Origin of the sequence: Rathayibacter sp. PhB1, from assembly GCF_004362935.1 — a bacterium.
Lineage (GTDB): Bacteria > Actinomycetota > Actinomycetes > Actinomycetales > Microbacteriaceae > Rathayibacter > Rathayibacter festucae.
Genome location: NZ_SNYD01000003.1, coordinates 57672 through 114310, shown reverse-complemented (window position 1 = coordinate 114310; position 56639 = coordinate 57672). Strand labels below are relative to the sequence as shown.

The window sequence follows — 56639 nt, the reverse complement described above, 5'->3', positions numbered from 1 at the left end:
TACGGCACTCCGACCACGCAGATCTTCCCGACCTCCTCCGAGGGCTACGACGAGTCGCTCGACGACGACTACCCCTACGACCCCGAGAAGGCCAAGGAGCTGCTCGCCGAGGCCGGCTACCCGGACGGCTTCGAGCTGAACATGCCCTCGAGCTCGCTCGTCGGCTCCTCGACCTTCACGCTGATCCAGCAGCAGCTCTCCGAGGTCGGCATCACCGTCACCTACACCGACGCCGGCAACAACTTCATCGCCGACGTCCTCGCCCCGAAGTACGCCGCCACCTGGCTCACGCTGCAGCAGGACCCCGACTGGGCCCTGATCAACTTCGAGCTCAGCCCCAACGCGATCTTCAACCCCTTCAAGAACGCCGACCCCGAGCTCGAGACGCTGATCGAGGCCGTCCGCACCGCGGACGAGTCCGGCTACGCCGCCGCCGTCCAGGCCGTCAACGCCTACACGGTCGAGAACGCCTGGTTCGCCCCCTGGTACCGCCAGCAGTCGAGCTTCGTGACCGACGCGAACACGAAGGTCGAGACCCAGACGGGCAACGCCTACCCGTACCTCTGGAACATCACCCCGGCCTGATCCGGATCGGCGGGGGCCGGCTTCACGGCCGGCCCCCGCTCCCTCTCTTCGCGCGTCACCGATCCGCTGATCAGGCCCGCGCCCTCCTCCGTTCGAAGGACCACTGATGACCAGGTTCATCCTGCGACGCGTCGTCTCGGGGATCATCCTCGTGGTGCTGATCTCCGTCGTCGCCTACGCACTCCTCTATCTCGGCGGCGGCGACATCGCCCGCCGCATCCTCGGGCAGAACGCGACGCCGGAGGCGGTCGCCCAGCGCGCCGCGCAGCTCGGCCTCGACCAGCCGATCTGGTCGCAGTACCTCGGCTGGCTCGGCCACGCGGTCACCGGCGACCTCGGCAGCTCCTGGTTCACGGGGCAGGCGGTCACCACCGCCATCTCGACCCGCGTCACCGTCACGCTCTCCCTGGTCATCGGCGCCACGATCATCTCCGCGATCGTCGCGGTCGTGCTCGGCGTCTGGGCCGCGGTCCGCCGCGGCTGGGCCGACAAGCTCGTGCAGCTGGTGTCGATCCTCGGCTTCGCGATCCCCGGCTTCCTGATCGCGCTGGGCCTCGTCACCGTCTTCGCGATCAACCTCCGCTGGTTCAAGCCCACCGGCTACGTGAACCTCACCGACTCGTTCTCCGGCTGGATCGCCACGGTCACCCTGCCGATCATCGCCCTCGCGATCGGCGGCATCGCCGGCGTCGCCCAGCAGGTCCGCGGCTCCGTCATCGACGCGCTCCGCCAGGACTACGTCCGGACCCTGCGCTCGCGCGGCCTGCCCGCCGACCGGATCGTCTTCCAGCACGTGCTGCGGAACGCCGGCGGCCCTGCGCTCGCCGTCCTCGCCGTGCAGTTCATCGGCCTCCTCGGTGGCGCCGTGATCGTCGAGCAGATCTTCGCGATCCCCGGTCTCGGCCAGGTCGCGGTCACCGCGACCACCCAGGGCGACATCCCGTTGGTGATGGGCCTCGTGCTCGTCACCGCGATCATCGTCGTCATCGTCAACCTGCTCATCGACCTGCTCCAGGGCTGGCTCAACCCGAAGGTGCGACTCTCATGACCGCCACGACCCCGCTGCCCGCCAGCACCCCGTCGGTCGGAGTGGAGGAGCGCGCCGCCCGCACGCACCTCTTCCGCCGCCTGCTGCACAACCCGGTCGGGCTCGTCTCGCTCGTCTTCCTCGCGATCGTCGTCCTCTCCGGGATCTTCGCGCCGCTGCTCGCCCCGGCCGACCCGAACCGCGCCTCGCTGCAGGACGTGCTCGCCGAGCCCGGCGCCGCGCACCTGCTCGGCGCCGACAGCGCGGGCCGCGACGTCCTCTCGCGATTGCTCTTCGGCACCCAGTTCAGCCTCGCCGGCGCCCTGGTCGCGCTCGCCGTCGCCGTCGTGATCGGCGTCACCAGCGGACTGCTGGCCGGCTACTTCGGCGGCTGGTTCGACTCCGTCTCGGCCTGGACCTCCGGCCTCGTGATGGCGCTGCCCGGCTTCGTCGTCCTGCTGGCGGCCCGCGCCGTCATCGGCCCGTCGATGTGGCTCTCGATGGCCATCTTCGGCGTCCTGCTCTCGCCGGCCTTCCACCGGCTGGTCTACGCCTCCGTCACCGCGGTGCGCGGCGAGCTCTTCGTGGACGCGGCCCGGGTCTCCGGACTCAGCAACGGCCGGATCATCGCCCGGCACATCCTCACCGTCGTCCGCGCTCCCGTCATCATCCAGGCCTCGCTCGTCGCCGGCATCGCGATCGCGATCCAGGCGGGACTCGAGTTCCTCGGCCTCGGCGACCTGTCGATCCCCACCTGGGGCTCGATGCTCAACGACGGCTTCTCCAACGTCTTCAACGCCCCGATCCTGATGCTCTGGCCGAGCCTCGCGATCGCGCTCACCTCCATCGCGCTGACCCTGCTGGGCAACGCGATGCGCGACGAGCTCGAGCGCAGCGCCTCCGGAGCCAAGCGCTCGAAGAAGCGCAAGTCGGCCTCGGCGCCCGCGACGGTGCCGACCAGCCTGTCCACCATCGGCATCCGGACCATGCTCGACGAGGACGCCGCAGCGCCGAAGACCGTCGTGCACGAGGAGGAGGCCGGCGCACGCAGCGCCGAGGAGATCCTCCGCGTCACGAACCTCTCGGTCGGCTACGGCCAGAACGACGGCTCGGTGAAGACGGTCGTGCACGACGTCTCGCTCGCGGTCCGCCGCGGCGAGATCCACGGCCTGATCGGCGAGTCCGGCTCCGGCAAGACGCAGACCGCCTGGTCGGTGCTGCGCCTGCTGCCCGAGGGCGGCCGGATCACCGGCGGCTCGATCGTCTTCGACGGCAAGGACCTCGCGCACCTGTCGGAGAAGGAGATGACGAAGCTCCGCGGCAAGCGCATCGCGTACATCCCGCAGGAGCCGATGTCGAACCTCGACCCGTCCTTCACCATCGGCACGCAGCTCGTGCAGCCGATGCGGATCTGCCTCGGCCTCTCGAAGGCGGCGGCGAAGGAGCGGGCGCTCGGCCTGCTCGCCCGGGTCGGCATCCCCAACCCGCAGCGCACCTTCGACGCCTACCCGCACGAGGTCTCCGGCGGCATGGCCCAGCGCGTGCTGATCGCCGGCGCCGTCTCCTGCGACCCCGACCTGCTGATCGCCGACGAGCCGACCACCGCGCTCGACGTCACGGTGCAGGCCGAGGTGCTCGACCTGCTCCGCGAGCTGCAGTCGGAGCTGAACATGGGCATGATCCTCGTCACGCACAACTTCGGCGTCGTCGCCGACCTGTGCGACCGCGTCTCGGTCATGCGCGACGGCCGGATCGTCGAGACCGGGCCCGTGCGCTCGATCTTCGCCGACCCCCGTCACCCCTACACCCGCGCCCTGTTCGACGCGATCCTCGAGGAGGGGCCCGCCCGCGGACCGCTCGTCGCCACCACCGCCGTGAAGGAGTCGAGCCGATGAGCGCCGCACCCGCCGCACCCTCCGAGCTGCTGCTGGACGTCAAGGACGTCGTCGTCGAGTACCCGGGCAAGGGCTTCCGCGCGAAGCCGTTCCAGGCGCTCAAGGGCGTCTCGCTGGACATCCGCCCCGGCGAGACGGTCGGCCTGGTCGGCGAGTCCGGCTCGGGCAAGACCACGCTCGGCCGCGCGGTGCTGGGGCTCGCCCCGGTCACCGGCGGCGAGATCCTCTACAACGGGCGCGACATCGCGCACCTCGACCGGCGTCAGCGCCGCGGGCTCTCCTCCGAGATCCAGGTCGTCTTCCAGGACCCGTACACCTCGCTCAACCCGTCGCTGACGATCGAGCAGATCCTGGTCGAGCCGCTCACCGTGCGGAAGGTCGACGCGAAGGTCGCCTCGACGCGGGTGCGCGAGCTGCTCGATCAGGTCGGGCTGCCGCAGTCCGCGGCCGACCGCCTGCCGCGCGAGTTCTCCGGCGGTCAGCGCCAGCGGATCGCGATCGCCCGGGCGCTCGCCCTCGAGCCGCGGCTGATCGTCTGCGACGAGCCCGTCTCGGCGCTGGACCTCTCCACCCAGGCGCGCGTCCTCGATCTCTTCACCGAGATCCAGGAGCGCACCGGAGTCGCGTACCTCTTCGTCTCGCACGACCTCGCCGTCGTGAGGCACCTCTCGCACCGCGTCGCCGTGATGTACCACGGCGAGATCGTGGAGTGGGGCGACGGCGACCAGGTCACCTCCCGCCCGGAGCACGCCTACACCCAGCGCCTCTTCCTGGCCGCCCCCGTCGCCGACCCGGTCCGCCAGGCCACCCGCCGCGAGGAGCGCCGCGCCTTCGTGGCCGCCCACCCCTGACGCCCGCCCCCCGGACGCGCGCGCGTCCCTCCCCTCTCCGCGAGATGCCACTTATGACGCGATCGCACGGCGTGTCGCGCTCATAAGTGGCATCTCGCGGAAGGGGCCGGGGCGGGGCGCACCGTCAGAAACTTACTGCTGCTAGGTTTTTAGGGACGACGACGTCGCCTCCCGAGAGAGAAAGAGTCACCGTGACCGACACCTCCACTGCTCCCCGCATCCCGGCCGAGGGACCCGACGCCGACGCCCTGCTCACCGAGCTGATCGGGCGCCTCGACCTCGAGGAGAAGGTGCAGCTGCTCACCGGCCGCGACTTCTGGACCACCTGGCCGATCGAGAGGATCGGCCTGCGCCGCATGCTCGTCTCCGACGGCCCGTCGGGCGTCCGCGGCGAGGTCTGGGACGAGCGCTCGCCCTCGCTCAACCTGCCCTCCGCCACCGCGCTCTCCTCCTCCTGGGACCGCTCGATCGCCCGCCGCTACGGCGCCGCCGCCGCGGTCGAGGCGCGCCGCAAGGACGTCGACGTCGTCCTCGGCCCGACCATCAACCTGCACCGCTCCCCGCTCGGCGGCCGCCACTTCGAGGGCTTCAGCGAGGACCCGGTGCTCACCGCCGATCTCGCCGCCGCCTACGTGGCCGGCGTGCAGGAGAACGGCGTCGGTGCCACTCCCAAGCACTACATCGCCAACGACTCCGAGACCGACCGCTTCACCGTCGACGTCCGCGTCGGCGACCGCGCCCTCCGCGAGCTCTACCTGCTCGCCTTCGAGCGCGCGATCGTCGAGACCCGCGCCTGGCTCGTGATGAGCTCCTACAACTCGATCAACGGCACCACCGCCACCGAGAGCGACCTGCTGGAGACCCCGCTGAACAGCGAGTGGGGCTTCGACGGCGTCGTCATCAGCGACTGGACCGCGGTCCGCACCGTCGACAGCGCCCGCGCGGCGCAGGACCTGGTCATGCCCGGCCCCGACGGTCCGTGGGGCGCGGCGCTGGTCGCCGCCGTCCGCGACGGCTCGATCGAGGAGTCCGTCGTCGACCGCAAGGTCCGCCGCATCCTCCGCCTCGCCGCCCGCGTCGGCGCGCTCGAGGGCTTCGCCCCCGCCGTCGCCGAGCCGGTGCTCGTCGAGGACGGCCGCGCCTTCGCCCGCGAGGCCGCCGCGGCCGGCAGCGTCCTGCTGCGCAACGAGGGCGAGCTGCCCTGGGACGCCTCGGCGCTCAGCTCCGTCGCCGTGATCGGCCACAACGCCCGCGAGGCGCGCACCCAGGGCGGCGGATCCGCGACGGTCCTGCCCGAGAAGGTCGTCACTCCGCTCGATGGCGTCCGCGCCGCGCTGCCGCATGCCCGCGTCGACTACGCCCTCGGCGCGGTCGTGCAGGACGGCGTCGCCCCGCTCGTCCTCGAGACGATCACCAACCCGGTCACCGGCGAGCCCGGCCAGCGCGTCCGCTTCCTCGCCGAGGACGGCGCGGAGCTGTTCGTCGAGGACCGCCGCGCCACCTCTCTGGTCTGGTTCGGCGGCACCGCACCGATCGCCGCCTCGGCCCGCGTCGAGTTCTCGACGATCCTCACCCCCGCCGCCGACGCGACCATCCGCCTGGGCTTCGCCGTCGCCGGCACCGCCCGCGTCTACGTCGACGGCGCGCTCTTCCTCGAGGAGACCCTCGCCGCCGTCGGCTCCGACCTCGGTGCCGCGCTGCTCGCCCCGCCGTCGGTCTCCGCGCCGCTGACCGTCACCGCCGGCACGCCCGTCGACATCCGCATCGAGTACGACATCGTGCACGCGGAGGGGGACCTCGACGGCGCGCTCGGCTTCACCTACGGCCTCGAGCCCGACGCCACCCCCGCCGACGAGCTGATCGCGGAGGCGGTGGCGCTCGCGCGCGACGCCGACGTCGCCCTCGTGGTCGTCGGCACCAACTCCGCGGTCGAGTCCGAGGGCTACGACCGCAGCTCCCTCGACCTGCCGGGTCAGCAGGACGCGCTCGTGCGCGCCGTGGCCGCGGTGAACCCGCGCACCGTCGTGGTCGTCAACGCCGGCGCCCCCGTGCTGCTGCCCTGGCGCGACGAGGTGGCCGCCGTGCTGGTCGGCTACTTCGGCGGTCAGGAGATGGGCGACGCGGTCGCCGACGTCCTGCTCGGCCGGGTCGAGCCCGGCGGCCGCCTGCCCACCACCTGGCCGGTCGCGATCGAGGACGTCCCCGTCCTCTCCACGCTGCCGACCGACGGCGAGCTGCACTACGACGAGGGCATCCACATCGGCTACCGCGCCTGGCTGCGCAGCGAGGTCGAGCCGGCCTACGTCTTCGGCCACGGCCTCGGCTACACCTCGTTCGAGCTCGTCTCGGTCTCGACGCCCGAGCCCGTCCGCGGCGGCGAGGACGTCGAACTCCTCGTCGACGTCGTCAACACCGGCGAGCGCGCCGGGAAGGTCGTGCTGCAGGCCTACGCCGAGCGCCGCGACTCCGCCGTCGAGCGCCCGGTGCGCTGGCTGGTCGGCTTCGAGAGCGCGACGCTGGAGGCGGGCGCGAGCGCGCAGATCGCCGTGACCGTCCCGACCCGCCTGCTCGCCACCTGGAACGACGGCTGGGAGTACGAGGCCGGAGCGTTCACGATCCGCCTCGGCACCTCGCTCGAGGACGTCCCGCTGGTGACCGAGCTGGAGCTGCGCGCATGAGCGCGGCCGTCGTGCCGGGCGGAGTCGCGCAGGGCGGGGTCGGTGCGCCGTTCCCCAACCCGCTGATCCCCGGCTTCAACCCCGACCCCAGCGTCGTCCGCGCCGACGGCGTCTACTACCTGGTCACCTCGACGTTCGAGTACCTGCCCGGCATCCCCGTGTACCGCAGCACCGACTTCGAGACCTGGGAGCGCGTCGGCAACGTCGCGACCCGCGCCGAGCAGATCGGTGTGGAGGAGGTGCCCACCGGCCTCGGCGTCTGGGCGCCGACCATCCGCCACCACGACGGCCTCTTCCACGTGATCGTCTCGGTCCCCGCGGGAGTCGGCACCGTCGTCTTCACCGCGGCGGACCCGGCCGGCGAGTGGAGCGACGGCACCGTCCTGACCGATGCCGACGGCGGTCCGCTCCAGGGCATCGACCCGGACCTCGCCTGGGACGAGGACGGCACCGCGTACGTCACCTACTCCGGCCTGATCCTGAGCGGCGAGGAGGCCGGCGCGCACCTCGGCATCCAGCAGGTGCGGGTCGACCTCGCGGCCGGCCGCATCCTGGAGGAGCCGCGCTCGCTCTGGTCGGGCACCGGCGGCGGCTTCCCGGAGGCGCCGCACCTGTACCGGCGCTCGGTCGACGGCCGGGACGTCTGGTACCTCCTCATCGCCGAGGGCGGCACGGAGCGCGGCCACGGCGTCTCGATCGCCCGGAGCGATGCGCCGACCGGCCCGTTCGAGACCGCGCCCGGCAACCCGTTCCTCACCGCCCGCGGCACCACCCGACCGGTGCAGAACACCGGCCACGGCGACCTGGTGGAGGGGCCCGACGGCACCACGCTGATCGTGCTGCTCGGCGTCCGCCCGCGCGGAGCGACCCGCGCCTTCTCGGCGCTCGGCCGCGAGACCTTCGTCACCCGGGTCTCCTGGGTGGACGGCTGGCCGGTCGCCGAGCCGGTCGCACTCGCGCCGCGCGGTCCGCTCCGCGACGACGTCGACTTCGCCGGGCCGCTCGACGCGGGCTGGATCGGCGTGCGCCGCCTCCCGAGCGCGCTCGCGACCGTCGAGGACGGCCGGCTGTCGCTGCCGGGGGAGGGGCGCACCCTGCGCCACCCGCAGCCCACCTTCGTCGGGCGGCGCCAGCTCACGCAGACCATGCAGGCCTCGGTGATGGTCGACGTCTCGGTCGGCGTCGGCGGGCTCGCCGTCCGCTACGACGAGACGACCTTCGCGTCGGTCGAGGCGGAGTCGACCGGCTCCGGCACGCGGGTCACCGCCCGCGCGGTGATTCCCTCCTTCGAGCAGGAGTGGACCGCCGAGCTGCCCGAGGGCCCGGTGACGCTGATGCTGGAGTCCGAGCGCGACGGCGGCATCGGCTTCGGCCCCGGCCAGATGACGAGCGACTTCCTCGTGCTCCGCGCGGAGGCGGGCGGCGTCTCCCGCACCCTCGCCCGCATCGACGGCCGCTCCTTCACCGCGGAGACCGCCACCTCCTTCACCGGCCGCGTCCTCGGCCTCTACGCCACGACCGGCACCCCGACGTTCACCGCCTACCGCTACGCCGGCACCGACGACTGACCTGCGCTTCATGTTGATCGAGTAGCCCGCGTCGCGGCCTGCGCTCCATGTTGATCGAGTAGCCCGCGATGCGGGCGTATCGAGATCCCCCGTTCTGCAGGCGTCGGGTCTCGATACGCCGCTCCGCGGCTACTCGACCAGCATGAAGCGGAGCGGCCCGCGGGGCGTGCCGCCCTGTTGATCGAGCGGCCAGCGCCTCATGCTGATCGAGTAGCCCGCGAAGCGGGCCCCCATGCTGATCGAGTAGCCCGCGCAGCGGGCGTATCGAGATCCACCGTTCTGCAGACGTCGGGTCTCGATACGCCGCTCCGCGGCTGCTCGACCAGCATGCGGCCGTCGGTCCCGGGTTGTACCACGTCTGCGTCCAGCCGCAACCACGTGAACTCCCAGGCGGCTCGCCTCTACCGTCGAGGGAGGCGACCGCAGCAGCGGCCTGCCGCACACCGAGTGAGACATCAAGGAGCACTACCGTGTCGCAGATCATCGAGACCGTCGACGTCAACGTCCCCGTGTCCGTCGCGTACAACCAGTGGACGCAGTTCGAGGAGTTCCCCAAGTTCCTCGACGAGGTCGAGTCCATCCAGCAGGTCACCGACGTCCTCACCGTCTGGAAGGTGAAGGTCGGCCCCGTCGAGCGCGAGTTCGAGGCCAACATCACCGAGCAGCACCCCGACGAGCGCGTCGCCTGGAACAGCACCGGCGGCGAGACCGACCACGCCGGCGTCGTCACCTTCCACAAGCTCTCGGACACCGAGACCCGCGTCACCGTGCAGCTCGACTGGGAGCCCGAGGGCTTCCTCGAGACCGTCGGCTCGCTCGTCGGCGCCGGCAGCCACGCGGTCAAGAAGGACCTCAAGAACTTCAAGGAGTACATCGAGTCCAAGGGCTCGCCGGACGGCGCCTGGCGCGGCGACGTCGAGGCCTGAGCCCGATGTCGGACGACAGCACCCCGGACACCGGGACTCCTGAGGACGGCGGCCTCGGCACCGAGGGCACCATCCCCGACTCCGAGGACGGGATCGCCCTGGGCGTCTCGGGCGACTCGCACTTCAACCCCGAGGAGGACGCCCCGAGCGACTCCGAGGGCGAGGCGGACGAGAAGTAGCAGAACGATGTGAAGGGCCGGAGGCGGTGACGCCCCCGGCCCTTCGTCGTCTCAGCGCCAGGCCCGTGCGTACTGCGGCGGTACCAGCCCGAGCGGAGCGCCCAGCTCCCGCGCCATCCGCGACGGCGCGTGCGGGTCGCGCAGCAGCTCGCGCGCCAGCAGCACCACGTCCGCGTCGCCGCCGGCCACCACGCCCTCGGCCTGCTCGGCCGTCGTGATCAGCCCGACCGCCCCGACGGGAGCGCCGGTCGCCCGGCCCACCTCGCGCGCGAACGGCACCTGGTAGAGCGGCGCCACCGGGATGTCGGTGCCCTTCACGAGCCCGCCGGTCGAGACGTCGAAGAGGTCGACGCCCTCGTCGCGCGCCCACTCCGAGACCCGGATCGTCTCCTCGAGCGTCCAGCCGCCCTCGGCCCAGTCGGTGGCGGAGAAGCGCACCAGCAGCGGCAGCTCGCCGATCTCGGCCCGCACCGCGCGGACGACCTCGAGCAGGAGCCGCGCGCGGTTCTCCAGCGATCCCCCGTAGGCGTCCTCGCGGCGGTTCGAGAGCGGCGAGAGGAACTGGTGCAGCAGGTAGCCGTGCGCCGCGTGCAGCTCGATCACGTCGAAGCCCGCGTCCACGGCACGGCGGGCGGAGGCGCGGAACGCCTCGACGAGGCCCGGAAGGTCCTCGACGTCGAGCGCCCGCGGCACCGCGTAGCCCTCGAACGCGACGGGGGAGGGGGCGACGGTCTCCCAGCCGCCCTCGTCGACGGGGACGGAGCCGTGCCCGCTCCACTCGCGGTAGGTCGACGCCTTGCGGCCCGCGTGCGCGAGCTGGATGCCGGCGAGGGCGCCCTGCCCGTGCACGAAGTCGACGATCGGCGCCCAGGCCGCCTGCTGCTCGTCGTTCCAGAGCCCGGTGTCCCAGGGGCTGATCCGCCCCTCCGGGACGACGCCGGTCGCCTCGACGATCACGACCCCCGCCCCGCCGCGCGCGAGCGAGCCGAGGTGCACGAGGTGCCACGGCGTCGGCACGCCGTCCTGCGCCTCCACCGAGTACTGGCACATCGGCGCGGCCCAGACGCGGTTGCGCGCCGTGCGGGAGCGGAGGGTCAGCGGCTGGAAGAGGGCGGGGGAGTCGGTGGTGGTGCGAGGTGCGTCGGTCATCTCAGGGCCAACCGACGGAGCGGCCCGGGTATGCCCGCTGTCGCGCGATGGCCGTCCCCGCGCCGTCGCTCAGCGCGGCCAGGTCGCCCCGGGCGCCTCCTGCCAGACCGAGCTCGGCGGCGCGAGCGACTCCAGCTCCTCGAACAGCGCGTCCGGGATGTCGAGCGCGTCGTCCGCGACGAACGCGTCGTAGTGCTCGGCGCTCGTCGCGCCGACCACCGTCGTCGTCACCCGCGGGTCCCGGGTCGAGAACTGCAGGGCGGCGGCGGCGAGCGGCACGCCCGCCCGCTCGCAGGCCTCGCCCATCGCGGCGACCGCGTCGACGATCTCCTGCGGCGCCGGCGCGTAGGCGTAGCTGCGGACCGGCTCGGGCCAGCGCGCAAGCGCCCCGCCGCCGTAGACGGCCGCGTTCACCACGACCACGCCGCGCGCGACGGAGGCGTCGATCAGCTCCTCGGAGGAGCGGTCGACCAGCGTGAACCGGTTGTGCGTGATCACGGCGTCGAAGAGCCCGGTGTCGACGTAGTGGCGCAGCATCGGCGCCGGCCCGCCCGAGATGCCGATCGAGAGCGCGACGCCGGCCTCCTTCATCGCGACGAGCGCGCGCACCGGGCCGTCCTCGGCGAAGGCCTCGTCGTAGGAGATCCGCTCCGGGTCGTGCAGGTAGAGCAGCGGCAGCACGTCCATGCCCAGGCGCTCGCGGCTCTCGTCGAGGCTGCGGCGCATCCGCTCGGCCGAGTAGCTGCCGGTCTCCGGGTCGCGGTCGAGCTTCGTGACGACGGTGATCCCCTCCGGGACCCCGCCGCGCGCCCGCAGCGCCTCGCCGATCAGCCGCTCGCTGTGCCCGAGCGCGTACTCGTTGGAGGTGTCGATCACCGAGACGGGGCGGCCGGCGCCGGAGTCGAGCACGCGCTCGAGCGCGGGCACCGTGTCGAGCGAGCCGACGCGGTCGGGGTTCCAGGAGGTGCCGAGGGTGAGCCGGGTCACCAGGGCGCCGGACGGGCCGAAGGGGCGGAGCGCGGAGGGCTGAGAGGTCATCCCGTCAGCCTGGCAGCCGCGCCCGTCGCACGTCGAGGGCTCAGTGCATCAGCAGCTCAGTGCACCAGCAGCTCAGTGCATCAGCAGCTCAGTGCACCAGCGTGCTCAGCCACACCACGACGAACCCGAGCAGCGTCGTCACGAGCGTGCTCAGCACCCGCCGCTTCCACGAGCTGCCGCGCCGCGCCGACATCAGGTAGCCGAGCGCCGCGAGGATCACGACACCCGCTCCGAGTGCCAGGTAGTACGCCGTCCACTCGTCCAGCACCCCGAGCGGCCCGAGCGCGAGCAGCAGCGCCGGCACGACCATCGCGGCGATCATCCCGATCGAGTGCCGGGCGGTGTCCCGCACGGCGGCGAGGACCGTGCGCGGAGTCGGATCCGACTCGGGCAGGCGCGCGATCGTCCCGGAGTAGAGGTGCGCGACCCAGAAGACGGTCACCGAGCCGAGCAGGAACAGCAGGACGTCGAGGTCGGTGTCCTTGTCCCAGCCGACGGCGATCAGCGTGATCGAGAGCACCGTGCCGTAGATGGCACCCTCGGTGCGCATCACCGCGCCGAGCACGCCGACCGCGACCACGGCGCCGGTGCGGGAGGTGACGATCCGCCGCTGCGGCGGCGCCTGCTCGAGGGTCGGGGAGTCGTCGGGATCCATGGAGCTCGGCCTTCCGTCGGGCGCGGGCGACCGGGGGCGGACCGGCCTGACCACACCCTAGGGCCTGGCCGACTCGATCCCGAGTGCTCGCGAGGGCGGTCTCCGGATCGACGGACCCTAGCGGCGCGCCTGAGCCCGCGGCCGCGTCTTCAGCGGCACGGGCGGCAGGGTGGCGAGCGACGGCGCGACGAAGCCGACCACGTCGGAGTAGTGCTCGTCCTCGCCCGAGCGGACGAACGACCAGCACTTCAGCGACGCGGGCCGGTCGCGCAGCGGCAGCGGGCTCGCCTCGACGACCAGGGCTTCGTCGCTCCGATAGACCACCCGCGCCGGGACTCCGCGGCGGCGGCCGTCGATCGTGTGGCTCGCGGTGGGGCGGAGCACACCGTCGCGGCTGTCGAGGCCGATGGAGAGGACGGAGCGGAAGTCGTCCGAGGCGGCGCCCATGCCGATCAGGAAGTCGGGGCCGGTGCCGCGGAGCAGGAACACGACGTCGAGCCCCTTCTCGTGCCGGAGCGCGTAGGTCGCGGTCAGCATGCCCTGACCGAAGGAGGCCGCGCGCGCCGAGGAGTCCTCGTGGTGGGATCGGGCTTCCTGCTCGCGCATGCGGCGCTCCTTCGGGTCTCCGGCTCGGTCGAGTCGCCGCCCCCCGCCGCTCGTCGTCTCCTTCACCGTAGAGGAGAGCCGCCCTATGATCGCCCCGTGCCTCGCATTCCGGACAGCGTCCCCACGCCCGCGCTCGTGCTCGACAAGGCGGTCCTCGACCGCAACATCGCGGCCACCGCCCGCTCGGCCCGCGATCGGGGCGTCGCGCTGCGCCCGCACGCCAAGACCCACAAGTCGATCGAGATCGCCCGGCGGCAGCTGGCGGCCGGCGCGGTCGGCCTCACCGTCGCGACCGTGTCGGAGGCCGAGGTGTTCGCGGCCGGCGGTGTCGAGGACCTCTTCATCGCCTACCCGCTCTGGCTCGACGCCGAGCGCGCGGCCCGGCTGCGCGGCGTGCTCGAGCGGGCGCGGGTCCGGGTCGGCGTCGACTCCGCGGAGTCGGCGCGCCGGCTCGCCGCGGCGATCCCCGCCGGCCTCGAGGTCGTCGTCGAGGTCGACTCCGGTCACCACCGCAGCGGAGTGCCGCCGCAGGAGGCCGGCGCGGTGGCCGCCGCCGCGGCGGAGGCCGGGCTCGACGTGGTCGGCGTCTTCACCTTCCCCGGCCACAGCTACGCCCTCGACGGCCGCCGCGCTGCGGCCCGCGACGAGGCCGCCGCGCTGAGCGCCGCCGCGGCCTCGCTCGCCGACGCCGGAGTCCCGGCCCGCGTGATCAGCGGAGGCTCGACCCCCTCCCTCGAATTCGCCGACGCCGGCGTCCTCACCGAGCTGCGGCCGGGCGTCTCCGCCCTCGGCGACGCGCAGCAATGGGAGATCGGCACCATCGGCCCGGAGTCGATCGCCGTCACCGTGCTGGCGACGATCGTCGCCCGCCGCGACGATCACCTGATCGCCGACGCCGGCAGCAAGGTGCTCTCCTCCGATCGCGGTGCCGCCTCGACCGGCTTCGGCCGCCTCCTCGAGCACCCCGAGGCCCGCATCACCGTCCTCTCGGAGCACCACGCCACCATCACCGGCGTCGACCTCCCGCTCGGCACCCGGATCCGCATCGCCCCCAACCACGTCTGCGTCGCCGTCAACCTCGCCGACGACTACCGCGTCCTCCTCGCCGACGGCACCACCGCCACCTGGCCCGTCGACGCCCGCGGCCGCAACACCTGACGCCGCTCGCGCCGAGACGTCCCCGAACGGTCGAGGCGTCCAGGTGCTGCTGGACGCCTCGACCAGTGCGGGACGCCTCACTGCGTGCCCTCGTCCATGCTGATCGAGCAGCCCGCGTGTCGGGCCGCCCTGCATGCTGATCGAGCAGCCCTCTTCGCGGGCCGCCCCCCCCATGCTGATCGAGTAGCCCGCGCAGCGGGCGTATCGAGATCCACCGGCGTCCGACGATGGTCTGCAGACCCGCCCTGCTGGTCACGGTTGGTCTCGATACGCCGCTCCGCGGCTACTCGACCAGCATGCTCGCGCCGAGACGTCCTCGGACGGTCGAGGCGTCCAGGTGCTGCTGGACGCCTCGACCAGTGCGGGACGCCTCACCGGCGTGCCCTCGCCCCTGCTGATCGAGTAGCCCGCGCAGCGGGCCGCCCTGCATGCTGATCGAGCAGCCCTCTTCGCGGGCCGCCCCCCCCATGCTGATCGAGTAGCCCGCGCAGCGGGCGTATCGAGATCCACCGGCGTCCGACGGAGGTCTGCAGACCCCGCCTGCTGGTCACGGCGGGTCTCGATACGCCGCTCCGCGGCTACTCGACCAGCATGGAAGGGCCGCGTCGCAGAAACGGGTCCGCGCGGGCGGGCTTCTGCATGCTGATCGAGTAGCTCGCGCAGCGGGCGTATCGAGATCCACCAGCGTCCGACGATGGTCTGCAGACCCGGTCTGCTGGTCACGGCCGGTCTCGATACGCCGCTCCGCGGCTCCTCGACCAGCCTGCCTGCGGGCGCCTCTTCCCGGGAGATCCCGCGTGGCTCAGCGCCGCGGCACGCGCAGTCCGACCACCGCGGTCAGCCCGAGCAGCACGAAGGCCGAGGCGAACGCCGCCGTCGGCGACGCCGCGTCCGCGAGCGCCCCCGCCAGCAGCGGTCCGACGACCCCGCCGAGGTCCGACGCCGCCTGGAAGAACGACACCGGCTTCCCGCCGCGCTCGCCCGCCGCGTCGCCCACGAGCGCGCCCGGCGCCGTCCCCATGAACGCGGCCGCCGCTCCGTACACGCAGAGCAGCGCGATGAGCAGCCACAGCTCGTGCACCAGCGGCATCGCCAGCATCGCGACGGCCGCGACGGCGAACCCGCCGATCAGCGCAGGCCGACGCCCGACCGTGTCGACGAAGCGCCCGGCCGGCGCCAGCGCGATCGTCTGCACCACCGCTGCGATGGCGAAGGCGATGCCCGTCCAGGCCGGCTCGTCGCCCAGCCCCTCGACGACGAGCACCGGCACGAGCGTCGCGCGGACGCCCATCGCCGACCAGCCGAGCGCGAAGTTCGCGAGCACCGCGCTCTGGTACCGCCGGTCGCGCGCGACCTCGCGCATCGGCTTCGCCACGGCCGTCGCCGCCGCCGCCTCCGCGTCGCGGTCCGGCCGCTGCAGCAGCACCAGCCCGACGATCCCGGCGATCGCGAGCGTGCCCGCGTAGAAGAAGAAGGGAGCGGTCAGCGAGATCGCCGTCAGCACGCCGCCGACGGCCGGCCCCGCCATGCCGCCGAGCAGGAACCCGCCCTGGTAGAAGCCGATCGACCGGCCCCGCCGCTCCGGATCCGCCGTCCGCAGCAGCAGCGTCATCGCCGCGACCGAGAACATCGCGGAGCCGATCCCGCCCGCCCCGCGCAGGAGCAGCAGGTGCGCGTAGTCGCCGGCCAGCCCGACGAGCGCGCTGGACACCGCCACGATCCCGATGCCGACAGCCAGCACGATGCGCTCGCCCACCCGGTCGACGAGCGGCCCGACGAACGGATTCGCGACCAGCCGCATCAGCGCGAACGCCGACACCACCGCGCCGACCTCGACGTAGCCCACCCCGAAGCTGCGCACGTACACCGGCAGCACCGGCACGACGACGCCGAACCCCAGCATCACGAAGAACGCGACGATCCCGAGGACCTTCACATCGCGGGGGAGCCGCGCCCCGGGTTCACGGTTCTTCCACGGAGCACGCACCCACCGACGCTACCCCGTGCCTCCGACACTGCGATCCCGGACGGACGGTACCCTCACTCGGATGAGGCGGAGAAGCAGGGCGGCGGCAGTGCTCCTCGTCGCGCCCGTCCTCCTCCTCACCGGCTGCGCGCTCCCCGGGCAGACGCAGGACCCGGCCCTCTGCCCTCCGGTCGAGGAATCGTGGAACGCCTTCGCGGCGGACCCCGCGACGGCGAACCGCGAGGCGTTCGAAGCCGCCCTCGACGCGCTGCAGTACGAGAACGCCACCTCGACCGCGGTCGACGCGGCGCGCTCGGCGAAGTCCGCACTGCAGAGCACCCTCGCCCGGAAGCCGGTGCGCAATCCGTTCTTCTGGAACGCCCTCGACCTGATCGCCGAGGAGTGCTCCGAGGCCGGTGTCGAGCTCTCCTTCGACGGCCACGGCGAACCGCTGCCCGCCGTCGGCTGACACGCCCAGGAATGCCGGGCCGGGACGCGCGTTGTCCTCAGGGATGACTTCCGCAGCAGACCCGTCCACCGTCCCTACGTCCGAGGCCCCCACTCCCGAGCAGCGCGCCCTCGTGGTCGGCGCCACCGGCATCGGCGGCTCCGCCCTCGTCGACCTGCTCACCGAGCGCGGCTGGCCCGTGACCGCCCTCTCCCGCCGGCCGATCGCCGAGCGCCCCGGCGTCACCCCGCTCTCCGCCGACCTCCGCTCCGCCGAGGACCTCGCCCGCGTGCTCGCCGACGAGAAGCCGACCCACGTCTTCTTCACCGCCTGGTCGCGCCAGGCCACGGAGGAGGAGAACATCGCCGTCAACGGCGGCATGGTCCGCGACCTCCTCGCCGCGCTCTCGCACGCGCCGCTCCAGCACGTCGCGCTCGTCACCGGGCTCAAGCACTACCTCGGGCCGTTCGAGGCCTACGGCCAGGGCGCGATGCCCGACACCCCGTTCCACGAGGAGGAGGAGCGCCTCGACGCGCCCAACTTCTATTACGCGCAGGAGGACGAGCTGTTCGCCGCCGCCGAGCGCGACGGCTTCACCTGGTCGGTGCACCGCTCGCACACCGTGATCGGCCACGCGGTCGGCAACGCGATGAACATGGGCCTCACGCTGGCCGTCGCCGCGTCGATCCACCGCGCGCAGGGCACGCCGTTCGTCTTCCCCGGCTCGCTCACCCAGTGGAACGGCCTGACCGACATGACCGACTCCACCGTCCTCGCCGAGCAGATGCTCTGGGCGTCGACCACCGAGGCAAGCCGCGACGAGGCCTTCAACGTCGTCAACGGCGACGTCTTCCGCTGGCGCTGGATGTGGTCGAGGATCGCCGAGCACTTCGGCGTCGAGCCCGTCGGCCCCGGCGAGGAGCCGCAGCCCCTCGAGCAGCAGATGGCCGGCGCCGACGAGGTCTGGCAGCGCCTCGTCCGCGAGCACGACCTGATCGAGCCCGACCTCGAGCGCGTCGCCTCCTGGTGGCACACCGACGCCGACCTCGGTCGGCAGATCGAGGTGGTCACCGACATCAGCAAGTCGCGCCTGGCCGGCTTCGGCGTGCACCACCGCACGGTCGACTCCTTCACGGCGCTGTTCGACCGCTACCGCGCGGAGCGCCTGATCCCCTAGCCGCCCGATTCGCAGCCGCCCGGCGCCGGGTCGGCGGCCCCGTCCGGTCGCCGACCCGTCGCCCGCACGACACCCGGGCGACACCCTGCGTCCCCCCGCGCTGCCTAGCGTCACGGCATGGCGGCGGCGGGGTACGGACGGGTGGGCACCCGGTGATCGAGCGGGTGGACCCGTTCCTCGGCACCGAGGCGACCCGGCTCCCCGACGCGACCGGGCTCGCGGCGACCTGGTGGTCGCCCAAGCCGCAGATCGGCAACACGCACCCGGGCGCGACCTTCCCGCTCGGGATGGTGTCCGCGTGCTCCTACTCCGGCGCCTACCCCACCGGCTACGGCCGCTACGACCTCGCGCTCGAGGGCGTCCCGCCGACGATCGAGGACGGCCTCGTCGCCTCCGGCTTCACGCACTTCCAGCAGTCGGGCACCGGCGCGATCCGCAAGTACTACAACTACCTCCGCGTCACGCCGATGCTCGAGCCCCTCGACGAGCTCGGCCGCAGCTGGGCGATCGAGGACGAGGTCGCCGAGCCCGGCTACTACGCCGCGACCCTCTCCTCCGGGATCCGCGCCGAGCTCACCGTCGGGCCCGCCTCGGTCGTGCACCGCTACACCTTCCCCGAGCACCGAAGCGCCCGCGTGGTCGTCGACCTCTCGCTCGGCGGCCTCGCGATCCCGTCCGGAGCGACGATCCCGCTCCGCGCGCAGCTGCACTCGATCTCGCCCGGCGTCGCGGCCGGCGAGGTCGTGATGGAGGGCGCGCCGCTCGCCGTCCACCTCGAGTGCGACGCCCTGCAGTGGCGGCAGATGCTCTGGTACGACCGCCGTCTCATGCCCGGCGGCACCCGGCTCGACTTCGACCACATCCGGCCGACCACGCTGCGCCCGTTCGGGCTGATGTGGGCCGGGCCGAGCACGGCCGGCCAGACGGTCGAGCTGCGGATGGGCTTCTCCCTCCGCGGCACCGAGCGCGCCCGCGAGAACCTGCACCGCGACGTTCCGCCGACGACCGGCGGCTTCGACCAGCGCCGCGACCGCACCCGCAAGACCTGGCGGAAGCGCCTGCGCACGATCGCCGTGGACACCCCCTCGACCGAGCGCGAGACCGTCTTCGCCACGGCGCTCTACCACTCGCTGATCAAGCCCTGCCTGGCGCCGGACGAGAGCCCGTTCTGGCCGACCGACGGCCCGTTCGTCTTCGACCTCAGCACCATGTGGGACATCTACCGCACCCAGCTCCCGCTGCTCACCGCGCTCCTGCCCGAGCGCGCGGTCGAGATCGGCGCCGCGCTGCTCACCATCTGCGAGGAGGAGGGCAACTTCCCGATCGGCTACCGGATGGCCAAGGGCAGCGACCGCTTCTCCCGCCAGGGCAGCGCGCTCGCGCACACCTTCCTCGCCGATCTCTGCCGCCTCGGCCTGCCCGGCATCGACTGGGAGGCGGCCCTCGTGCACATGGGCGAGGACCTCAAGCGCACCTACGGCGAGGAGTTCCTCGCGGCGGGGGAGGCGCACCCGATCAGCCACACCCTCGACCTCGCGCACGGCTACTGGTGCACCGCCGTCGTGGCGCGGCACGTCGGCGACCACCTCCTCGCCGACCAGCTCGAGGAGCGGGCGGCGCAGTGGGTGAACGCCTACGACCTGCGCTCCGGCCTGCTCAAGGACTCCACCTACTACGAGGGCACGCGGCACAACTACTCCTTCCGCCTGCTGCACGACATGGCCGGGCGCATCGCGATCAGTGGGGGCGACGACGCCTTCGTCGCGCAGCTGGACGAGTTCTTCGGCTACGGCGCCGAGCCCGTCGTGCAGCCGGGTCTGCGCCCGGACCGCGCGGAGATGCTCGCGGGATCGGCCCTCGGCCGCTTCGAGGGGCTGAACAACGAGCCCGACATGGACGCGCCGTGGGCGTACCACTACGCCGGCCGCCCCGACCGCACGGCCGAGATCGTGCACGGGGTGCTGCACCAGCGCTTCGGCGCGGGTCGCGGCGGCCTGCCCGGCAACGACGACTCCGGCGGCCTGAGCTCCTGGTACGTCTGGGCGAGCCTCGGGCTCTTCCCGGTCGCCGGCCAGGGGCTGCTGCTGGTCAACGCGCCGGCCTTCGCGCGCGCCTCGATCGCGGTGGGCGGGGCGGACGTCGAGCTCCGCACCACGGGCTTCGTCGAGCCGGTGCCGGGCGGCCCCGTCCAGTACGTGCAGTCGGCGGAGCTGAACGGCGCACCGCTCGAGGCGAGCTGGATCACCGCCGCCGAGCTGCATCGCGGCGGCGAGCTGACGCTGCACCTCGGCCGCGAGCCGGCCGGCTGGGGGAGCGCCCCCGAGCACCGCCCGCCGTCGTTCCCGCGGCACTGAGCACCCCGCACGCCCTGACCACGCCCTCGACCCCACCCGCACCGATCACCCCTGAAGGAGCCCCATGGACCAGAGCACGCACGCCCACACCGTGCAGAACCGACTCGTCATCGTGGTCCGCGCGGATCCGGTGATCTGCGGGCACTCGGTCGAGGCCCGCAACCTCGCCGAGACCGCCCTGGAGCGCGGCTTCGACGAGGTGCGGATCGTCACCTGGCCGATCGAGCGGCTCCAGGCCGCCGGCCTCCCGCTCAAGCCGCTCGACGCCGTCCTCCCCTACAGCGACGGCATCATCGTCGAGCGCCCGGAGCCGGTCGGCGACTACAAGGTGCCGGACGGCCGCTTCCTCGCCGGCATGGTCGGCCGCCTGGTCGAGCTGTTCACCGACGGCGTGCCCACCGTCTGCCTCTCCCTCTACCTCAGCCCGCACACCCTCGCGGTGGCGGACGCCCTGCGCGCCGCCTGGAGCACCGGCCTCCCGGTCGACGTCACGACGATCGCCGAGGCGGTCGGCTCAGACGTCACCAACGTCGTCCGCCGGGCGGTCGAGGAGGGCCGCCTCGGCGCCGCCGCGCACATCTTCGCCTCGTACCTCTCGCAGGACCACTGCGTCGCCGTCTCCGAGTACACCCGCGACCTGATCGTCGAGGAGGCCGAGCGGATCGACGCGGTGCACGGCACCCGCTTCGCCGAGCAGTGCCGCGCGCGCATCGAGATCTCCTACCCGGCGATCGACTCCGACGCCTACACCGGGCTCGACCCGGCCGTGGTCGACGAGGTGGTGCGCGCCCGCGGGCTGCGCACCGACGGCTACGTGCTCTTCCTCTCCCGGCTGACGGAGGCGAAGGGCGTCGAGGATCTGATCGCCGGCTACGAGCGCAGCGCCGTCCACGCGGACCGGGAGCTCGTCATCGCGGGTCGTGGTCCGCAGGAGGCGGAGCTGCGGCGTCTGGCCGCCGCGTCACCGCTGGCGCACCGCATCCGCTTCCTCGACGACGTCGGCGACGCGGAGAAGCCCTACCTGATGGCCGGCTGCTCGGCGTTCGTGCTGCCGAGCAAGCCGCGCCCGGAGTTCGTCGAGACCTTCGGCATCGCGCTCGCCGAGAAGATGCTCGCGGGCGGCGGACCCGTCATCACGACCCTGACCGGCGGCATCGGCGAGGCGGTCGGCGAGCACGCGTTCATCACCCCGGTCGACGCCCCGGACACGATCGCCGCGCTGCTGGACCACGTGGTGCTCGAGCTGACCGCGGAGGACCGGGCGCAGCGGGCCGTCGCGGCGCGCGAGTACGCCCTGCAGTTCGACCGCCGCCGGGTGTTCGACCGGATGTTCGCCCGCCTCGGGCGACCGGTGCAGGCGGGACAGGCCGCCTAGGCGCCGCCCTCGGCCGCGACGGCCAGGCGATAGCGGACGAAGCGGAGGGTGAAGCTGTGCCGGTCGCCGCTGCCGAGGCGCTCCGCCAGCACCCGGATGCCGAGCACGGCGACGACGCGCCACCACTCGAGCTCGTCGGAGACGACGGCGGTGAACTCGTCACCGGGCCGGACGTCATCGGGATCCGTGCCGGAAGCCCCGGCGCTGGAGCGCGGGGCGGTGGTCGTGTCGAGCATGGCGCCGACTCCTGTCGGCAGGCCTCGCGGAAGCGCTTCGGGTGCGCCGCGCACCCGGATGCCGGGCCCACGAGAGGGGGAGCTCGCTACCCGGCATCCGGTCATGCGCGCGGTCACGGGGTCGAGCCCGCCGGAACGAACCCGGACCGCACTCGAAGTGTAGGCCTGTGCCCTGGGCGTGGCGCGGAATGTCAAGCGCTTGCGAGGCAGTTCGGAGAGTCCGACAGATATCGGCGAACTCGATGCCGGCCGGTCCTTAGAGGCGACAGGCGCCAGGCGGCGAGCGTCAGGCGGCGCGCGCTAGGCGGTGTGCGCCAGGCGGTGTGCGCTAGGCGGCCGGCTCCGCGCGGCGCAACGGCACCGCGGTCGCGCCGACGGGCTCGGGGACGATGCGCAGACCGGCGCCGCTGTTGGCGCGCTCCATCAGGGCCTCGATCCACTCGGGGTTGATCGTGGGCTGGCGGCTGCCCTTGAAGTCGAACTGCAGCGGGATGGTCGGGTGCATCCACACGGCGCGGCGGCCGGTCCCGGCGTTCGGGCTGGCGTCGAGGGTGAGCAGGAAGCGCTCGTCCCGGCGGAACTTGTTGATGATGACGATCTGCAGGTGGGCCAGAGTCCGGTCGTCGACCTCGGTGGCCGCCGGAGGAGTGCCGTACATGATGCTGCCCATGGTCTTCTCCCGTTCGCACGAAGACAGGAGCCTGTCCCTGTCGCTAGAAAGACTGTCTACTAGTTTGACTAACGATGTCAAGCCGGGCCGGATGAACGGACGGTGACCGCGCGCGCCCCGAGCTCCGGCGCGGAGGACTCGTGTTCCGCGGAGAACGCGGAGGGCGCGGCCGGGCTGAGCGGCTCAGGCGCGGCGTCGCTCGACGGTGAGCTCGTGATCGGCGTCGTCCTCGAGGACGTCGCCCTGCTCGCCGGAGATCTCGACGATCTCGCGGACGGTCTGCAGGAAGCGGACCACCGCGCTCGCCTCCTCGGGGGAGAGCTGCTCGGCCGCGGCGAGCATCCGCTGGTTCATGTCGTCGAGCGTCTCGCGCACCTCGCGGTGGGAGGTGGGGGTGGCGACGATCCGGATCGCGCGCCGGTCGCTCGGGTGCGGCTGGCGGAGGACGTGGCCGCTCTTGACCAGGCGGTCGATCAGCACGGTCGTCGAGGCGGAGGAGATGCCGAGGTAGGCGGCGAGGTCCTTCGGGCTGACGTGCTGGCCGCCCTGCTGCCGGCGCATGAGGAACTGGACCGCGAGCAGATCGTTCTCGCCCATGCCCATCGATCCGCGGGTGCGCCGGCGCATCGCGCTCTCGGCCGTGCGGAAGGCGCGCATCGCGCCGAGGACTTCGGCGGCCCCGGGCGCGCTCGGAACGGCCGGGTGCCGGAGGGCAGCCGGTCGAGTCAGCGCGACCTCGTCCATGCACCACAGCTTAGACAGTCATGTAGCAAGAAGATCTAGTCATGTACAACCCCGTCCTGGTGCTTGTCCTCGGCGACGCCAGACGGTACGAATGGACAAGCTAGTTAGACGAGCTAGCGAAATCAGGAGGAGGAGGACGGCATGCTCGACACCGCACCGGTCCTCCCGCTCTCGGACCCCCTCCTCGGCACGACACTTGCCGATCGCTACCTCCTCCTCGAGCGCATCGGCGAGGGCGGCAGCGCGACGGTCTTCCGCGCGCGCGATCTCCGACTGGCGCGCTCCGTCGCCGTGAAGGTCTACCGCGAGGTCGCCGACACCCCGAACGAGCGCTCGCGGCGCGAGCGCGAGGTGCGCCTCCTGATCGACTCCCGCCACTCCTCGATCGTCGAGATCCTCGATCAGGGCGAGATCGCGACGGAGGAGGGCGCGCTCGCGTTCCTCGTCCTGGAGTACTTCGACCCGGCCGATCCCGCCGCCGGCTGGTTCGCCTCGGGCGACGAGCGGCTGCTCGCCGAGGTCGGCGCTCAGCTCGCCGACGCTCTGGCGCACCTGCACGCGCGGGACGTCCTCCACCGCGACGTGAAGCCCGAGAACGTCCTGGTCCGCACGCGGTCCGTGGCCGCCGCCGGTGCCCTGCACGAGGCGAAGCTCAGCGACTTCGGCATCGCCCGGGCCGTCGACGACGCGCGGCTCACCCGCTCGGACGTCCTGGTCGGGACCGCGGCGTACCTCAGCCCCGAGAGCCTCGGCTCCGGGACGGTCGGCCCGGCGTCCGACGTCTACTCCCTCGGCCTGGTGCTGCTCGAGGCCGTCTCCGGCCGTCGTGCCTACACCGGCACCACCCTGGAGATCTCGCTGCAGCGGATGCACCACGCCCCGGTCGTCCCCGACTCGGTGCCTGAGCGCTGGCGCGGGCTGCTGACCGAGATGACCCGCCTCGACCCCGCCGCCCGCCCGAGCGCCGACGAGGTCGCGCGTCGACTGTGGTCGGACCTGCGCGACGAGCCGCGGGTGACGCCGCTGCGCAGCGGCGTGCACGGAGCGATCGCGGCGCTCTCGGCGGTCGCGGTCGGCGTCGCATCGACGCTCGCTCTGCTCGGCCGCCTCGGCTGACGCGTCGCCCCGGCGGGTGCGCCGCCCCTGCTGACGTGCCGCCTCGGCCGGCCCGCCGACGGCGAGGCCGAGTGTCCGCGGTGCCGTGCCGCCCAGGTGGCGGGCAGGAGTGCTGTCGTAGTCTCCCGGTGACCGTCGACCCGCTGACCGTCGACCGACGCCGACCGTCCGCTGCATCGCCGCGGACCCGAACGGAGCCGATCCCATGAGCCCGCGCCGCCTCTTCCGCATCCTGTCGATCCTCGAGGCGGTGACCTGGACGCTCCTGCTCGTCGGCATGCTGCTCAAGTACGCCGTCGGAGTCGGCGACTGGCCGGTGAGCACGGCCGGCCCGATTCACGGCTTCGCGTTCCTCGCCTACGGGGCGGCTGCGCTCGTCCTCGCGGTGAACCAGCGCTGGACCGCCGGAGCGACCCTGCTCGCGCTCGCCAGCGCCGTGGTGCCGTACACGACCATCCCGCTGGAGCGCGGCTTCGAGCGGCGCGGGCTCCTCGAGGGCGACTGGCGCCGTGAGGCGGGCGCCGACCCGCGCGACCGGAGGCTCCCGAGCCGGCTGCTGCGCTGGGCGCTCGGCCGCCCGGTCCTCGCGGCCGCCCTGGTGCTGGCCGCCGTCGCCGCGCTCTTCGCCGCGCTGCTCGTCGTCGGCCCGCCCGGCGGCGGCGAGGCCTGACGCGCCTGATCGGGTCGCCCGCGGAGCGGTCGCTTCGAGATCCCGCGTGAGCACTCCGGCGGGTGCTCGCCCGAGCATCGTGGGTCTCGATGCGCGCTGCGCGCTGCTCGACCAGCATGTGCGGACGCACGCCGGCGCACTCTGTGCGCGACTCATGCAGCATGTGCTGGCTCACATGGACGCGTCCTGCGGGCGACACATGCTGATCGAGTAGCCCGCGCCGCGGGCGTATCGAGATCCAACACCGGCACGTCGTGGGTCTCGATACGCGCTGCGCGCTACTCGACCAGCATGTGCAGACGCACGCCGGCGCACCCGACGCGCGGTTCAGGCAGCACGGGCGGGCTCACACCGACGCGTCCTGCGAGCGATACATGCTGATCGAGTAGCACGCGGAGCGGGCGTATCGAGATCCCCCGTCGTCAGAACGGTGCGGGTACATCCTCGAAGCGGGGCTTCGGTGGCGGGTCGGGTGGACGCCCGGGGAGTGCCGGTGGCCGGTTGCTGATCCGCCGGCCCGTCGGGCTCGTCCAGACGATCGTCCCGTCGTCGCTTGTGACGTAGGTCCACTGGTCCCCGTGCCGGATGTGGTGGTGGGACGTGCAGAGCGAGACGAGGTTCTCCAAAGACGTCTCGCCGCCGTTGCGCCACTCGAGGGTGTGGTCGGCCTCGGTGGTCGCGGCCGGCCGGGTGCAGCCGGCGAAGCGGCAGGTCTGGTCCCGCAGCTGCAGGTGCAGGCGCATCTGCGGCGGCGGGACCCGGTGGGTGCGGCCCACGGAGACGACCGCGCCGGTCTCCGGATCGGTCAGGACCCGGGTGAAGGAGGCGGCCGTGCGGATCAGCTCCCGGGCGATCTCGGCGGGGACGGGTCCGTAGCCGTCGAGGTCCGCGGGTGCGTCGTCCAGGCCGACGGCCGTCGACGCGGCGAGGGTCAGCCGGACCTCGGCCCGCACACCGGGGACGAAGGTCGGGTCCGGCCGGTGCTCGGGGTCCGGGGTCGTTCCCGCGATGTCACCGTCGCAGAGGAGATCGACGGCCGCGTCGGCGCTCAGCTGCTGGAGAGTGCGCGGATCACCCTCGTCGCGGAGGGTGCGGGCGATGCGGCGCAATCGGTCGTACGCACCCGAGACGACCGGTGCTGAGGCGTGGACGCAGAGGGTGGCCATCCCGTCGACGTCAGGGGTGATCCAGACGGCGCGGTCCTGGCGGGCGCGTGCATGCCGCTCGGTCAGGGGCTGCTCGTGCAGCTCCTCGCGCCAGCGGCTGAGGGCACGGCGCAGTTGGGTCGTCGTCAGCGTGAGCGCGGCGTCGGCGGCACGCTCGTCGAGTGCGGCGCGGGAGGCGTCGGGAAGGCTGCTCGCGGTTCGGCAGATCGCCTCGCCGACCTCCCAGAGGATCCGGGCGTCGCGGAGCAGGGCGCGGGTGAGGGGGAGGTGCTCCATCAGCATCTGCGCGGTCTCGAGGCGTCGGCAGACGTCCCGCTCGGACACGCCGAGCGTCACTGCGAGCTCTGCGCGGATCGAGCGCTCGACCAGGTCCCGGGTCTCGCTCCGGGTCGCGCCGCGGGCGAATGCCTCCGGGACGGTGAGCGCGACGCGGTGGCCGCGATGCATCCGTTCCGCGGCTCTCAGGCGCGTCGGGGATGCGGCGCGCTCGGCGGCCGCGGCGTCGGTGAAGCAGTCGCGCACCTCCGCGAGTGCTGCCGCATTCTCATCTTCTGACATACGCGTATTGAAGCAGGGACCCCCGACAGCCGGGTCGGAACCATGGGCTGATCGGGGACAACGTCGACGGAATGCGAGTGTGGAGGAGACTCGCTCCCGGATGTCTCGGCGATGGTGGGTCTCGATACGCCGCCGGAGGCGGCTACTCGACCAGCATGTAAGGGCCGCCGGGGGCGGCTACTCGACCAGCATGTAAGGGCCGCCGGGGGCGGCTACTCGACCAGCATGTAAGGGCCGCCGGGGGCGGCTACTCGACCAGCATGGGTGGGCCGCCGGGGGCGGCTCCTCGACCAGCATGAACGGCCGCCCTGCGGGGTGCTCGGCCGGCGTGGGCCCCTCTCTTGCTGGTCGAGTAGTGCGCGCAGCGCGCGTATCGAGACCCACTCGCGTCAGAAGGACGAGCCTGCAGACCGGCCTTGCTGATGACGGTGGGTCTCGATACGCCCCTGCGGGGCTACTCGACCAGCATGGAGGGGCCGCCGACGCGTGACTGACATCCCTCAAGTGGGTGGGTCTCGATACGCCCTGCGGGCTACTCGACCAGCATGGGTCGCCCTGCGGGGTACTCGACCAGCACGAGTCGCTCCGCGGGCGTTTCGGCGAGCGACGGGCTTGCTGCGGGCGGCTCGATCGGCAGGGGATGCGGCGCGGCGTCAGGACGTGCGGGTCGCGGCGTCGATCAGGATCTCGGCGGCGCGGCGGGCGTGCAGGGCGGATTCGGGGGTGCCCGAGATGGCGGCGGTGGTCTGCGCGCCCTCGGCCAGGAGGGCGAGCTGCGCGGCCAGCTCGGCGCCGCCGCCGACCTCCTCGGTCAGCACGGCGAGGAACCGCTGGAAGGTGTCCTTGTGCTCCCGGGCCAGCTGCGCGACCGCCGGGTTGGACGAGCCGAACTCACCGAAGGCGTTGATGAAGCTGCAGCCGCGGAAGGAGTCCTCGGAGAACCAGTCGAAGAGGAAGTCGTAGATCGCCAGGAGCTTGGGGCGGGCGCCGGTCGCGGCGGCGACGCGGCTGCGCACGCCGAGGGTCCACTGCTCGTGGCGGGCCTGCAGCACGGCCAGCACGAGCGACTCCTTGCTCGGGAACTCCGAGTAGAGGCGCTTGAGCGAGACGCCGGCGGCGGTCCGCAGCGCGTCCATCCCGACCGACTGGATCCCGCGCTCGTAGTAGAGGCGGTCGGCGGCCGCGAGGATCGCCTCGCGGGGAGGCGTGGCTTCGAGCGTCGGCGGCGTCATCCCTCCATCGTAGGCGCAGAGGGAACGCGCGTTCTCAGTTGTCCGACATCCATCGGCCTCGGCCCCGGCCGCATCGACCGCGGGCCCCGGCCGGTGTCGGAGGCTGCTGCTAGCGTCGGCCCCGCTCGGACCCCTCCTGATCGTCACCGGCGATCGGGGCCCGCGCGAGAGGCGGTCCCCGTGGTTCTGGCGATGCAGGCGGTCGAGTTCGGCGGGCCCGAGGCCCTCCACGCGGTGACGGTCGAGCCCGGCGAGCCCGGTCCCGGCCGGGTGCGCATCCGCGTGCGGGCCGCGGGCGTCAATCCCGCGGACGCGAAGCTCCTCCGCGGTCTCTTCGGCCGCGGGCGCACTCCCGTCCGTCCCGGCAGCGAGGTCGCGGGCGTGGTCACCGCAGTGGGGGAGGCAGCGACGGGGCCGCTCGGCGACGTCCGCGTCGGCGACGAGGTGGTCGCCTTCCGGGTCTCCGGCGGCTACTCCGAGGAGCTGGTGGTGCCGGCCGCCTCGGTGCTGCCGAAGCCGCCGGGCCTCGCCTGGGAGCAGTCGGCCGGGCTGCTGCTCACGGGCACGACCGCGGTGCACCTGCTCGAGGCGACGCACGTCTCCGCCGGCGACACCGTCCTGATCCACGGGGCGAGCGGCGCCGTCGGCAGCCTCCTCGTCCAGCTCGTGCGCGAGCGCGGCGCCCGTGTCATCGGCACGTCCAGCGAGCGGGGCGCCGCGATCGTCGAGCGCTTCGGCGGCGAGTCCGTGCGCTACGGGGAGGGGCTGGTGGAGCGGGTGCGCGCCCTCGCCCCCGGCGGCATCGACGTCGCGCTCGACACGGCCGGCACCGACGACGTGCTCGACGCCTCCGTCGAGCTCGTCGCCGACCGCTCCCGGATCGCCACCGTCGCCGGCTTCGAGCGCGGCGCGGCGCTCGGCGTCCTGCTGCTGGGCGGCGGCGCCGGGGCCGACCCGGGCACAGCTCTCCGCGACGCCGCCCGGGCACCGCTGCTCGAGCGGGCCGGCCGCGGCGCGCTCGAGGTGGTGCTCGGTCCCTCCTTCCCCCTCGCGGAGGCGGCCGAGGCGCTCGCACTGGTGGAGTCGGGCCGCGCCGGCGGCAAGGTGGTGCTCCTCCCCTGAACGCCGTCGACCCCAGCGCCGCAGACTCCCGACCCGTGGACCCGCGCCCCGTCGACCTCGACGCGAACGGCCCCTTCGACGTCGTCGGCGCCGCGAACCTCCTCCTGCACCACTCGCTGCCCGGGGTCGAGCGGGTCTCCGACGACGGACGGCGCCTCGAGCGGCTCGTCACCGTCGGGTCGCGGCCGGTGCCGCTCGCGCTGAAGCTGACCTCGTCCGGCGTCCGCGTCACGGCGACCGACCCCGCCGTCCTCCCGCTGGTGCGCGCCTGGTTCGATCTCGACTCCGACGTCGAGGCGATCGGCGCCGCCCTCGCTCTCGATCCGCTGCTCGCCCCGATGGTCGCCGCGCGGCCGGGACTGCGGGCGACGCAGTACCCCGCGCCGTTCGAGGCCGCCGTGATGGCGGTCCTCGGCCAGCAGGTGTCGGTGGCGGCGGCGAGGACCTTCGGCGGGCGCGTCGTGACAGCGTTCGGCAGTGAGGGCGAGCGGGGCCTCCGCTCGTTCCCCACGCCCGAGGCCCTCCTCGCCGGACCGATCGAGGAGCTGCGCGCCGCGATCGGCGTGACCCGGGCCCGCGCGGCGACCGTCCGCGCGCTCGCGGCGGCCTTCGCCGACGGGCTGGTGCTCGACCGCGCAGGCGACCTGCCCGAGCAGCGCCGGCTCCTGCTCGCGATCCCCGGCATCGGCCCGTGGACCGCCGACTACCTCGGGCTCCGGCTGCTCGGCGACCCGGACGCGTTCCCCGCGGGCGACCTCGTGCTGCGCCGCGCGCTCGGCGGGATCGGCACGGCGGCGGCGGACGCGGCCTCGCAGGCCTGGCGTCCGCACCGCGCCCACGCGGCGTTCCACCTGTGGGCCTCTACGGGCGCCGTGTGACGGCGCCGAGCCGAGCCGTGTCCTCGATCTAGGTCAGGTACTCGACGTCGTCGTACTGCACCGAGGCGTCGTCCGGGTCGAACTCGTCGACCGGCACGTCCTCGTGCTCGAGGATGACGGCGACACCCGGGGAGACGAGCACGCAGACCTCGCGGTCGCCGGCGACGGTGAAGCTCACCATGCCACCGCGCTCGCGGACGGCCTCGACGAGCTTCTTCTCCAGCTCCTCGGTGTCGAAGGAGAGGGCGAGCAGGAAGCGGCGGCCGTCGATGCTGAGGCTGGTGCGCCGCGTCGTGGGAGCGGGCGTCGGTGCCCCGCGCCGCTCGGAGCCGGGGGTGACGGCGCGCACGCGCATCGGGGAGGCGTGCATCCGGATCACGGAGTTCATTCGGGTTCCGGCCGGGACTCGTGGTGGCGGAGACCGTGCGAGCGACGGTCCTCCTTCATCTCGGACTCGAAGAGGTGGCGGCGACCGGCGGCGAGCTCGTCGCGCGCGGCGCGCTCCTGCTCGCGGAAGGCGGCGTAGTAGCCGTCGTCGTAGTCCTCGACGATCTGGAACGTCCAGCGGCCCTCGATGACGTTGCGACCGACCAGCTCCTTCTCCAGGGTGTCGGCCAGCTCGTCGCGCCCCGCCTCGCGGAAGGCGTCGACCGCCTCGCCGAGCGCGAGGTCCGCGGCGCCGGTCAGCCGGTGGAAGCCGTAGAGGAGCCCGCGCGCGTGCTCGACGGTCTCGAGCGCCTCGGAGAGCTTGCCCAGCGCAGCGACGGTGGCGTCGTCGAGACCGTCCGGACGCAGGTGCGCGGAATCGGGGTGGTCGTGTGAGCTGGTCATCTCCGAGAGCTTAGGCCGACCGTATTCCGCTGTGACCCCCTTGCGCCGCCGGCCGGAACCGGTCGTGCCGCGGCTGAGCGGTCTCGAAGGCGGGCGTTCAGGCGCGGCGGATCGGCGCGAAGCCGTCGGTCTTTCCGGGGTCGTGGAAGTCGCGGACCAGTCGGGCGACGAGGTCCGGCTTCTCCACGATCACGCCGTGGCTGGCGCGCGGGACGACGGCCAGCTCGGCGTCCGGGATCGCGTCGTACATCGCCAGGACGTGCTCGAAGCGGATCTCGTCGTCGTCGCCGAAGAGGAGGAGCGTCGGCACCGCGAGGCCGCGCAGGTCCGCGGTGGTGAGCTCCGGCTCGGCGGCGTGCAGCGCGTCGAGCTTCGCGACGACGACGTCCCAGTGCGTGGCGCCGTCGGGCGACACCTCGGCATAGCTCTCCCTCAGGAAGTCGGGAGCCTCGCCGTCGAGCACGCCGGGCAGCCAGCCGTCGCGGTGGAAGACGCCGGAGGAGAAGACCAGGCTCGCCACGAGGTCGGGGCGGCGGAGGGCGACGTGCAGGGCGACCATCGCGCCGTCGCTGTGGCCGAGGAGGTGCACGGGGGCGCCGGGCAGCGACTCGATCAGGGCGATCGTGTCGCGCGCCATCGCGGCGAAGCTCAGGGGAGCGTCGGTGTCGGCCGTGCGGCCGTGCCCGCGCTGGTCGGGCAGGTGCAGTGTGTAGTCCTCCTGCAGCTCCGCCACCAGCGGCTCGAGCGAACGCGAATCGGTGCCGCCCGGGTGCAGCAGGACGAGGGCGGGGCCGTCGCCGACCCGGCGGCTCACGAGCGGTACGGCGTCCTCGATCATGCGGCGAGCGTAGCCCTGCGCTCGCGCGGCGGGAAGGCGCGCCCTCAGCGGGCGGGGACGCGCACCGGGAGCGCGACGAGGCGCACGTCGCGCAGCTCGCCGTCCTCGGCGACCGCGGTGAGGTACGTGCAGGCCGGCTGACGGCGGCGGTCGGTCGGCGAGCCGGGGTTGAGCAGTCGCATCCCGGCCGCGGTCCGCGAGTCCCAGGGGATGTGGCTGTGGCCGAAGACGAGCAGGTCGGCGCCGGCGTGGGCGGCGTCGGCGCGCGCCTCCCGCCCTGCGGCGGGGCCGGTCTCGTGCACGACGCGGACGTCGAGGCCGGCGATCTCCGCGCGGGCGACCTCGGGGAGGCGCGCCCGGAGCCCGGCGGGGTCGTTGTTGCCCCAGACGCCGAGCAGGCGCGCGGCCCGGGACTCGAGGGCGTCGAGCGTCGCCTCGTCCACCCAGTCGCCGGCGTGCACGACCAGATCGGCCTCGTCGACCGCCCGCCAGACCTCGTCGGGCAGCGCCTTCGCGCGCTTGGGGAGGTGCGTGTCGGCGAGCAGGAGCAGCCGCACCGGGCCGTCGAGCCGCAGCATCGGCGCGGCGGGTCGCCCGTCCGGCATCAGAGCGCGGGGCCGGGGGTCGGCTCCACCCCGCCGTCGGCGCCGGGCTCCTCGGCCGTCGCGGAGTCGCGGAGGCGGGCGTCGAGGGCGTCGAGCGCGGGGACGAACCAGAGGTGGTCGCCGCGGTTCGACTCGACGACGAAGTCGTGCAGGGTGCTCGAGGCCGAGACCTGCTCGGTGATGTCGCCGACGACCACGAGCCGCTTGCCGTACATCACGAAGCGCTGCACGAACTCGCCGGCGATGCCGGAGCGGAGCCGGAAGAACTCCGGATCGAGGCGGCCGACCGGGACGACGATCGTCTCGGCGTCGCTGCCGTAGATCTCGCCGATGACCGCGAGCGCGTCCTCCGAGGTGGAGAGGGCGGGCCCGTCGTCGTCGACGAGGAGGAGGGGGACGCCCTGGCGGGTCTCGGTGCGCATGGACCCAGCCAACCACGTCGCCCCGCGCACGTCACTCCGCGCGGAACGAGCGCAGCCGCAGGCTGTTCAAGACCACGAAGACGCTGGAGAACGCCATCGCCGCCCCCGCGACCAGCGGGCCGAGCAGGCCGGCCATCGCGAGCGGGATCGCCGCCACGTTGTAGGCGAAGGCCCAGAACAGGTTGCCCCGGATGACGCCCAGGGTCCGCCGGCCGAGCCGGAGCGCGTCGGGCACCCGGGCGAGGTCGTCGCCGACCAGGGTGACATCGCTCGCCTCGATCGCCGCGTCGGAGCCGGCGCCCATCGCGATGCCGAGGTCGGCGGCGGCGAGGGCGGCCGCATCGTTCACTCCGTCGCCGACGAAGGCGACCGTGCGGCCCTCGGAGCGCAGCCGCTCGATCACGGCGAGCTTCTCCTCCGGCAGCACCTCGGCGATCACCTCGTCGAGGCCGATCGCGGCGGCGACGGCCGTGGCCGCGCGCGGGTTGTCGCCGGTCAGCATCAGCACGCGGAGCCCCCGGGAGCGCAGCGACGCGACGGTGCGAGCCGCCTCGGGCCGCGGCTCGTCGCGGAGGACGGCGAAGCCGCGCAGCTCGCCCTCCCAGCCGATCCCGACGACGGTCCCGCCGTCGGCCGCGGCCTGCTCGGCGCGGGCGGCGAGGTCGCCGGGCGCGTAGCCCCACTGCTCGTCGAGCCAGCGCAGGCGCCCGGCGACGACGAGGCGGCCGTCGACCCGGGCCCGGACGCCGAAGCCGGCGCTCGCGCGGAACCCGGTCGCCTCGGGGACGGTCAGCCCGCGCTCCTCCGCGCCGCGCACGATCGCGGCGGCGAGGGGGTGCTCGGAGCCGCGCTCGACCGCCGCGAGCAGGCGGAGGGACTCGTCGTCGCTCGCCGCCGCGACGGTGAAGGCGCCGGTGGTCAGCGTGCCGGTCTTGTCGAGGACGACGGTGTCGACGCGGCGGCTCGTCTCGAGCACCTCCGGTCCGCGGATCAGGATGCCGAGCTGCGAGCCGCGGCCCGTGCCGACGAGAACGGCGGTGGGCGTGGCGAGCCCGAGCGCGCAGGGGCAGGCGACGATCAGCACGGCGACGGCGGGCGAGACGGCGGCGGCGAGGTCCGCCCCGGAGAGCAGCCAGCCGACGAGGGTCGCGAGCGCGAGCACGACGACGACCGGCACGAAGACGGCGGAGACGCGGTCGGCGAGGCGCTGCACCCGCGCCTTGCCGGCCTGCGCCTGCGAGACGAGCCGGCCCATCCGCGCCAGTGTCGTGTCGGAGCCGACGCGGTCGACCCGGACGGTGAGCACGCCGTGCGCGTTGAGGACTCCGCCGGTGACGAGGGAGCCGGGCCCGACCTCGACCGGCACACTCTCGCCGGTCAGCAGGCTCGCGTCGACGGCGCTGGAGCCGTCGAGGACGGTGCCGTCGGCGGCGACGACCTCGCCGGGCCGCACGCGCAGGCGGTCGCCGACCGCGAGGGCGGCGGCGGGGACGCGCTCCTCGGAGCCGTCGGCGGCGACGCGGGTCGCCTCCTTCGCGCCCAGCTTCAGCAGCGTGCGCAGGGCGGCACCGGCGTCGCGCTTGGAGCGGGCCTCGAGCCAGCGGCCGGCCAGCACCAGCACGGGGACCGCGGCGGCGACCTCGAGGTAGATCTCGTCGTGCCCGGAGCGGGTGCCGAGCAGCTCGAACGGCATGCTCATCCCGGGGCGGCCGGCGTCGCCGAGGAAGAGGGCGTACAGCGACCAGGCGAAGGCCGCGGTGGTGCCGAGGCTGATCAGGGTGTCCATCGTGGTCGTCCCGTGCCGCAGCGCCCGCCAGGCGGTGCGGTGGAAGGGCCAGGCGCCCCAGACCGCGACGGGTGCGGCGAGGGTGAGGCAGAGCCACTGCCAGTTCGCGAACTGCAGCGCGGGGATCATCGACAGCAGCACGACCGGCGCGGCCAGCAGGGCCGAGACCGTGAGCCGGGTGCGCAGGACGCGGCGCTCGGCTTCGGCCGCCTCCTCCTCGCGGGAGGGCGCGCCGTCGTCCGCGCCGTCGTCCGCGACGGGCGCCGCTCCGGAGACCGTGGCCGTGTAGCCGGCGGCCTCGACCGCGGCGATCGCGTCGGCGGCCGTGGTGCCCTCGGGCAGCGCGACGGTGGCGCGCTCGAGGGCGAGGTTGACGCTCGCGCGGACGCCGGGAAGCGCGTCCAGGCGGCGCTCGACCTTGGCGACGCAGGACGCGCAGGTCATGCCGCCGATGGCGAGCTCGAGCTCGGCGGGCTGCCTGGTCCGGCCGGCGGCGGGGGCGTCGGCCACGTCAGGCCAGGGGCGCGAGGCGGTACCCGGCGTCGGCGACGGCGGCCGCGATCTCCTCGCGGCCGAGCGGACGGGAGGAGCCGACGGTGACGGTGGAGACGCCGTCGGGGAGGAGCGAGATGTCGACGCTGTCGACCTCGGGGTAGGCGGCGAGCTCCTCGGTGACGCTGCGGACGCAGTGCTCGCAGGTCATCCCGGCGACGCCGAAGCTCTGCACCGAGGCGCCGCCCGCGGCGGAGCCGTGCCCGGACGCGTGCGCGGAGTCGTGGCCGCCGCAGGCGCAGGCGCCGCCCGACCCGCAGCCGCCCCCGGACCCGCCCGCGGCTCCCTTGGCGGTGAGTCCGAGATCGAGGTGCGCGGTCATGCTGTTCTCCTTGCGTGGGGCGGGGGGCCCGGCGGAGGGATACCCCCCGGGGGTACTCCCATCGTAAGCCCGTCCGCGCTCGCGGGCAAGGCGGAGGCGGAAGGCGGGAGAATCAACGGAGGAGCGCCGCGGTCCCGAGTGCTCCGGGGGAGGGGACATGGCCGCCGCACCGACGCCCGACTGGGGCGCCCCGCCGCCGCACGCCTCCGCGCGTCCGCTGCCCTCCGATCCACTGCCCCCGCGGCGCCGCTTCGAGCCGACCGCGCTGATCACCTCGCCGGCCGAGGCTCGCCGGGCGCGGGGCGCGCTCGCCGCGCAGCTGCGCCAGACGTCCCCGGCGAACCGGCGGCGGCTGGCCGAGTTCGCGGCGGTCGCCGACGGGGTCGCGCTGCTGCGCGGCCGCGAGTTCGACCGGGCGCTGCGGCGGATCGCCGCCCCGGCCGCCGCCGTCGCTCCGGACGCCACTGGCGTCGTCACCCTCGGCGCGGACGGACCGGCGCTCGCCGGGGAGCGCGCCGACGCCCTGGCCATCGCGGACTGGAGCGACGTCCTCTCGGTCGAGGTCGGCACGGTCGCGCACGGCGCCTTCCGCGTCCGCGCCGTCGTGCTCGCCGTGCTGGCGGCCCGGCCCGAGCGGGGGGCCGCCGCGGGACAGGGCTTCCGCGGCCTGGTGTCCGACGCGGCCCGCGCCTCCGCGGCCGCCCTCGCCGCGCGGGCGCGCCGCCGAGTCCTGGTGCCGCTCGTGGTCGCGTCCCCGGGGCCGCTCGGCTGGACCGTCGCCGACGACCGCACCTTCCTCCTCGCCCTCGACCGGGTGCGCCGCGCGCACGGCGCCCGATGAGGGCGCGGCTGCCGTTCGCGCTCGCCGCGATCGCCGCGCTCGCGCTCGGGCTCGCCCTGCGCTTCCTCCTGGCCGGCCTCTTCGCCGACCTCGCCGGCGGCGTCCTCTACGTCGTGCTGGTCGCGCTGCTGGTCTGCGTGCTGCTGCCGCGGATCCCGGCGGTGACCGCCGCGGGGATCGCCCTCGCCTGGTCGATCGCGATGGAGCAGCTTCAGGCGATCGGGGCCGCCGCCCGACTGGTCGAGCTGTGGCCGCCGCTGCGGCTCGTCGTCGGCAGCACCTTCTCCTGGCTGGACATCGCCGCGTACGTCCTCGGCGCGGTGGTCGCCGCCGCCGTGCTGATCGCGGTGGCGCCGCGGGCTCGGTTCGAGCGCGAGGAGCCGGGGCGCGAGGGGCCGGGCCGCGAGGAGCCCGGTCGCGAGGATCCGGGGGAACTCCGCCCGTAGGGTGGGCCCATGCACGAGGCGACACCGGCACTGCCCCCCGCGAACGACCGGGCGCACGCGGACGACCGGGCGCACGACACCCGCCGCGACCGCCGCACGCCGGAGCCCGTCGACCGCTTCGCCACCGGCGAGGAGTTCCCGGAGTACCGGGTCGACCTCGAGCGGATCCGCTTCTCGCCCTACTTCGCCCGGCTCTCCGCGGTGACGCAGGTCATCTCGCCCTCCGGCGTCGGCCAGGTCGTGCACAACCGGCTGACGCACTCCATCAAGGTCACCGCCGTCGCCCGCGCGATCGCGATGCAGCTGACCACCACCGACACCGCTCAGCGCGAGCTGGTCGAGCGCCTCGGCGGCTGCGACCCGGTCGTCGTGCAGGCCGCGGCCAGCGCGCACGACCTCGGTCACCCGCCGTTCGGGCACCTCGGCGAGCAGGCGCTCGACCGCCTGGCCCGCGAGAAGCTCGGCCTCGAGGAGGGCTTCGAGGGCAACGCGCAGTCGTTCCGTATCCTGTCCGAGCTCGACGTCTGCGAGACGGTCGAGGCGGGGCTGAACCTCACGGCCGCCTCGCGCGCCGCGGTCCTCAAGTATCCGTGGGGCCGCACCGTCTGCCGGCCGGACCTCGAGACCGCCGACCCGACCGAGCTGCCGCGCGGCTCCACCGCCAGCCGTTGGGAGACCGCGCCGCCCAAGTTCTCGGCCTACACCCTCGACCTCGACGACCTGCTCGACTCCCGCACCGGCTTCACCGCGATCGCGCCCTGGCAGCAGACGCTGGAGTGCTCGGTGATGGACGTCGCCGACGACATCGCCTACTCGCTGCACGACCTCGACGACTTCTACCGCGCGGGCGTGCTGCAGCAGGCGGCCGTGGCGGTCGAGTTCCGCGCGTTCCTCCGCGAGCAGAACGCGCTGGCCGCCCTCGACGCCGACGAGCTGTGGGCGCGCGCGCCCGGGCACTCGCTGGAGATGCTGCGGCGGAGGCTGGTGGCCCGCGACCCGTGGATCGCCAGCGACGAGCACTTCCGCTCCTCCGTCGAGCGGGTCTCGGCCGAGCTGGTGGAGGGGCTGCTCGCGGTGCCCTTCGACGGCTCCACCCGCACCGAGCGGGCGATCGAGTCGTTCGTCTCCTCCTGGATCGGCCGGCTGCAGCGCTCGGTGCTCGTGCTCGCCGAGCCGAACGTGCGCTCGGGGCACCTGACCCTGCTGCCCGACGCCTGGCACGACGTCGCCGTTCTGAAGTTCGTGCACACCCGCTTCGTCATCGACCGGCCCGACTTCGCGACCTATCAGCGCGGTCAGTCGCAGGTGCTCGGGACGCTGGTCACCCACCTCGACGCCTGGCTCGACGATCCGCGCGACGGCCCGCGCGCCCCGCAGAAGCTGCTCGACCTGATCGAGCTGGCGACCGACGGCTACTTCCGCCTCCGCGCCGACCGCCCCGAGTGGCTGCCCGCCGGCGAGCGCGGCCGCCCGCGCGTCGACGCGGAGTCGCTGCAGCGCCTCGGCCGCGCCCGCGGCGTCGTCGACTACGTCGCCACCCTCACCGACGAGCAGGCGATGGCGCTCGCCGCCCGCCTCCGCGGCGACCGCGAGCCCTGGGCGATGGGCACCTGAGGCGGCACGCGCTGCCCGCGGCTGTCGTCCGCACCTCCCTCCCTGCTCGCCTCCGCCCGCACCTCCGGCTCGCGAAACCGGCCCCGGCTCGCGAGACCGGCGGATTCCGACGAGCCGAGGCGGTTCCCGCGAGCCGAACCTCGGCCGCCCGTGCCTCCGCCGACACCTCCGGCTCGCGATTCCGGCCTCGGCTCGCGGGATCCGCCTGTTCTGGCGAGCCCAAGCTGTTTCCGCGAGCCGAACGTCGGCGGCCCGGACCTCCGGCTCGCGGTTTCGGCTCCGGCTCGTCGGATCCGCCTGTTCCGGCGAGCCGGAGCAGTCTCCGCGAGCCGGAGCTCGGCGGCCGTCACGTCCGGCTCGCGATCTCAGGTCCGGCTCGTGGAATCCGGCTGCTCCTGCGAGCCGAAGCCGTTTCCGCGAGCCGGAGGTGCACCGCGCGCCGGGTGGTTGACACCGGAGGGTCGCCTGTGGCCACCCCGGAGGACACCGTCGAGAACGCGCGCGATTCCGCGTCAGAGCGCGCAGCAGGCCTCCGGAGTGTGCATGTCGCCGCCGTCCAGCCCGCGTCCAGCAAGCGTCGGGTGAACGACAGCGTAAAATCACGGGGGCACATGCCGAGATCGACAACTCGATAGGGAGTTCCGTTGGACGGAAACGCAACGACCACGCACCGCAACGTCGCATTGCTGTCCGTCGCTACCACGATGGCCCCCCGGGTGACCACGTCGGAAGAGATCGACGCGCGACTGGCGCCGGCGCTGAAGCGGCTGCGACTCCCCACCGGACTCCTCCAGCGCGTCGCGGGCGTGCAGGAGCGCCGCAACTGGGGCCCCGAGCAGGGCTTCGACGGCGCCGCGATCGAGGCGGGCAAGCGCGCGCTGGCCGAGGCCGGCATCCGGCCCGACCAGATCGGGCTGATCATCAACACCTCGGTCACCCGCAAGCACCTCGAGCCCTCGGTCGCCGTGCGCCTGCATCACGGGCTCGGCCTGCCGTCCTCCGCGATCAACTTCGACATCGCGAACGCCTGCCTCGGCTTCGTCAACGGCATGACGCTCGCGGCCCAGCTGATCGACTCCGGCCAGATCAAGTACGCGATGATCATCGACGGCGAGGACGCCGACGAGATCCAGGTCAACACGATCGAGCGCCTCAGCCGCGAGGGCATCAAGCGCAAGGACTTCATGAGCGAGTTCGCGAGCCTGACCCTCGGGTCCGGCGCCGCGGCCGCGATCCTCGGCCCGGCCGACGAGCACCCCAAGGGCCACCGCATCCTCGGCGGCATCACCCGCGCGGCCACCCAGTTCAACGAGCTCTGCGTCGGCAGCGTCGACGGGATGTTCACCGACGCGAAGGCGCTGCTCAAGGGCGGCATGGAGCTCGTCGTCTCCGCCTGGAAGGAGGCGAAGCGCGACTGGAGCTGGGGCGGGATGGACCGCTACATCATGCATCAGGTGTCGGACGTGCACACCAACGCCTTCGTGAAGGCCGTCGGCATCGACCCCGAGCTGGTGCCCACCACCTACCCGACCCTCGGCAACGTCGGCCCCGCGTCGATCCCGATCACCCTCGCGCAGGAGTCGAAGACCCTCGAGCCGGGCCACCGCGTCCTGCTGCTCGGCGTCGGCTCCGGCATCAACACCGCGATGCTCGAGATCGCCTGGTGAGCGCCGCCGCCGGCCGGCACCCGGCCGCCAGGATCCGCCGCGCACTCGGCTCGACCTCGGCGGCGGAGCTGCCGCCGGCGGGACTGGACGGCCTCGATCCGTCCTGGTCGCGCCTCGTCGACGCGCCCGATGCGCACGGCGTCCCGCGCCGCTGGCACCTGCTCGACACGCAGGAGGCGCTGGGCGGCGTCGAGCCGCTCGGCACGATCCTCTGCGTGCACGGCAACCCGACCTGGTCCTACCTCTGGCGCGCCCTCGCCGCCGCCACCGTCGCGGCCGCCCGCCGCGGCGAGCCGGCCTGGCGCGTCGTCGCCGTCGACCAGCTCGAGATGGGCTTCTCCGAGCGCACCGGCGAGCTGCACGCCCTCGCCGACCGCGTCCGCGAGCTCTCGAACCTCACCGACGTCCTCGGCCTGAGCGACGTCGTCACCCTCGGCCACGACTGGGGCGGAGTCGTCTCGCTCGGCTGGGCGGTCGACCACCCCGAGCTCCTGCGCGGCACGATGCTGCTCAACACCGCGATCCACCAGCCGGCCGACGCGCCGATCCCCGCGCCGCTGCGGCTCGCGCTCGCCTCCGGCGTCCTCGGCGCCTCGACCGTCGGCACGCCCGCGTTCCTCGAGACGACGCTCGCCCTCGGGCACCCGGCGATCCCGGCCGCGGTCAAGGACGGCTACCGCGCGCCCTACCGCTCGGCGGAGCGACGGGGCGGCGTCGGCGGGTTCGTCGCCGACATCCCGGTCGGCCCCGCGCACCCGAGCCACACCGAGCTGGAGCGGATCGCCGCGGGCGTCCGCGCTCTGGAGACCCCGGCGCTGCTGCTCTGGGGCCCGCTCGACCCGATCTTCTCGGACCGCTACCTCGACGACCTCGTCGACCGCCTCCCGCACGCGCAGGTGCACCGCTTCGAGGGCACCGGCCACCTGCTCGCGGAGGACGTCGACTACTCCGCCGCCGTCCTCACCTGGCTCGGCGACGTCACCGCCGGTGCCCAGGCCCCCGACGTCCACCGCCCGACTGTGCCGATCGAGCCGCTCTGGCGGCACCTCGACGAGCGCGTCGAGGACGACTCGCTCGCGCTGGTCGAGATGGCGCCGCCCGGGGGAGGCGGACCGCGCTCGGTGTCCTGGCGGCTGCTCTCGCAGCGGGTCCGCGAGCTGGCCGCAGGGCTCCGGGCCTCGGGCGTCGCTCCGGGCGACCGCGTCTCGCTGCTCGTGCCACCCGGCGCCGATCTCACCGCCCTGCTCTACGCCTGCCTGCGGATCGGGGCCGTCGTGGTCGTCGCCGACGCGGGCCTGGGCCTGCGCGGGCTGACCCGCGCCGTCCGCGGCGCCTGGCCGGACCTCGTCGTCGGCGCGCTGCCGGGGCTCGCCGTCGCCCGCGCGCTCGGCTGGCCGGGCGGTCGCGTCTCGACGCAGACCCTGCCGCGCGCCTCCGCCCGCGCCCTCGGCGTCGACACCTCGCTCGGGCAGCTGATCGAGCTCGGCCGCGCGGAGCTCGAAGCCTCCGCCGACGCCCTCGGCGAGGCGCCCGCGGCCGACGCGACCGCCGCGATCCTCTTCACCTCCGGCTCGACCGGCCCCGCGAAGGGCGTCGTCTACACGCACCGCCAGCTCGCCGGCGTCCGCGACGCCCTGGCGCGCCAGTACGGCATCGGACCGGGGACCGGACTCGTCGCCGGCTTCGCGCCGTTCGCCCTGCTCGGCCCGGCACTCGGCACCCGCTCCGCGACGCCGGACATGGACGTCACCTCCCCGCGCACGCTGACCGCGCGGGCCGTGGCCGCCGCAGCGGCGCGCGTCGACGCGACCGTCCTCTTCCTCTCGCCGGCCGCGCTCGCCAACGTGGTCGCCACCGCGGGTGACCTCGACGCCGACGACCACCGCGCGCTCGCCGGCGTCCGCACCTTCCTCTCGGCCGGCGCCCCCGTCGCCGAGGGCCTGCTCGCCCAGGCGCAGGCGCTGATGCCGAACGCCTCGGCCCGCACGCCCTACGGGATGACCGAGGGCCTGCTGCTGACCGACGCGTCGCTCGAGGGCATCCGCGCGGCCGCCGCCGACGACGATCCGCGCGGGGGAGTCTGCGTCGGTGTGCCGGCCGCGGGCGTCCGCCTCCGGATCGCTCCGCTCGACGACGACGGGCAGGCCGCTCCCGAGCCGGCCGAGCTCGTCGGGGTGACCGGCGAGATCGTCGTCTCCGCCGGCCACGTCGAGGACCACTACGAGCGGCTCTGGCTCACCGACCGCGCCGCGCGCCGCGGCGCCGTCCCGGGCGAGCGCTGGCACCGCACCGGCGACGTCGGCCGGATCGACGCCGACGGCCGGCTCTGGGTCGAGGGCCGCCTGCCGCACGTGATCGTCACCGCCGACGGCGTCGTGACGCCCGTCGGGCCCGAGCAGCGGATCGAGGCGCGCGTCGCCGCCGTCTCCCGCGCCGCGCTCGTCGGCGTCGGGCCCCGCGGAGTCGCGCAGCTCGTCGCCGTCGTCGAGCGGCACGAGGGCGCCCGCCGCACGCAGCTCGCCTCCGAGGAAATCGCCGCCGAGGTCCGCGCGGCCGTGGGCGCACCGGTCGCGGCCGTGCTCGTCGTGCCGGCGCTGCCGACCGACATCCGGCACAACTCCAAGATCGACCGGGCCGCGCTCGCGCGCTGGGCGGAGTCGATCCTCGCCGGCGGCCGGATGGTCGCGCCGTGAGGGTGCTCGTCACCGGGGCGAGCGGGCTGCTCGGCGGCGCCGTCGCGGGGGGACTCGTCGCGGCGGGCCACGAGGTCCGCACCTTCCAGCGCCGTCCCTCGGGAGTGAGCGGGGTGGAGGACGTCCGCGGCTCGCTGGCCGACTCGGGCGCCGTCGAGGCCGCGGTCGCGGGCTGCGAGGGTGTGGTGCACCTCGCGGCGAAGGTCTCGCTCGCGGGCGATCCGGCCGACTTCGTCCGGGTGAACGTCGACGGGACCAGGGATCTGCTCGCATCCGCCGCTCGTGCAGGTGTCCGGAGCTTCGTCCAGGTGTCGTCGCCGTCCGTCGCGCACGCCGGCGCCTCGATCATCGGCGAGAGCGCCGAGCCCGCCGATCCCGAGCGCGCCCGCGGCGACTACGCCCGCACGAAGGCACGGGCCGAGCTGCTCGCGCTCGCGGCGGACGCGCCGGGCTTCGCCGTGGTCGCGGTGCGTCCGCACCTGGTCTGGGGGCCGGGCGACACCCAGCTCGTGGCGCGCATCGTCGAGCGCGCCCGCACCGGCCGGCTGCCGCTGCTCGGCGACGGCCAGGCGCTGATCGACTCCACCTACATCGACAACGCCGCTTCGGCGATCTTCGCCGCGCTCGGCCGGGCGGAGGCGGTGCACGGCCGCGCGTACGTCGTCACCAACGGCGAGCCGCGGCCGGTGGCCGAGCTGCTCGCCGGGATCTGCCGGGCCGCCGGCGTGCGGCCGCCGGCCTGGTCGGTGCCCGCGGGCGTCGCGCGCGCAGCCGGCTCGCTCGTGGAGCGCGTCTGGGCGGTGCGCCCAGGGGAGGACGAGCCGCCGATGACCCGCTTCCTCGCCGAGCAGCTCTCGACCGCGCACTGGTTCGACCAGCGCGCGACCCGCGCCGACCTCCAGTGGACGCCGGCGGTCACCCTCGACGAGGGCCTCGCCCGCCTGGCGTCCTCCTACCGCTGACACGACGGACGCCCCCCGCGCGAGTGCGCGAGGGGCGTCCGTCGTCCTGCCTGCTGGTTGAGCGGCCCGCTCCGCGGGCGTGCCTTCATGCTGATCGCTTCCATGCTGATCGAGTAGCCCGCTCCGCGGGCGTATCGAGATCCACCACCGTTCGGAGGTCGGTCTGCACACCCGCCCTTCTGGGGACGTCGGGTCTCGATACGCCCCTGCGGGGCTACTCGACCAGCATGAGGCGGGCCTGCTCGATCGGCAGGGGTCGCCGCCCCCGCAGGACCGCGCCCCCTTCATGCTGATCGAGTAGCCCGCTCCGTGGGCGTATCGAGATCCACCACCGTTCGGAGGTCGGTCTGCAGACCCGCCCTTCTGAGCGCGTCGGGTCTCGATACGCCCCTGCGGGCCTGCTCGACCAGCATGAGGCGGGCCTGCTCGATCGGCAGGGTTCGCCGCCCCCGCAGGACCGCGCCCCCTTCATGCTGATCGAGTAGCCCGCTCCGCGGGCGTATCGAGATCCACCACCGTTCAGAGGTCGGTCTGCACACCCGCCCTTCTGGGGACGTCGGGTCTCGATACGCCCCTGCGGGGCTACTCGACCAGCATGAGGCGGGCCTGCTCGATCGGCAGGGGTCGCCGCCCCCGCAGGACCGCGCCCCCTTCATGCTGATCGAGTAGCCCGCTCCGCGGGCGTATCGAGATCCACCACCGTTCGGAGGTCGGTCTGCAGACTCGCCCTGCTGAGCGCGTCGGGTCGCGATACGCCCCTGCGGGGCTGCTCGACCAGCATGAGGCGGGCCTGCTCGATCGGCAGGGGTCGCCGCCACCGCAGGACCGCGGCGGAGTCATGCTGATCGAGTAGCCCGCTCCGCGGGCGTATCGAGATCCACCACCGTTCGGAGGCCGGTCTGCAGACCCGCCCTTCTGGGGACGCCGGGTCTCGATACGCCCCTGCGGGGCTGCTCGACCAGCATGAGGCGGGCCTGCTCGACCCGCATGTTGGCGGCAGAGCCTCCGTCAGTCGGCGAGGATCAGGTACAGCGCGCGGCGGGTCTCGTCGAGCTTCGCGGAGGCGGCGGCGCGCTGCGCCTCCGAGGCTCCGCGGAACTGCTGGACGACGCCCATCAGCTTGCCGATGTTCTCGACGAACTCGCGGTCCGCGTCGCTCGCGCCGGGAGTGGCCTCCCAGGCGGCGGCGAGCTCGTCGGCGTGCTCGCGCACGTAGGTGCCGCCCGCGTCGGTGAGCTGGTACTCGGTGCCGCGGCCCTCGCCGACGGCCGTGATGAGGCCCTCGTCGACGAGCTGCTGGAGCGTGGGGTAGACCGAGCCGGGGCTGGGGCGCCACGAGCCGTTGGTCTTCTCGGCGATCGCCTTGATCAGGCCGTAGCCGTTCGAGGACTTCTCGGCGAGGAGGGAGAGCAGGGCGGCGCGGACGTCGCCGCGTCGGGCCCGTCCTCCGCCGCGGCCGAAGCCGGGGCCGCCGAAGCCGGGGCCGAAGCCGCCGAAGCCCGCGCCGAAGCCGAAGCCGGGACCGAAGCCGCGGCCGTGTCCGCCGGGGCCGCGGCGCTCGCGGCGGCCGGGCTGGTCGTGGCCGCCGTGGCCGTGGTCGTGGTCGCCGTGCGAGCGGTCGAAGCGGTCGCTGTGGTCGTGGAAGGAGTTCCTGGTGTTCATGGTGTCTCTTCTCGTGTCAGGGGATTCCTCTCGAAATCCGTCTCGCCCGTCGGAGCGAGTGCTCACGATCTGTCGGCGATGTAGTAACGATATATCGGCGACTATCACTCGTCAAGCACGGGTTTCGAACTACGCTCGAGGGACCCCCACCGGAAGGCCCCTCCGCATGCCGCTGTCCGCCGCCGCCCTCGCCGCGCTTCTCGACGAGTCGCTCCTCACCGGCGCCGTCCTCACCGGCCGCGCGAGCAACCTCGGCAACCTCCGCCGTTTGGCCGCCCGCGAGCCCGCCCACCTCTACGGCGTCGACGTCGCCGAGCACTGGGACGTCGAGAGCCTGCTCGCCCTGATGGGGGAGCGGGTCGGCATCAGCACCGACCCCGCGTTCGAGCACGGCCAGGACCGCATCGACGCCGCCCTCACCGTCGCCGCGCTCGACGCCTACCGCGATCGCTTCGCCCGCGCCGTGCGCGAGGGCGCGCTGATCCTCTTCGCCACCGCGCACCCCGCGACCCTGCTGGACGTCTACCGCCGGCTCGCCGCGGCCGCGACGGCGGCCGGCGCCCGCGTGGTCGACGTGAACGCCCTCCCGTTCGCCCGCCCCGACGGCATCCGGGTCACTCTGGCCGACGAGCACCAGCGGCTGTGGTGCACCGGCGGCGTCACCTGCGCCTACCGCGGTGGCAGCCTCCAGCACACCCACTCGGCCGAGCCGATGAACGCCCTCCTCGACGAGCTCGACGCGCTCGGCATCCGCCCCGACCTCGTCGTCGCCGACCACGGCTGGGCGGGTGCGTCCGGGCGGCGCGGCCTGGCGACGATCGCGATCGCCGACTGCAACGACCCCGCCGTCTTCGTCGCCGAGGCGCAGGGCTCGATCGAGGTGGTCGTCCCGATCGACGACGGCCTCGCCGTCCACCTCTACGAGCCGGTGATCGCCTACCTCCTGGACGGCCTCGACGCCACCTCCGAGCCCGCTCGGACCTCCGGCTCGTAGACTCGTCCAATGCTCGTCGGGATCCTGTGATCCGGCGAGCCGTGCGCGTTCCCGCGAGCCCGAGGTCAGCCCTCGCCACCACTTCCCAGACGGAGCATCCGTGACCCAGCCCCAGGACGGCCTCCTCCCGCGCTTCGCCGTCGGCGTCGACATCGGCGGCACCTCGATCAAGGCCTCCCTCGTCGACGTGACCACCGGCGAGCGCGCCGCCCGCCGCTTCGCCGTCGCGAACCCGGTCGGCAAGGAGCCCGAGGACTTCGCCGCGGCCATCGCCGGCATCGTCCGCGACGTCTCGCCGATCGCCGGCACTCCCGTCGGCGTCGGCTTCCCCGGCATCGTCCGCGGCGGCATCGTGCGGCAGACCACCCACGTCTCGCAGCGCTGGGTCGGGATCGACGCGCAGGCGCTGCTGTCCGAGGCGACCGGCGTCGACGTCGTCGTCGTCAACGACGCGGACGCGGCGGGCGTCGCCGAGCGCGAGTTCGGCGCGATGCGCGACCGCGAGGGCCTCTGCCTGCTCACCACGCTCGGCACCGGGATCGGCACCGCGCTGGTCTACGAGGGCGAGGTCATCCCCAACTCCGAGCTCGGCCACGTGCACATCGACGGCCCCGACTTCGAGCCGCGCGTCGGCTTCTCCGCCGTCCGCCGCGAGGGCATCACCCTCGAGGAGTGGGCGGGCCGCCTCAACGTCTACTACCGGCACCTCGAGATGCTGCTCTCCCCGCAGCTCTTCGTGATCGGCGGAGCCGCGGCGCACGTCTTCGACGAGTTCGCCCGCTTCCTCGACCTCGGCACCGAGATCGTCTCCGCCCGCTTCGGCAACGACGCCGGCTTCACCGGCGCCGCCATGGTCGCCGTCTCGCCCGACCGCCTCGCCCCCTGGTACCGCTCCACCCGCGGCGCCCACTTCGACCCGGGCACCCCGGCCATCGCCGACTAGCCGCCTGCGGAGCCGCGGAGCGGCGCCCTCATGTTGGTCGAGTAGCCGCGCAGCGGCGTATCGAGACCCGCCCACCGGACGACGCCGGATCTCGATACGCCCTCTGCGAGGGCTACTCGATCAGCATGCAGGCGGCCCAGCCCCGGGCAGCGCGCGCTGCGGATTTCATGCTGGTCGAGTAGCCGCGCAGCGGCGTATCGAGACCCACCCACCGAACGACGGTGGATCTGCGAGGGCTACTCGATCAGCATGCAGCGAGGCCCGGCGTCAGCGCGTCCGCAGCAGCCCGCGGTACAGCGCGTCCAGGCGGGCCGCCGCGGCCGCCCAGGTGTGGGCCGCCGCCCACTGCACGCCGCCGCGGCCGAGGCGCGCGCGCTCGGCGTCGTCGGCGAGCAGCCGGCGGATCTCCGCCGCCCACACCGCCGGGTCGCCGGAGTCGATCAGCACGCCGCTCTCGCCGTCGCGCACCGCGTCGACCAGCCCGGTCGTCCGCCGGGCGAGCACCGGCGTCGCACTCGCCGCCGCCTCGAGCGCGATCAGCCCGAACGTCTCCGCCGCCGACGGCACCAGCGCGAGCCGCGCCCCGCGCAGCAGCGCCGCCGCCGTCTCGCGGTCGGCCACGCCCTCGAAGCGCACCCACTCGTCCACCGCGAGCTCCCGCGCCGCCGCGCGCACCTCCTCCAGGTACCCCTCGCGTCCCGGCGCCGGCCCGCCCGCCAGCCGCAGCAGCGGCCGCTCGCCGACCGGGATCCGCGCGAGCGCCTGCACCGCGAGCAGCTGCCCCTTCAGCGGCTGCACCCGCCCGAGCAGCACGATCTCCCGCGCACGCTCGCCCGCCCCCGGCGAGAACCGCGCATCCACGCCCGGCGGCACGACCAGCACGCGCGCCGGATCCACCCCGTAGCCGTCCACGACGTCCGACCGCTCCGACGCCCCCGCGACCACCACCGCGTCCGCCGAGCCCAGCACCGAGCGCTCGGCGCGGATCCGCTCCTCCGGCTCCCGCACGTCGCCCGGCACCAGCCGCACGTTCTTCGCCAGCGAGTTCGAGTGCATCGAGTGCACGTGCGGAGCGCCGGTCAGCGCCCCCGCCAGCCCCGACACCCAGTAGTGCGAGTGCACGACGTCCGCACCCTCGGCCGCCGCCGCGAACGCGGGCGCGGAGGCCGCCAGCGCGTACTTGTCCGCCGCCTCGACCGGCACGCCGACCACCGAGACCCCCGGCGCGAGCCGCCGCACGCCCTCGCCGCGGGTGAGCACGGTGACCTCCCAGCCGAGCGCCGCGAGCTCGGGCAGAACCCCGGCGAGGTACACGTTCATCCCGCCGGCGTCGCCGGTCGAGGGCTGCTCGAGGGGCGAGGTGTGCGCCGAGACGATCGACAGGCGGGGCATCCGTCCATCGTAGGAGCGGGCGCGGAGGGCGCGGATCCCGCCCCGCGGCTCCCGGCGCCTCCGGAATCGGGTTGAATGGACGGATGCGCTCCGGTCGGTGCGCGGAGAGCGTGAGGTCCATGGCCCGCCAGAGTCCCCCCGAAGAGGTGCTGCCCCCCTCGGCCGCGCCCGGGGCCGAGGGCCGCGAACCCTTCAGCGAGCAGGACATCCGGGGACTCGTCGGCACCGCCGCCCTCGACAAGGGCGTCGCCTACGCCGACGAGGGCCGGGTCGCCGAGCTGCAGTGGTTCGGCGGGCGCACCCGGCTCTTCGGCCAGGTCCGCGGCTCCGGCCGCTCGCCCTACGCCGTGAGCGTGCAGCTGCGCGACGAGGGCGACCACTCGATCCTCCTCGGCGGCGCCTGCAGCTGCCCGGTCAAGCACGAGTGCAAGCACGTCGCCGCGGTGCTGATCGAGGCGCTCCGCCGCGAGCGCGAGGGCGCCCTGAGCGGCCCGTTCCCCGGCGAGGCCGCCGTCGACGCGGTCCCGGAGTGGCGCAGCGCTCTGGCGCCGCTGCTCGCGGGCGCCGAGCGCTCCCACTCCGGCATCCCGCTCGGCCTCCAGTTCGAGCTCCTCCCCGGCGAGCCCGTGCGCCGCCCGCCCGGCCGCTACAACAGCTACCGTCCGCCGCCCGAGCCGCGCCCGCGCCTCGGCGTCCGCCCGGTCCGGATGGGCGACCGCGACCGCTGGGTGCGCACCGGCACCAGCTGGCGAGACCTCGGCTACCTGCACTACAGCCACGACTACGACGAGCGCCAGATCGACGTCGTCCGCGAGATGCAGGGCCTGCTCTCCGGGCACAGCGCTTCGAGCTACTACTCGCCCGACACCTGGCTCTACCTCGACCAGTGCCGGAGCGAGGCGATCTGGGCGGCCCTGCACGGCGCCGTCCGCGCCGGCATCGGCCTGGTCATGGGCGACCGCGACCAGACCCCGCTGAAGATCCTGGACACCACCGCCACGGCGTCCATCGACGTCACCCGCACCCCGGCCGGCCTCGAGCTGCGCTCGCTCGTCGCGATCGGCGACCACCCGGCTCCGGAGCACTTCGGCTTCATCGGCGACCCCGCCGTCGGCCTCTACACCTGGGACGAGGGCGACGAGCTGCGCGGCAAGGCCGTCACGCTCGTGCCGTTCGCTGCGCCGCTGGTCTCCTCCGCGCGCACCTTCCTCTGGAGCAACGAGCCGATCCGCATCCCGGAGCAGGAGGAGTCGGCCTTCCTCACCGAGCACTACCAGCGCCTGCACCGCCTCTTCGACATCGTCTCGCGCGACGGCTCCTTCGAGGCGCCGCCCGTCCCCGAGCCGCGGCTCGGCCTCACCCTCGAGCACACCGAGGGCGCGGGACTCCGCGGCTCCTGGTGGTGGCGCTACGGCATCGAGGGCGGCCGCGGCACCGAGGCCGAGCGCCTGCCGCTCCGGCTGGACGACGAGTCCGGCTACCGCGACGCCGAGGCCGAGCAGCGGATCCTCGACTCGCTCGGCGGCGCCGGCATCGACCCGGAGTCGACGCCCGCCCTGGTCTCGCCGTCGAGCCGCCGCCTCCGCCCCACCTTCGACCTGCGCGGCATGCAGACCGTCGGCTTCCTCACCGGAGAGGTCGAGCGCCTGCGCGAGCTCGGCACCGTCGAGATCGAGGAGATCGGCCAGCGCGTCGAGTACCGCGAGGCCGAGACCGCGCCGGTCGTCGCCGTCCAGACGGTCGCCCAGCCGGACAGCCGCGACTGGTTCAACCTCGAGATCTCGGTCACGGTCAACGACGAGGCGGTCCCGCTCGCCGAGATCTTCCTCGCCCTGGCCCGCGGCGACGAGTACATGGTGCTGCCGAGCGGCGTCTACTTCGCGCTGGACGACGAGCGCTTCGGCCGCCTCCGCGAGCTGATCGCCGAGGCGCGCGAGCTCTCCGACGACCCGAGCGAGACGCTCCGGATCAGCCGCTTCCAGTCCTCGCTCTGGGACGAGCTGGTCGAGCTCGGCGTCGTCGAGGCGCAGGCCGCCGCCTGGCGCCGCTCGGTCGAGGGCCTCTCCGGCTTCACCGCGACCGGCGCCCTCGAGTCCCGCGCCCTCCCCGAGGGCTTCGCCGTCGAGCTGCGGCCCTACCAGCAGCTCGGCTACGACTGGCTCTCCTTCCTCTACGACAACCAGCTCGGCGGCGTGCTCGCCGACGACATGGGCCTCGGCAAGACCGTGCAGTCGCTCGCGCTGGTCACCCGGGTGATGCAGGAGCAGCGCGCGGCCGCCGCGAGCGCCGGCACCTCGCCGCGCCCGTTCCTCGTCGTCGCGCCGACGAGCGTCGTGCCCAACTGGGTCGGCGAGGCCAAGCGCTTCGCCCCCGACCTCCGCGTGGTCGGCATCGACGAGACCTCGAAGAAGAAGCGCAAGGCGCTGTCGACGATGATCGGCGAGGCCGAGCTGGTCGTCACCTCCTACGCCCTCTTCCGCCTCGACTACGAGTCCTACGCGGGGATCCAGTGGTCCGGCTTCCTGCTCGACGAGGCGCAGTTCGTCAAGAACCGCCAGTCGGCCACCCACCAGCTCGCCCGGCGCCTCGACGTGCCGTTCAAGCTCGCCATCACGGGCACGCCGATGGAGAACAACGTGATGGAGCTCTGGTCGCTGCTGTCGATCGTCGCTCCGGGCCTCTTCCCCTCGCCGGCCGGCTTCGCCGAGTACTACCAGAAGCCGATCGAGCGCGACGCCGACACCGAGCGCCTCAGCCAGCTGCGCCGCCGCATCCGCCCGCTGATGCTCCGCCGCACCAAGGAGCTCGTCGCCACGGAGCTGCCGCCCAAGCAGGAGCAGACCATCGAGGTCGAGCTCGGCACCCGCCAGCGCAAGGTCTACGACACCTACCTCGCCCGCGAGCGGCAGCGGGTGCTCGGGCTGATCGGCGACTTCGAGAAGAACCGCTTCGCGATCTTCCGCGCCCTCACCGTGCTCCGCCAGGTCGCGCTCGACGCGGCCCTGGTCGACGAGGCGCACGCCACGGTGCCGTCGACCAAGCTCGACCTGCTCGACGAGCTGCTCGCCGACGCGCTCGCCGAGGGGCACCGGGTGCTGGTCTTCAGCCAGTTCACCCGCTTCCTCGGCCGGGTGCGCGGCCGGCTCGACGCGGCCGGTGTCGAGTACGCCTACCTCGACGGAGCGACCAAGAAGCGCGACGAGGTCATCGACCGCTTCCGCTCCGGTGAGGCGGGTGTGTTCCTCATCTCGCTGAAGGCGGGCGGCTTCGGTCTCAACCTCACCGAGGCCGACTACTGCATCCTGCTCGACCCGTGGTGGAACCCGGCGACGGAGTCGCAGGCCGTCGACCGCGCGCACCGCATCGGCCAGACCCGCTCGGTGATGGTCTACCGGCTCGTCGCGAAGGACACCATCGAGGAGAAGGTGATGGCGCTCAAGGAGGCGAAGGCCGCCCTGTTCGCGGCCGTGATGTCCGACGACGGCGCGGCGGCGACCGGCGGCATCACCGCGGAGGACGTCCGGGAGCTGCTCGGCTGAGCGGCCCGGGCCGGCGCGGGTCCGGTCAGCAGGCCGGGTCCGCGAGCGCCTTCACGAACGCGCCGGTCTGGTAGACGTACTCGTAGGCCCAGTCGCCGAGCGTGTACGGCTCGCCGGAGGACACCATCGAGAGCTCGCCGTCGAAGCAGCGGCCGAGCAGCAGCCGCGCCCGCGCGATGTGCGGGGTCTGCGTGATGACGACGACGCTGTCCCAGTGGTCCGCGCGCGCGTCGTCGGCCAGGGCGCGCGCCTCGCCCTGGGTGGTCCCCGGGTCGGCCGTGAAGCAGATCACGTCCATGTCCGGCTCGTCGCAGGCCACCACGTCGTTCTCGCCCGGAGCCGCGGCCAGATCCGAGGCCCAGACCGAGATCACCAGGGTGTCGGCCACTCCCGCCTCGACGAGGTCGCGGCCGAGCTCGGTGCGCGCGCGGGTGGGCGGCCCGAGCACGAGCACCGCGTCGGCGTGCTCCGGCACCGGATCGATCGCGGGCAGCACGTAGACGGGGATCCCGGCGCCGACCACCAGCACGAGCGCGGCGAGGGCGCCGACGCCGAGGCGCCGTGCCAGCCGTCGTCCTCCGTGCATGCGTCTCCTCGCGAACCCCGGCGGTCACCGTACCCCAGGCAGGTGACACGGGTGTTTCGGCGGGTCGGGACTCCGGCATCACGAGGACCGCGTCCCGCTGCGCCCGCAAGCCCCCGATCGCAGCTGGCAGTGCGCGGACCGAATTCTGACATCCTGTGTCTTCGGAGCACGGGACGGTGACTCGTGGCGCTCCCGCGACGCCGTGGCGCTCGCTCCTCCTCGACAGAAGGACAGGCGATGGCTGAACCGACACTGGTGGACGTCGCGCGCATCGCGGGGGTGTCCCGCGCGACCGCCGCGCGAGTGCTCGCGGGCCGGACCAACGTCGACGCCGGGATGACCGCCGCCGTGGAGCGCGCCGCGAAGCAGCTGGGCTACGAGGCGAACGGCGCCGCGCGCATGCTGCGCGGGGGCCGCGCGGGCTCGATCGCGCTGATCGTCGCCTTCGAGGATCTCGACCGCCTGCCCGGGACGATCCTCACGGCGGTCCTGAAGGGCGCCGCGGCGAGCCTGCACGCGCAGGGAGTCCAGCCGGTCCTGCTGCCCGCGGACTACGACGACAGGGGCCGGGTCGCCCGGCTCCTCCGCACGCGCGCGGTCGACGGGGCGATCGTGATCCTGCAGAACGAGATGACCCAGGTGACCCAGGAGCTGGCGGACTCTCCGGCCCCGATCGCCTGGGTGGGACGGCCGAGGGTCGCCCTCGCGGACGACGCGCTCGTGATCGACGCGGACAACTACGGGGGAGGGAGGCTCGCCGCACGAGTGCTGGCCGAGTCCGGCCGTCGGCGACTCGGCATCATCACGGGCCCCCACGACATGAAGCCCGCCCGTGAGCGGCTGCGCGGCTGGCGCGACGAGCTGGAGCACCTGGGCATCGACTACGCGCCCCTCGCGCACGGTGCGTTCACGGTCGAGAGCGGCGTGACCGCGATGGTGCGCCTCCTTCAGCGCTACCCCGACCTCGACGGGATCTTCGCCTCCTCCGACCTGATGGCGCACGGCGCGATCCACGTCCTCCGGGCCGCCGGGCGGCGCGTGCCGACGGACGTCTCGGTCGTGGGCTTCGACGACGTCGTCATCGCGACCACGACGGACCCGCCGATCACGACGATCCGCCAGCCCCTCGCGGAGATGGGCCGCATCGCCGCCGAGACCGTCGTCGCCGTCCTGCAGGGACGCGAGGTCGACCGGCAGCGGATCCTGCCCGTCAGCCTCGTCCAGCGGGAATCCACGTAGCGCGGAGGGCGTCCTCGAGAAGCGCGGCGCTCAGGGTCGCCGCCGGTTCAATCCGCGACCAGCGACCGCAGCTCCCGCACCCCCGCGACCACGTCGGCCCCGACGCGCCCCGCCTGCACCGCCGCGCGCAGCGGCAGCGTCCGATGCGGCCGCAGCAGCCGTCGCGCCGCCGTGCAGGGCAGCGCGAAGAGCGCGACGACGCCCGCGTCGATCCCGTCGAGTCCGCCGTCGTCGCGGCCGAAGACCAGCTCGCGTCCCTCGCGGGCCAGCTCGTCGGGCAGCGCCGCCTCGCCGACCGGCAGCCGCACGGAGGCGAGCACGGCGGCGGCGACGATCCGGCGACGCAGCGGCCGGCCGATCGTGTCCGCGGCGAGCTCGCCGAAGAAGTCGGCGTGCCGCTCGAGGATCGCGGCGACGGTCTCGGCGAGGCGCTCCATCTCGGGGTGCAGCGACAGCCGCGCGAGGCGTCGGTAGGCGTGCAGCGCGATCTGCGCGTCGACCGCCAGCGCGAGGGCGACGGGCCCCGCGAGCAGCCGGGACGAGCGGTCCCGCAGCACCCGGCTCCGGACCACGGGCTCGGCCGGGCCGGTCTCGACGCCGCGGATCCGCGGTGAGGCCGCCAGCACCTCGCCGAGCGCGTCGGCGATCCGGTGCCGCTCGGCGGCCCAGGTCGTCGCGAACGACCGCACCCGCGGATCGGGGTGCGCCCGCGCGAGCGGCAGCACCCGCACGACGGCCGCGTGCTCGAGAGCGCGGAGGTAGGCGGACGCGACGATCGCCTCGCGATCCAGCGGCGCCTCCTCGAACTCGCGGATCGAGAAGTGGTCGTGGAGGCTGCCGTGCGCGCTGCGACGGTAGCTCTCCACGTCGAACGGTTCCGCGATGCCCATGCTCCACCCGCCTTCGCCTCGACCGTACCGCCATCCCGGGCCCGGAACCTGAACGGCGGAAGGTCCGTCGCTGCCAGACTGGAGCCCGCGCGCCGCCCGGCCGCGGGACGGGGCGGAGATGGGGTCTCGCGGGTCCGCGGTCGCCGCGATCCTCCTCGCCGCGGTCTGCTTCGGCACCACCGGCACCGCGCAGTCGCTCGGCGCGGAGGGCGTCGATCCGCTGCTGCTCGGCGCCGCCCGGATCGTGCTCGGCGGAGCGCTGCTGGCCGCCCTGCTCGGCGTCGAGACGGCGCGCGCTCCCCGCCGCGCCGCCCGGAGGCCGCTCGCCTCGACGGTGCTGCTCGTCCTCCTCGGTGCGGCCGGCGTCGCCGCCTACCAGCCCGCCTTCTTCACCGGCACCGCCGAGAACGGCGTCGCGGTCGGCACGATCGTCGCGCTCGGCTCCGCCCCCGCCTTCACCGGACTGCTCGAGTGGCTCGTCCTGCGTTCCGCCCCGAGCCCGCGCTGGTTCGTCTCGACGGCGCTCGCCGCGGTCGGCGTCGTGCTGCTCGCCGGTCTGCTGACCGGCGGCGCCGCGGGCGGAGTCTCCGTGCTCGGTCTCGCGGGCTCGGCCGGAGCCGGTGCCGCCTACGCGCTCTACGCCGTCTGCGGCAAGCTGCTGCTCGAGCGCGGCTTCACTCCGGCCGCCGCGATGGGCGCCCAGTTCGGCACCGCCGCGCTGCTCGCGCTGCCGGTCCTGCTCGCGGGCGACCCCGGACGCGTCGCCGGCTCCCTCCCCGCCGTGCTCTGGCTCGGCGTGGTGACCGTCGCGGTCGCCTACACCCTCTTCGCGCGGGGCTTGCGCCTCCTGCCCGCCGCCACGGTCTCGACGCTCACCCTGGTCGAGCCCGCCACCGCGACCCTCCTCGGCGTCGCCCTGCTCGGCGAGCGGCTGACCCCCGACGCGGTCGCCGGCATCGCCGTCCTGGTGCTCGCCGTGCTGCTCCTGGCGCTGCCCGCGCGCCGGGGGAGTGCGCGCCGCAGGAGGTCCGAGGTCGTCGCGCCTGAGGCGCCGTCGAGCCTCGCGGAGTAGCCTCTGCCCTGCCGCGGCGCCCGAGCGCCTCACCGATCGACGACGAGGGGCGGATGAGATGACCAACCCCTGGCTCGCCCTGCCCGGCAGCGGTCGCCGCCGCCCGCTGGTCGAGGCCTCCTGGGAGCGGGCGCGCCGCCACCGCCTCGATCCCGAGCGCCTCACCGCCCCGCTGTCCTTCTCGAGCGACGAGCTGCGCGACTACCGGATGGGGCACCCGCTCGCCTCGGTGCTGCCCGTCATCCGGCGCCTCCTCGTCCGCGACGCCGACGAGGACAGCGGCGTGCTCGTTGCGGTCGGCGACGCCCTGGGTCGGCTGCTCTGGATCGACGGCGACCAGGCGCTGAAGAGCTCCGCCGAGCGGATGCTCTTCGTCGAGGGAGCGGCCTGGGCCGAGCCCGACGTCGGCACCTCCGCCCCCGGCACCGCCCTCGTCCTCGATCACGGCGTGCAGATCCACGGCGCCGAGCACTTCGCCTCGCTCGTCCACCCCTGGAGCTGCACCGCGGTGCCGATCCACGACCCCGAGACCCACGAGATCCTCGGCGTGATCGACATCACCGGCGGCGCCGAGGTCGTCGCCCCGCAGACCCTCCCGCTGATGGAGGCGACCGCGGCGGCCGTCGAGAGCCAGCTGATGGTGCAGCGGCTGCAGCGCCCTCGCCGCGCGCAGCCCCGCCGCTCGCCACCCCGGCCCGCGGCGGCCCGCGCGCCGA

The 56639-nt window shown here is 74.0% G+C and carries 50 protein-coding genes (2 of these 50 cut by a window edge); 29 read left to right on the top strand and 21 right to left on the bottom strand.

What is annotated here, in order from left to right; translation table 11 throughout:
* The 8 genes from EDF17_RS08400 to EDF17_RS19790 all read left to right on the top strand — a co-directional run.
* Positions 1-585, top strand: the 3' end of a protein-coding gene (locus tag EDF17_RS08400; RefSeq protein ID WP_123446677.1) for an ABC transporter substrate-binding protein. 942 nt of this gene lie to the left of the window's left edge; 585 of the gene's 1527 nt are visible here — the last part of the coding sequence; its start codon lies off the left edge, out of view; it ends in the stop codon at positions 583-585.
* A 106-nt stretch (positions 586-691) separates the two neighbouring features.
* Positions 692-1633: an ABC transporter permease gene (locus EDF17_RS08395; RefSeq protein WP_123446676.1), complete on the top strand. Its 942-nt coding sequence runs from the start codon at positions 692-694 to the stop codon at positions 1631-1633.
* Positions 1630-3507: a dipeptide/oligopeptide/nickel ABC transporter permease/ATP-binding protein gene (locus tag EDF17_RS08390; RefSeq protein ID WP_123446675.1), complete on the top strand. Its 1878-nt coding sequence runs from the start codon at positions 1630-1632 to the stop codon at positions 3505-3507. The genes EDF17_RS08395 and EDF17_RS08390 overlap by 4 nt, the downstream gene beginning before the upstream one ends.
* Complete coding sequence (locus EDF17_RS08385; protein WP_123446674.1) at positions 3504-4358, top strand: ABC transporter ATP-binding protein; 855 nt, start codon at positions 3504-3506, stop codon at positions 4356-4358. Before EDF17_RS08390 ends, EDF17_RS08385 begins: the two co-directional genes overlap by 4 nt.
* Positions 4359-4714: 356 nt before the next feature.
* Positions 4715-7036 carry a glycoside hydrolase family 3 C-terminal domain-containing protein gene (locus tag EDF17_RS08380; RefSeq protein ID WP_243732852.1) on the top strand — a complete coding sequence of 774 codons (2322 nt, stop codon included), beginning with the start codon at positions 4715-4717 and terminating at the stop codon, positions 7034-7036.
* Entirely contained in the window at positions 7033-8604 is a 1572-nt protein-coding gene (locus EDF17_RS08375; RefSeq protein ID WP_123446672.1) for a glycoside hydrolase family 43 protein, read from the top strand. The genes EDF17_RS08380 and EDF17_RS08375 overlap by 4 nt, the downstream gene beginning before the upstream one ends.
* Positions 8605-9074: 470 nt before the next feature.
* Positions 9075-9530, top strand: coding sequence for an SRPBCC family protein (locus tag EDF17_RS08370; RefSeq protein WP_123446671.1), 456 nt, complete (start codon positions 9075-9077; stop codon positions 9528-9530).
* A gap of 5 nt (positions 9531-9535) precedes the next feature.
* On the top strand, positions 9536-9709 hold the full coding sequence (locus EDF17_RS19790; protein WP_164874539.1) for a hypothetical protein: 174 nt from the start codon (positions 9536-9538) through the stop codon (positions 9707-9709).
* A 51-nt stretch (positions 9710-9760) separates the two neighbouring features.
* On the opposite strand, the gene EDF17_RS08365 is transcribed toward EDF17_RS19790, so the two are convergent.
* From EDF17_RS08365 to EDF17_RS08350, 4 genes are all read right to left on the bottom strand, one after another.
* Entirely contained in the window at positions 9761-10858 is a 1098-nt protein-coding gene (locus EDF17_RS08365; RefSeq protein ID WP_123446670.1) for an NADH:flavin oxidoreductase/NADH oxidase, read from the bottom strand.
* A 69-nt stretch (positions 10859-10927) separates the two neighbouring features.
* Positions 10928-11896 carry an aldo/keto reductase gene (locus EDF17_RS08360; protein ID WP_123446669.1) on the bottom strand — a complete coding sequence of 323 codons (969 nt, stop codon included), beginning with the start codon at positions 11894-11896 and terminating at the stop codon, positions 10928-10930.
* 88 nt (positions 11897-11984) lie between these two features.
* Positions 11985-12551: a hypothetical protein gene (locus EDF17_RS08355; protein WP_123446668.1), complete on the bottom strand. Its 567-nt coding sequence runs from the start codon at positions 12549-12551 to the stop codon at positions 11985-11987.
* Positions 12552-12668: 117 nt separating this feature from the next.
* Positions 12669-13157: a hypothetical protein gene (locus tag EDF17_RS08350; protein ID WP_123446667.1), complete on the bottom strand. Its 489-nt coding sequence runs from the start codon at positions 13155-13157 to the stop codon at positions 12669-12671.
* Positions 13158-13253: 96 nt separating this feature from the next.
* Here EDF17_RS08350 and EDF17_RS08345 point away from each other — a divergent pair, with 96 nt between their 5' ends.
* Entirely contained in the window at positions 13254-14315 is a 1062-nt protein-coding gene (locus EDF17_RS08345; RefSeq protein WP_208110586.1) for an alanine racemase, read from the top strand.
* 802 nt (positions 14316-15117) lie between these two features.
* On the opposite strand, the gene EDF17_RS08340 is transcribed toward EDF17_RS08345, so the two are convergent.
* Positions 15118-16302: an MFS transporter gene (locus EDF17_RS08340; protein WP_243581254.1), complete on the bottom strand. Its 1185-nt coding sequence runs from the start codon at positions 16300-16302 to the stop codon at positions 15118-15120.
* A gap of 61 nt (positions 16303-16363) precedes the next feature.
* On the opposite strand from EDF17_RS08340, the gene EDF17_RS08335 reads away from it, so the two are divergent.
* From EDF17_RS08335 to EDF17_RS08320, 4 genes are all read left to right on the top strand, one after another.
* Positions 16364-16750, top strand: coding sequence for a hypothetical protein (locus tag EDF17_RS08335; protein ID WP_133671951.1), 387 nt, complete (start codon positions 16364-16366; stop codon positions 16748-16750).
* Between the two features lie 43 nt (positions 16751-16793).
* On the top strand, positions 16794-17906 hold the full coding sequence (locus tag EDF17_RS08330; RefSeq protein WP_123446664.1) for an SDR family oxidoreductase: 1113 nt from the start codon (positions 16794-16796) through the stop codon (positions 17904-17906).
* Positions 17907-18058: 152 nt separating this feature from the next.
* Positions 18059-20260, top strand: a complete 2202-nt coding sequence (locus EDF17_RS08325) for a glycoside hydrolase domain-containing protein (protein WP_123446663.1) — start codon at positions 18059-18061, stop codon at positions 20258-20260.
* Between the two features lie 64 nt (positions 20261-20324).
* Positions 20325-21635, top strand: a complete 1311-nt coding sequence (locus EDF17_RS08320) for a glycosyltransferase (protein WP_123446662.1) — start codon at positions 20325-20327, stop codon at positions 21633-21635.
* Here EDF17_RS08320 and EDF17_RS08315 read toward each other — a convergent pair.
* The 3 genes from EDF17_RS08315 to EDF17_RS08305 all read right to left on the bottom strand — a co-directional run bounded on the left by EDF17_RS08315 (position 21632) and on the right by EDF17_RS08305 (position 23285).
* Entirely contained in the window at positions 21632-21871 is a 240-nt protein-coding gene (locus EDF17_RS08315) for a hypothetical protein (RefSeq protein ID WP_123446661.1), read from the bottom strand. The two genes, EDF17_RS08320 and EDF17_RS08315, sit on opposite strands and share 4 nt — an antisense overlap.
* 328 nt (positions 21872-22199) lie before the next feature.
* Entirely contained in the window at positions 22200-22541 is a 342-nt protein-coding gene (locus EDF17_RS08310; RefSeq protein WP_123446660.1) for an ATP-dependent DNA ligase, read from the bottom strand.
* A 183-nt stretch (positions 22542-22724) separates the two neighbouring features.
* Entirely contained in the window at positions 22725-23285 is a 561-nt protein-coding gene (locus EDF17_RS08305; protein ID WP_123446659.1) for a MarR family transcriptional regulator, read from the bottom strand.
* 141 nt (positions 23286-23426) lie between these two features.
* Here EDF17_RS08305 and EDF17_RS08300 point away from each other — a divergent pair, with 141 nt between their 5' ends.
* Complete coding sequence (locus tag EDF17_RS08300; protein ID WP_123446658.1) at positions 23427-24401, top strand: serine/threonine-protein kinase; 975 nt, start codon at positions 23427-23429, stop codon at positions 24399-24401.
* Between the two features lie 205 nt (positions 24402-24606).
* Positions 24607-25071, top strand: coding sequence for a DUF3817 domain-containing protein (locus tag EDF17_RS08295; protein WP_123446657.1), 465 nt, complete (start codon positions 24607-24609; stop codon positions 25069-25071).
* Positions 25072-25493: 422 nt separating this feature from the next.
* On the opposite strand, the gene EDF17_RS08290 is transcribed toward EDF17_RS08295, so the two are convergent.
* Entirely contained in the window at positions 25494-26795 is a 1302-nt protein-coding gene (locus EDF17_RS08290; RefSeq protein ID WP_123446656.1) for an HNH endonuclease signature motif containing protein, read from the bottom strand.
* 653 nt (positions 26796-27448) lie between these two features.
* Positions 27449-28027 (bottom strand): TetR/AcrR family transcriptional regulator, encoded by a 579-nt coding sequence (locus EDF17_RS08285; RefSeq protein WP_123446655.1) that lies wholly within the window; start codon positions 28025-28027, stop codon positions 27449-27451.
* A 180-nt stretch (positions 28028-28207) separates the two neighbouring features.
* Between EDF17_RS08285 and EDF17_RS08280 the strand changes: the two genes are divergently transcribed.
* Entirely contained in the window at positions 28208-29149 is a 942-nt protein-coding gene (locus EDF17_RS08280; protein ID WP_243732837.1) for an NADP-dependent oxidoreductase, read from the top strand.
* Between the two features lie 35 nt (positions 29150-29184).
* Complete coding sequence (locus tag EDF17_RS08275; protein ID WP_123446654.1) at positions 29185-30027, top strand: AlkA N-terminal domain-containing protein; 843 nt, start codon at positions 29185-29187, stop codon at positions 30025-30027.
* Between the two features lie 28 nt (positions 30028-30055).
* Here EDF17_RS08275 and EDF17_RS08270 read toward each other — a convergent pair whose 3' ends face one another.
* From EDF17_RS08270 to EDF17_RS20255, 7 genes are all read right to left on the bottom strand, one after another.
* Positions 30056-30415, bottom strand: a complete 360-nt coding sequence (locus EDF17_RS08270; RefSeq protein WP_123446653.1) for a hypothetical protein — start codon at positions 30413-30415, stop codon at positions 30056-30058.
* The gene (locus EDF17_RS08265; protein WP_123446652.1) at positions 30412-30858 is read right to left on the bottom strand and encodes a hypothetical protein; all 447 of its coding nucleotides are present in this window, start codon (positions 30856-30858) and stop codon (positions 30412-30414) included. Before EDF17_RS08265 ends, EDF17_RS08270 begins: the two co-directional genes overlap by 4 nt.
* Before the next feature lie 97 nt (positions 30859-30955).
* Positions 30956-31696 carry an alpha/beta fold hydrolase gene (locus EDF17_RS08260; protein ID WP_123446651.1) on the bottom strand — a complete coding sequence of 247 codons (741 nt, stop codon included), beginning with the start codon at positions 31694-31696 and terminating at the stop codon, positions 30956-30958.
* 44 nt (positions 31697-31740) lie between these two features.
* Positions 31741-32301, bottom strand: coding sequence for a YfcE family phosphodiesterase (locus tag EDF17_RS08255; protein ID WP_243732836.1), 561 nt, complete (start codon positions 32299-32301; stop codon positions 31741-31743).
* Positions 32301-32723, bottom strand: a complete 423-nt coding sequence (locus EDF17_RS08250; protein WP_123446650.1) for a DUF4180 domain-containing protein — start codon at positions 32721-32723, stop codon at positions 32301-32303. Before EDF17_RS08250 ends, EDF17_RS08255 begins: the two co-directional genes overlap by 1 nt.
* A 31-nt stretch (positions 32724-32754) precedes the next feature.
* Entirely contained in the window at positions 32755-35019 is a 2265-nt protein-coding gene (locus EDF17_RS08245) for a heavy metal translocating P-type ATPase (protein WP_260321561.1), read from the bottom strand.
* 1 nt (position 35020) lies between these two features.
* Entirely contained in the window at positions 35021-35383 is a 363-nt protein-coding gene (locus EDF17_RS20255) for a heavy-metal-associated domain-containing protein (RefSeq protein WP_123446649.1), read from the bottom strand.
* A gap of 157 nt (positions 35384-35540) precedes the next feature.
* Here EDF17_RS20255 and EDF17_RS08235 point away from each other — a divergent pair, with 157 nt between their 5' ends.
* The 6 genes from EDF17_RS08235 to EDF17_RS08210 all read left to right on the top strand — a co-directional run bounded on the left by EDF17_RS08235 (position 35541) and on the right by EDF17_RS08210 (position 43606).
* Positions 35541-36224, top strand: coding sequence for a hypothetical protein (locus EDF17_RS08235; RefSeq protein WP_123446648.1), 684 nt, complete (start codon positions 35541-35543; stop codon positions 36222-36224).
* Complete coding sequence (locus EDF17_RS08230) at positions 36221-36670, top strand: DUF2809 domain-containing protein (RefSeq protein WP_123446647.1); 450 nt, start codon at positions 36221-36223, stop codon at positions 36668-36670. The genes EDF17_RS08235 and EDF17_RS08230 overlap by 4 nt, the downstream gene beginning before the upstream one ends.
* Before the next feature lie 9 nt (positions 36671-36679).
* On the top strand, positions 36680-38284 hold the full coding sequence (gene dgt / locus EDF17_RS08225; protein WP_123446646.1) for a dGTP triphosphohydrolase: 1605 nt from the start codon (positions 36680-36682) through the stop codon (positions 38282-38284).
* 644 nt (positions 38285-38928) lie between these two features.
* Complete coding sequence (locus tag EDF17_RS08220; protein ID WP_123446645.1) at positions 38929-39951, top strand: 3-oxoacyl-ACP synthase III; 1023 nt, start codon at positions 38929-38931, stop codon at positions 39949-39951.
* Positions 39948-42644 carry an alpha/beta fold hydrolase gene (locus EDF17_RS08215; RefSeq protein WP_243732835.1) on the top strand — a complete coding sequence of 899 codons (2697 nt, stop codon included), beginning with the start codon at positions 39948-39950 and terminating at the stop codon, positions 42642-42644. The genes EDF17_RS08220 and EDF17_RS08215 overlap by 4 nt, the downstream gene beginning before the upstream one ends.
* Positions 42641-43606: an NAD-dependent epimerase/dehydratase family protein gene (locus EDF17_RS08210; protein ID WP_123446644.1), complete on the top strand. Its 966-nt coding sequence runs from the start codon at positions 42641-42643 to the stop codon at positions 43604-43606. The genes EDF17_RS08215 and EDF17_RS08210 overlap by 4 nt, the downstream gene beginning before the upstream one ends.
* A 1008-nt stretch (positions 43607-44614) precedes the next feature.
* Here the strand turns inward: EDF17_RS08210 and EDF17_RS08205 are convergent.
* Positions 44615-45268 (bottom strand): PadR family transcriptional regulator, encoded by a 654-nt coding sequence (locus EDF17_RS08205; protein ID WP_123446643.1) that lies wholly within the window; start codon positions 45266-45268, stop codon positions 44615-44617.
* Positions 45269-45434: 166 nt separating this feature from the next.
* Here EDF17_RS08205 and EDF17_RS08200 point away from each other — a divergent pair, with 166 nt between their 5' ends.
* Both EDF17_RS08200 and EDF17_RS08195 read left to right on the top strand, forming a co-directional pair.
* Complete coding sequence (locus tag EDF17_RS08200; protein WP_123446642.1) at positions 45435-46262, top strand: phosphatase; 828 nt, start codon at positions 45435-45437, stop codon at positions 46260-46262.
* A 100-nt stretch (positions 46263-46362) separates the two neighbouring features.
* Positions 46363-47205: an ROK family protein gene (locus tag EDF17_RS08195; protein ID WP_123446641.1), complete on the top strand. Its 843-nt coding sequence runs from the start codon at positions 46363-46365 to the stop codon at positions 47203-47205.
* A 267-nt stretch (positions 47206-47472) separates the two neighbouring features.
* Here EDF17_RS08195 and EDF17_RS08190 read toward each other — a convergent pair whose 3' ends face one another.
* Positions 47473-48597: a glycosyltransferase gene (locus EDF17_RS08190; protein WP_123446640.1), complete on the bottom strand. Its 1125-nt coding sequence runs from the start codon at positions 48595-48597 to the stop codon at positions 47473-47475.
* 119 nt (positions 48598-48716) lie between these two features.
* Between EDF17_RS08190 and EDF17_RS08185 the strand changes: the two genes are divergently transcribed.
* Positions 48717-52136 carry a DEAD/DEAH box helicase gene (locus EDF17_RS08185; RefSeq protein ID WP_166649628.1) on the top strand — a complete coding sequence of 1140 codons (3420 nt, stop codon included), beginning with the start codon at positions 48717-48719 and terminating at the stop codon, positions 52134-52136.
* A 25-nt stretch (positions 52137-52161) separates the two neighbouring features.
* Here the strand turns inward: EDF17_RS08185 and EDF17_RS08180 are convergent, their stop codons facing one another.
* Positions 52162-52722 carry a hypothetical protein gene (locus EDF17_RS08180; protein ID WP_123446638.1) on the bottom strand — a complete coding sequence of 187 codons (561 nt, stop codon included), beginning with the start codon at positions 52720-52722 and terminating at the stop codon, positions 52162-52164.
* Between the two features lie 237 nt (positions 52723-52959).
* Between EDF17_RS08180 and EDF17_RS08175 the strand changes: the two genes are divergently transcribed.
* Positions 52960-53961, top strand: coding sequence for a LacI family DNA-binding transcriptional regulator (locus EDF17_RS08175; protein ID WP_123446637.1), 1002 nt, complete (start codon positions 52960-52962; stop codon positions 53959-53961).
* Positions 53962-54008: 47 nt separating this feature from the next.
* Here the strand turns inward: EDF17_RS08175 and EDF17_RS08170 are convergent, their stop codons facing one another.
* Entirely contained in the window at positions 54009-54851 is an 843-nt protein-coding gene (locus EDF17_RS08170; protein ID WP_123446636.1) for a ferritin-like domain-containing protein, read from the bottom strand.
* A 118-nt stretch (positions 54852-54969) separates the two neighbouring features.
* Between EDF17_RS08170 and EDF17_RS08165 the strand changes: the two genes are divergently transcribed.
* Positions 54970-55923, top strand: coding sequence for an EamA family transporter (locus EDF17_RS08165; protein WP_123446635.1), 954 nt, complete (start codon positions 54970-54972; stop codon positions 55921-55923).
* Positions 55924-55981: 58 nt separating this feature from the next.
* Positions 55982-56639, top strand: partial view of a helix-turn-helix domain-containing protein gene (locus EDF17_RS08160; protein WP_123446634.1) — the 5' portion only. It continues 584 nt past the right edge of the window; the window shows 658 of its 1242 coding nt (coding positions 1-658); its start codon is at positions 55982-55984; the stop codon falls past the right edge of the window.

Coding starts and splice junctions, on each gene's coding strand:
- EDF17_RS08395 (WP_123446676.1), top strand. CDS start 692: ATGACCAGGTTCATCCTGCGACGCGTCGTCTCGGGGATCATCCTCGTG.
- EDF17_RS08390 (WP_123446675.1), top strand. CDS start 1,630: ATGACCGCCACGACCCCGCTGCCCGCCAGCACCCCGTCGGTCGGAGTG.
- EDF17_RS08385 (WP_123446674.1), top strand. CDS start 3,504: ATGAGCGCCGCACCCGCCGCACCCTCCGAGCTGCTGCTGGACGTCAAG.
- EDF17_RS08380 (WP_243732852.1), top strand. CDS start 4,715: ATGCTCGTCTCCGACGGCCCGTCGGGCGTCCGCGGCGAGGTCTGGGAC.
- EDF17_RS08375 (WP_123446672.1), top strand. CDS start 7,033: ATGAGCGCGGCCGTCGTGCCGGGCGGAGTCGCGCAGGGCGGGGTCGGT.
- EDF17_RS19790 (WP_164874539.1), top strand. CDS start 9,536: ATGTCGGACGACAGCACCCCGGACACCGGGACTCCTGAGGACGGCGGC.
- EDF17_RS08365 (WP_123446670.1), bottom strand. CDS start 10,858: ATGACCGACGCACCTCGCACCACCACCGACTCCCCCGCCCTCTTCCAG.
- EDF17_RS08360 (WP_123446669.1), bottom strand. CDS start 11,896: ATGACCTCTCAGCCCTCCGCGCTCCGCCCCTTCGGCCCGTCCGGCGCC.
- EDF17_RS08355 (WP_123446668.1), bottom strand. CDS start 12,551: ATGGATCCCGACGACTCCCCGACCCTCGAGCAGGCGCCGCCGCAGCGG.
- EDF17_RS08350 (WP_123446667.1), bottom strand. CDS start 13,157: ATGCGCGAGCAGGAAGCCCGATCCCACCACGAGGACTCCTCGGCGCGC.
- EDF17_RS08335 (WP_133671951.1), top strand. CDS start 16,364: ATGAGGCGGAGAAGCAGGGCGGCGGCAGTGCTCCTCGTCGCGCCCGTC.
- EDF17_RS08330 (WP_123446664.1), top strand. CDS start 16,794: ATGACTTCCGCAGCAGACCCGTCCACCGTCCCTACGTCCGAGGCCCCC.
- EDF17_RS08320 (WP_123446662.1), top strand. CDS start 20,325: ATGGACCAGAGCACGCACGCCCACACCGTGCAGAACCGACTCGTCATC.
- EDF17_RS08315 (WP_123446661.1), bottom strand. CDS start 21,871: ATGCTCGACACGACCACCGCCCCGCGCTCCAGCGCCGGGGCTTCCGGC.
- EDF17_RS08310 (WP_123446660.1), bottom strand. CDS start 22,541: ATGGGCAGCATCATGTACGGCACTCCTCCGGCGGCCACCGAGGTCGAC.
- EDF17_RS08305 (WP_123446659.1), bottom strand. CDS start 23,285: ATGGACGAGGTCGCGCTGACTCGACCGGCTGCCCTCCGGCACCCGGCC.
- EDF17_RS08300 (WP_123446658.1), top strand. CDS start 23,427: ATGCTCGACACCGCACCGGTCCTCCCGCTCTCGGACCCCCTCCTCGGC.
- EDF17_RS08295 (WP_123446657.1), top strand. CDS start 24,607: ATGAGCCCGCGCCGCCTCTTCCGCATCCTGTCGATCCTCGAGGCGGTG.
- EDF17_RS08290 (WP_123446656.1), bottom strand. CDS start 26,795: ATGTCAGAAGATGAGAATGCGGCAGCACTCGCGGAGGTGCGCGACTGC.
- EDF17_RS08285 (WP_123446655.1), bottom strand. CDS start 28,027: ATGACGCCGCCGACGCTCGAAGCCACGCCTCCCCGCGAGGCGATCCTC.
- EDF17_RS08270 (WP_123446653.1), bottom strand. CDS start 30,415: ATGAACTCCGTGATCCGGATGCACGCCTCCCCGATGCGCGTGCGCGCC.
- EDF17_RS08265 (WP_123446652.1), bottom strand. CDS start 30,858: ATGACCAGCTCACACGACCACCCCGATTCCGCGCACCTGCGTCCGGAC.
- EDF17_RS08260 (WP_123446651.1), bottom strand. CDS start 31,696: ATGATCGAGGACGCCGTACCGCTCGTGAGCCGCCGGGTCGGCGACGGC.
- EDF17_RS08255 (WP_243732836.1), bottom strand. CDS start 32,301: ATGCCGGACGGGCGACCCGCCGCGCCGATGCTGCGGCTCGACGGCCCG.
- EDF17_RS08250 (WP_123446650.1), bottom strand. CDS start 32,723: ATGCGCACCGAGACCCGCCAGGGCGTCCCCCTCCTCCTCGTCGACGAC.
- EDF17_RS20255 (WP_123446649.1), bottom strand. CDS start 35,383: ATGACCGCGCACCTCGATCTCGGACTCACCGCCAAGGGAGCCGCGGGC.
- EDF17_RS08235 (WP_123446648.1), top strand. CDS start 35,541: ATGGCCGCCGCACCGACGCCCGACTGGGGCGCCCCGCCGCCGCACGCC.
- EDF17_RS08230 (WP_123446647.1), top strand. CDS start 36,221: ATGAGGGCGCGGCTGCCGTTCGCGCTCGCCGCGATCGCCGCGCTCGCG.
- dgt (WP_123446646.1), top strand. CDS start 36,680: ATGCACGAGGCGACACCGGCACTGCCCCCCGCGAACGACCGGGCGCAC.
- EDF17_RS08205 (WP_123446643.1), bottom strand. CDS start 45,268: ATGAACACCAGGAACTCCTTCCACGACCACAGCGACCGCTTCGACCGC.
- EDF17_RS08200 (WP_123446642.1), top strand. CDS start 45,435: ATGCCGCTGTCCGCCGCCGCCCTCGCCGCGCTTCTCGACGAGTCGCTC.
- EDF17_RS08190 (WP_123446640.1), bottom strand. CDS start 48,597: ATGCCCCGCCTGTCGATCGTCTCGGCGCACACCTCGCCCCTCGAGCAG.
- EDF17_RS08185 (WP_166649628.1), top strand. CDS start 48,717: ATGGCCCGCCAGAGTCCCCCCGAAGAGGTGCTGCCCCCCTCGGCCGCG.
- EDF17_RS08180 (WP_123446638.1), bottom strand. CDS start 52,722: ATGCACGGAGGACGACGGCTGGCACGGCGCCTCGGCGTCGGCGCCCTC.
- EDF17_RS08175 (WP_123446637.1), top strand. CDS start 52,960: ATGGCTGAACCGACACTGGTGGACGTCGCGCGCATCGCGGGGGTGTCC.
- EDF17_RS08170 (WP_123446636.1), bottom strand. CDS start 54,851: ATGGGCATCGCGGAACCGTTCGACGTGGAGAGCTACCGTCGCAGCGCG.
- EDF17_RS08165 (WP_123446635.1), top strand. CDS start 54,970: ATGGGGTCTCGCGGGTCCGCGGTCGCCGCGATCCTCCTCGCCGCGGTC.